The sequence below is a fragment of the Kocuria himachalensis genome (genome assembly GCF_054784195.1).
Genome location: NZ_BAAGPL010000019.1, coordinates 267,272 through 322,819, shown reverse-complemented (window position 1 = coordinate 322,819; position 55,548 = coordinate 267,272). Strand labels below are relative to the sequence as shown.

At 73.9% G+C, this 55,548-nt stretch carries 53 protein-coding genes and 1 pseudogene (1 of these 54 running past the window's edge); 32 read left to right on the top strand and 22 right to left on the bottom strand.

The annotated features are described in order from the left end of the window. The 3 genes and pseudogenes from ACYVM4_RS13875 to ACYVM4_RS13865 form a co-directional block, all read right to left on the bottom strand. Nucleotides 1-411: the start of a HoxN/HupN/NixA family nickel/cobalt transporter gene (locus tag ACYVM4_RS13875; protein ID WP_460668911.1), read on the bottom strand. 660 nt of this gene lie to the left of the window's left edge; only the first 411 of its 1,071 coding nucleotides appear in the window; it begins with the start codon at nt 409-411; the stop codon falls past the left edge of the window. Nucleotides 412-491: 80 nt separating this feature from the next. Further along, nucleotides 492-1,844 carry an MBL fold metallo-hydrolase gene (locus ACYVM4_RS13870; protein ID WP_460668910.1) on the bottom strand — a complete coding sequence of 451 codons (1,353 nt, stop codon included), beginning with the start codon at nt 1,842-1,844 and terminating at the stop codon, nt 492-494. Nucleotides 1,845-2,025: 181 nt separating this feature from the next. Next, nucleotides 2,026-2,529, bottom strand: a pseudogene (locus ACYVM4_RS13865) (TSUP family transporter); the annotation flags it as partial. Between the two features lie 217 nt (nt 2,530-2,746). On the opposite strand from ACYVM4_RS13865, the gene ACYVM4_RS13860 reads away from it, so the two are divergent. Both ACYVM4_RS13860 and ACYVM4_RS13855 read left to right on the top strand, forming a co-directional pair. After that, entirely contained in the window at nt 2,747-3,166 is a 420-nt protein-coding gene (locus ACYVM4_RS13860; protein ID WP_460668909.1) for a DUF302 domain-containing protein, read from the top strand. Between the two features lie 98 nt (nt 3,167-3,264). Next, nucleotides 3,265-3,807 (top strand): type 1 glutamine amidotransferase domain-containing protein, encoded by a 543-nt coding sequence (locus tag ACYVM4_RS13855; RefSeq protein ID WP_460668908.1) that lies wholly within the window; start codon nt 3,265-3,267, stop codon nt 3,805-3,807. Nucleotides 3,808-3,886: 79 nt separating this feature from the next. On the opposite strand, the gene nhaA is transcribed toward ACYVM4_RS13855, so the two are convergent. The 4 genes from nhaA to ACYVM4_RS13835 form a co-directional block, all read right to left on the bottom strand. Further along, on the bottom strand, nt 3,887-5,206 hold the full coding sequence (gene nhaA, locus ACYVM4_RS13850) for a Na+/H+ antiporter NhaA (protein ID WP_460669078.1): 1,320 nt from the start codon (nt 5,204-5,206) through the stop codon (nt 3,887-3,889). Between the two features lie 186 nt (nt 5,207-5,392). Continuing rightward, nucleotides 5,393-6,997 carry an ABC transporter permease gene (locus tag ACYVM4_RS13845; protein WP_460668907.1) on the bottom strand — a complete coding sequence of 535 codons (1,605 nt, stop codon included), beginning with the start codon at nt 6,995-6,997 and terminating at the stop codon, nt 5,393-5,395. Then, nucleotides 6,994-7,974: an ABC transporter ATP-binding protein gene (locus tag ACYVM4_RS13840; protein ID WP_368821085.1), complete on the bottom strand. Its 981-nt coding sequence runs from the start codon at nt 7,972-7,974 to the stop codon at nt 6,994-6,996. Before ACYVM4_RS13840 ends, ACYVM4_RS13845 begins: the two co-directional genes overlap by 4 nt. 152 nt (nt 7,975-8,126) lie before the next feature. Beyond that, a complete protein-coding gene (locus tag ACYVM4_RS13835; RefSeq protein ID WP_460668906.1) occupies nt 8,127-9,227 on the bottom strand; it encodes an acyltransferase family protein in 1,101 nt (366 codons plus the stop codon). A gap of 290 nt (nt 9,228-9,517) precedes the next feature. On the opposite strand from ACYVM4_RS13835, the gene ACYVM4_RS13830 reads away from it, so the two are divergent. The 3 genes from ACYVM4_RS13830 to ACYVM4_RS13820 all read left to right on the top strand — a co-directional run bounded on the left by ACYVM4_RS13830 (nt 9,518) and on the right by ACYVM4_RS13820 (nt 12,425). Beyond that, nucleotides 9,518-10,486, top strand: coding sequence for a DUF5919 domain-containing protein (locus tag ACYVM4_RS13830; protein WP_460668905.1), 969 nt, complete (start codon nt 9,518-9,520; stop codon nt 10,484-10,486). An 80-nt stretch (nt 10,487-10,566) separates the two neighbouring features. Further along, nucleotides 10,567-11,052, top strand: coding sequence for a hypothetical protein (locus tag ACYVM4_RS13825; RefSeq protein ID WP_368821088.1), 486 nt, complete (start codon nt 10,567-10,569; stop codon nt 11,050-11,052). An 89-nt stretch (nt 11,053-11,141) separates the two neighbouring features. Continuing rightward, on the top strand, nt 11,142-12,425 hold the full coding sequence (locus tag ACYVM4_RS13820; protein WP_460668904.1) for a cytochrome P450: 1,284 nt from the start codon (nt 11,142-11,144) through the stop codon (nt 12,423-12,425). On the opposite strand, the gene ACYVM4_RS13815 is transcribed toward ACYVM4_RS13820, so the two are convergent. Then, nucleotides 12,383-13,225, bottom strand: a complete 843-nt coding sequence (locus ACYVM4_RS13815; RefSeq protein WP_368821090.1) for an SDR family oxidoreductase — start codon at nt 13,223-13,225, stop codon at nt 12,383-12,385. The two genes, ACYVM4_RS13820 and ACYVM4_RS13815, sit on opposite strands and share 43 nt — an antisense overlap. A gap of 139 nt (nt 13,226-13,364) precedes the next feature. Between ACYVM4_RS13815 and ACYVM4_RS13810 the strand changes: the two genes are divergently transcribed. The 3 genes from ACYVM4_RS13810 (at nt 13,365) to ACYVM4_RS13800 (ending at nt 14,802) form a co-directional block, all read left to right on the top strand. Next, entirely contained in the window at nt 13,365-13,865 is a 501-nt protein-coding gene (locus tag ACYVM4_RS13810; RefSeq protein WP_460668903.1) for a pyridoxamine 5'-phosphate oxidase family protein, read from the top strand. A gap of 77 nt (nt 13,866-13,942) precedes the next feature. Continuing rightward, nucleotides 13,943-14,467, top strand: a complete 525-nt coding sequence (locus ACYVM4_RS13805; protein ID WP_460668902.1) for a DUF488 domain-containing protein — start codon at nt 13,943-13,945, stop codon at nt 14,465-14,467. Nucleotides 14,468-14,469: 2 nt separating this feature from the next. Further along, entirely contained in the window at nt 14,470-14,802 is a 333-nt protein-coding gene (locus ACYVM4_RS13800; protein ID WP_368821093.1) for a cupin domain-containing protein, read from the top strand. A gap of 39 nt (nt 14,803-14,841) precedes the next feature. Here the strand turns inward: ACYVM4_RS13800 and ACYVM4_RS13795 are convergent, their stop codons facing one another. Beyond that, nucleotides 14,842-15,009, bottom strand: a complete 168-nt coding sequence (locus ACYVM4_RS13795; protein WP_368830697.1) for a hypothetical protein — start codon at nt 15,007-15,009, stop codon at nt 14,842-14,844. Nucleotides 15,010-15,194: 185 nt separating this feature from the next. On the opposite strand from ACYVM4_RS13795, the gene ACYVM4_RS13790 reads away from it, so the two are divergent. Continuing rightward, on the top strand, nt 15,195-15,854 hold the full coding sequence (locus ACYVM4_RS13790) for an SDR family oxidoreductase (RefSeq protein WP_368821095.1): 660 nt from the start codon (nt 15,195-15,197) through the stop codon (nt 15,852-15,854). Nucleotides 15,855-15,935: 81 nt separating this feature from the next. Here the strand turns inward: ACYVM4_RS13790 and ACYVM4_RS13785 are convergent, their stop codons facing one another. Together ACYVM4_RS13785 and ACYVM4_RS13780 are read right to left on the bottom strand one after the other, a co-directional pair. Beyond that, nucleotides 15,936-16,385: a nuclear transport factor 2 family protein gene (locus tag ACYVM4_RS13785; protein ID WP_460668901.1), complete on the bottom strand. Its 450-nt coding sequence runs from the start codon at nt 16,383-16,385 to the stop codon at nt 15,936-15,938. Then, nucleotides 16,382-16,945, bottom strand: a complete 564-nt coding sequence (locus ACYVM4_RS13780; RefSeq protein WP_460668900.1) for a nuclear transport factor 2 family protein — start codon at nt 16,943-16,945, stop codon at nt 16,382-16,384. Before ACYVM4_RS13780 ends, ACYVM4_RS13785 begins: the two co-directional genes overlap by 4 nt. A gap of 134 nt (nt 16,946-17,079) precedes the next feature. Here ACYVM4_RS13780 and ACYVM4_RS13775 point away from each other — a divergent pair, with 134 nt between their 5' ends. Genes ACYVM4_RS13775 through ACYVM4_RS13760 form a run of 4 tightly spaced genes read left to right on the top strand, consistent with a single transcriptional unit; the run spans nt 17,080 to nt 19,309 of the window. Next, the gene (locus ACYVM4_RS13775) at nt 17,080-17,562 is read left to right on the top strand and encodes a pyridoxamine 5'-phosphate oxidase family protein (RefSeq protein WP_460668899.1); all 483 of its coding nucleotides are present in this window, start codon (nt 17,080-17,082) and stop codon (nt 17,560-17,562) included. Then, nucleotides 17,559-17,897 (top strand): acylphosphatase, encoded by a 339-nt coding sequence (locus ACYVM4_RS13770; RefSeq protein WP_368821099.1) that lies wholly within the window; start codon nt 17,559-17,561, stop codon nt 17,895-17,897. Before ACYVM4_RS13775 ends, ACYVM4_RS13770 begins: the two co-directional genes overlap by 4 nt. Before the next feature lie 55 nt (nt 17,898-17,952). Beyond that, a complete protein-coding gene (locus ACYVM4_RS13765) occupies nt 17,953-18,930 on the top strand; it encodes a cation diffusion facilitator family transporter (RefSeq protein WP_368821100.1) in 978 nt (325 codons plus the stop codon). Beyond that, entirely contained in the window at nt 18,920-19,309 is a 390-nt protein-coding gene (locus ACYVM4_RS13760; protein ID WP_368821101.1) for a YqfO family protein, read from the top strand. Before ACYVM4_RS13765 ends, ACYVM4_RS13760 begins: the two co-directional genes overlap by 11 nt. Here the strand turns inward: ACYVM4_RS13760 and ACYVM4_RS13755 are convergent. Next, nucleotides 19,284-19,733, bottom strand: coding sequence for a DUF779 domain-containing protein (locus ACYVM4_RS13755; protein WP_368821102.1), 450 nt, complete (start codon nt 19,731-19,733; stop codon nt 19,284-19,286). The genes ACYVM4_RS13760 and ACYVM4_RS13755 overlap by 26 nt on opposite strands. Before the next feature lie 33 nt (nt 19,734-19,766). Next, a complete protein-coding gene (locus ACYVM4_RS13750; RefSeq protein WP_368821103.1) occupies nt 19,767-20,537 on the bottom strand; it encodes a spermidine synthase in 771 nt (256 codons plus the stop codon). 91 nt (nt 20,538-20,628) lie between these two features. Between ACYVM4_RS13750 and ACYVM4_RS13745 the strand changes: the two genes are divergently transcribed. Further along, on the top strand, nt 20,629-22,137 hold the full coding sequence (locus ACYVM4_RS13745; protein ID WP_368821104.1) for a DHA2 family efflux MFS transporter permease subunit: 1,509 nt from the start codon (nt 20,629-20,631) through the stop codon (nt 22,135-22,137). 19 nt (nt 22,138-22,156) lie between these two features. Here ACYVM4_RS13745 and ACYVM4_RS13740 read toward each other — a convergent pair whose 3' ends face one another. Continuing rightward, nucleotides 22,157-22,771, bottom strand: coding sequence for a cyclodeaminase/cyclohydrolase family protein (locus tag ACYVM4_RS13740; protein ID WP_460668898.1), 615 nt, complete (start codon nt 22,769-22,771; stop codon nt 22,157-22,159). A 230-nt stretch (nt 22,772-23,001) separates the two neighbouring features. On the opposite strand from ACYVM4_RS13740, the gene ACYVM4_RS13735 reads away from it, so the two are divergent. The 8 genes from ACYVM4_RS13735 (at nt 23,002) to ACYVM4_RS13700 (ending at nt 35,618) form a co-directional block, all read left to right on the top strand. After that, the gene (locus ACYVM4_RS13735) at nt 23,002-23,253 is read left to right on the top strand and encodes a hypothetical protein (protein ID WP_368821106.1); all 252 of its coding nucleotides are present in this window, start codon (nt 23,002-23,004) and stop codon (nt 23,251-23,253) included. Between the two features lie 154 nt (nt 23,254-23,407). Then, nucleotides 23,408-25,237: a pyruvate kinase gene (locus ACYVM4_RS13730; RefSeq protein ID WP_460668897.1), complete on the top strand. Its 1,830-nt coding sequence runs from the start codon at nt 23,408-23,410 to the stop codon at nt 25,235-25,237. Between the two features lie 43 nt (nt 25,238-25,280). Next, entirely contained in the window at nt 25,281-26,255 is a 975-nt protein-coding gene (locus ACYVM4_RS13725; RefSeq protein WP_344124375.1) for an acyl-CoA thioesterase, read from the top strand. Nucleotides 26,256-26,361: 106 nt separating this feature from the next. Beyond that, nucleotides 26,362-27,180, top strand: coding sequence for a di- and tripeptidase (locus tag ACYVM4_RS13720; RefSeq protein ID WP_460668896.1), 819 nt, complete (start codon nt 26,362-26,364; stop codon nt 27,178-27,180). Between the two features lie 137 nt (nt 27,181-27,317). Continuing rightward, a complete protein-coding gene (locus ACYVM4_RS13715) occupies nt 27,318-28,370 on the top strand; it encodes a glycerophosphodiester phosphodiesterase (protein ID WP_460668895.1) in 1,053 nt (350 codons plus the stop codon). Nucleotides 28,371-28,486: 116 nt separating this feature from the next. Continuing rightward, nucleotides 28,487-29,389 (top strand): FAD:protein FMN transferase, encoded by a 903-nt coding sequence (locus ACYVM4_RS13710; RefSeq protein ID WP_460668894.1) that lies wholly within the window; start codon nt 28,487-28,489, stop codon nt 29,387-29,389. A 22-nt stretch (nt 29,390-29,411) separates the two neighbouring features. After that, nucleotides 29,412-31,082 carry an FAD-dependent oxidoreductase gene (locus tag ACYVM4_RS13705; RefSeq protein WP_460668893.1) on the top strand — a complete coding sequence of 557 codons (1,671 nt, stop codon included), beginning with the start codon at nt 29,412-29,414 and terminating at the stop codon, nt 31,080-31,082. 468 nt (nt 31,083-31,550) lie between these two features. Further along, entirely contained in the window at nt 31,551-35,618 is a 4,068-nt protein-coding gene (locus tag ACYVM4_RS13700; RefSeq protein WP_460668892.1) for a Pls/PosA family non-ribosomal peptide synthetase, read from the top strand. A gap of 97 nt (nt 35,619-35,715) precedes the next feature. On the opposite strand, the gene ACYVM4_RS13695 is transcribed toward ACYVM4_RS13700, so the two are convergent. Next, nucleotides 35,716-36,423, bottom strand: coding sequence for an AfsR/SARP family transcriptional regulator (locus ACYVM4_RS13695; protein WP_368821113.1), 708 nt, complete (start codon nt 36,421-36,423; stop codon nt 35,716-35,718). Nucleotides 36,424-36,747: 324 nt separating this feature from the next. On the opposite strand from ACYVM4_RS13695, the gene ACYVM4_RS13690 reads away from it, so the two are divergent. Further along, complete coding sequence (locus ACYVM4_RS13690) at nt 36,748-37,011, top strand: hypothetical protein (RefSeq protein ID WP_058873962.1); 264 nt, start codon at nt 36,748-36,750, stop codon at nt 37,009-37,011. 23 nt (nt 37,012-37,034) lie between these two features. Here the strand turns inward: ACYVM4_RS13690 and purB are convergent, their stop codons facing one another. Beyond that, a complete protein-coding gene (gene purB, locus ACYVM4_RS13685; RefSeq protein ID WP_368821114.1) occupies nt 37,035-38,462 on the bottom strand; it encodes an adenylosuccinate lyase in 1,428 nt (475 codons plus the stop codon). A 167-nt stretch (nt 38,463-38,629) separates the two neighbouring features. Between purB and ACYVM4_RS13680 the strand changes: the two genes are divergently transcribed. From ACYVM4_RS13680 to ACYVM4_RS13660, 5 genes are all read left to right on the top strand, one after another. Then, nucleotides 38,630-39,793: a histidinol-phosphate transaminase gene (locus ACYVM4_RS13680; protein WP_460668891.1), complete on the top strand. Its 1,164-nt coding sequence runs from the start codon at nt 38,630-38,632 to the stop codon at nt 39,791-39,793. Nucleotides 39,794-39,849: 56 nt separating this feature from the next. Next, nucleotides 39,850-41,163, top strand: a complete 1,314-nt coding sequence (locus ACYVM4_RS13675; protein WP_460668890.1) for a thiamine pyrophosphate-dependent enzyme — start codon at nt 39,850-39,852, stop codon at nt 41,161-41,163. Beyond that, nucleotides 41,160-42,143, top strand: coding sequence for an alpha-ketoacid dehydrogenase subunit beta (locus ACYVM4_RS13670; RefSeq protein ID WP_368821117.1), 984 nt, complete (start codon nt 41,160-41,162; stop codon nt 42,141-42,143). Before ACYVM4_RS13675 ends, ACYVM4_RS13670 begins: the two co-directional genes overlap by 4 nt. Nucleotides 42,144-42,226: 83 nt before the next feature. Beyond that, complete coding sequence (locus ACYVM4_RS13665; RefSeq protein ID WP_460668889.1) at nt 42,227-43,675, top strand: dihydrolipoamide acetyltransferase family protein; 1,449 nt, start codon at nt 42,227-42,229, stop codon at nt 43,673-43,675. A gap of 467 nt (nt 43,676-44,142) precedes the next feature. Then, on the top strand, nt 44,143-45,372 hold the full coding sequence (locus tag ACYVM4_RS13660; protein WP_460668888.1) for an aminotransferase class I/II-fold pyridoxal phosphate-dependent enzyme: 1,230 nt from the start codon (nt 44,143-44,145) through the stop codon (nt 45,370-45,372). Here the strand turns inward: ACYVM4_RS13660 and ACYVM4_RS13655 are convergent. The 5 genes from ACYVM4_RS13655 to ACYVM4_RS13635 form a co-directional block, all read right to left on the bottom strand. Continuing rightward, nucleotides 45,338-46,141: a DNA-3-methyladenine glycosylase I gene (locus ACYVM4_RS13655; protein ID WP_460668887.1), complete on the bottom strand. Its 804-nt coding sequence runs from the start codon at nt 46,139-46,141 to the stop codon at nt 45,338-45,340. The two genes, ACYVM4_RS13660 and ACYVM4_RS13655, sit on opposite strands and share 35 nt — an antisense overlap. A gap of 130 nt (nt 46,142-46,271) precedes the next feature. Next, nucleotides 46,272-47,285, bottom strand: coding sequence for a hypothetical protein (locus ACYVM4_RS13650; RefSeq protein WP_368821121.1), 1,014 nt, complete (start codon nt 47,283-47,285; stop codon nt 46,272-46,274). Further along, nucleotides 47,282-48,577, bottom strand: coding sequence for a sensor histidine kinase (locus ACYVM4_RS13645; protein ID WP_460668886.1), 1,296 nt, complete (start codon nt 48,575-48,577; stop codon nt 47,282-47,284). Before ACYVM4_RS13645 ends, ACYVM4_RS13650 begins: the two co-directional genes overlap by 4 nt. A 33-nt stretch (nt 48,578-48,610) precedes the next feature. Next, complete coding sequence (locus ACYVM4_RS13640) at nt 48,611-49,327, bottom strand: LuxR C-terminal-related transcriptional regulator (RefSeq protein WP_017832665.1); 717 nt, start codon at nt 49,325-49,327, stop codon at nt 48,611-48,613. 136 nt (nt 49,328-49,463) lie between these two features. Continuing rightward, nucleotides 49,464-50,420: a hypothetical protein gene (locus ACYVM4_RS13635; RefSeq protein WP_368821123.1), complete on the bottom strand. Its 957-nt coding sequence runs from the start codon at nt 50,418-50,420 to the stop codon at nt 49,464-49,466. A 112-nt stretch (nt 50,421-50,532) separates the two neighbouring features. Here ACYVM4_RS13635 and ACYVM4_RS13630 point away from each other — a divergent pair, with 112 nt between their 5' ends. Next, the gene (locus tag ACYVM4_RS13630) at nt 50,533-52,239 is read left to right on the top strand and encodes a long-chain-fatty-acid--CoA ligase (RefSeq protein ID WP_460668885.1); all 1,707 of its coding nucleotides are present in this window, start codon (nt 50,533-50,535) and stop codon (nt 52,237-52,239) included. Nucleotides 52,240-52,249: 10 nt separating this feature from the next. On the opposite strand, the gene ACYVM4_RS13625 is transcribed toward ACYVM4_RS13630, so the two are convergent. Then, complete coding sequence (locus ACYVM4_RS13625) at nt 52,250-52,864, bottom strand: flavin reductase family protein (protein WP_460668884.1); 615 nt, start codon at nt 52,862-52,864, stop codon at nt 52,250-52,252. A gap of 185 nt (nt 52,865-53,049) precedes the next feature. Between ACYVM4_RS13625 and ACYVM4_RS13620 the strand changes: the two genes are divergently transcribed. The 3 genes from ACYVM4_RS13620 (at nt 53,050) to catC (ending at nt 55,486) form a co-directional block, all read left to right on the top strand. After that, nucleotides 53,050-53,985, top strand: coding sequence for a LysR substrate-binding domain-containing protein (locus ACYVM4_RS13620; protein ID WP_460668883.1), 936 nt, complete (start codon nt 53,050-53,052; stop codon nt 53,983-53,985). Next, nucleotides 53,982-55,085 carry a mandelate racemase/muconate lactonizing enzyme family protein gene (locus ACYVM4_RS13615; RefSeq protein WP_460668882.1) on the top strand — a complete coding sequence of 368 codons (1,104 nt, stop codon included), beginning with the start codon at nt 53,982-53,984 and terminating at the stop codon, nt 55,083-55,085. The genes ACYVM4_RS13620 and ACYVM4_RS13615 overlap by 4 nt, the downstream gene beginning before the upstream one ends. Before the next feature lie 122 nt (nt 55,086-55,207). Beyond that, entirely contained in the window at nt 55,208-55,486 is a 279-nt protein-coding gene (gene catC, locus ACYVM4_RS13610; protein ID WP_368821274.1) for a muconolactone Delta-isomerase, read from the top strand. Nucleotides 55,487-55,548 lie beyond the last annotated feature (62 nt).

The window sequence follows — 55,548 nt, the reverse complement described above, 5'->3', positions numbered from 1 at the left end:
CCAGATCCCCGCGGCCTGCCGCAGCCCGGAGCCCTCGTCGGCGAGGCCGCCCGCGAAGGCCTCCAGGCCGAGGGCCAGCAGCAGCACGGAGACGAGGACCACCGACGAGTGGCCCAGGGCGAACCAGAAGCCGGTGGCCGCGGACTCCCGGCCGCGCGCCATCAGCGAGCGCGTCGCGTTGTCGATCGCCGCGATGTGGTCGGCGTCGAAGGCGTGCCGGACGCCCAGGGCGTAGGCGCTGAGGGCCAGCCCCACGAACAGTCCCGTGCTCCCCTGAGGGGTGTCGGTGGCCAGGACGAGGATGAGCAGCGCGCCCCAGCCCACGAGGTGCAGGAGGAGGACCGCGGCTCCGATCACGGCGGTGCCGCGCCGCCCGGCGGCGGACGGGGGGACGGTGCGGGAGCTGCTCACGGCGGGCCTTTCGCTGGGGTGGAGCGGGCTTCGGGGAGGGACCGCGGGGCCGGATGCGCGCACCCGGCCCCGCGCCGGCGTCAGCTCTCGAGCGGGACGCCGTCCTGCTCGGCCTCGTCGAACAGGGCGTCGACGTGGACCGCGTCCCTGCCCGCGCGCTCGAGCAGGCTGGCGGCCACGCCCGATCGGTAGCCGGAGCCGCAGTGCACCCACAACCGGCCCGCGGGGAGCTCGTCCATCCGGGTCAGCAGCTCGTGCAGCGGGATGTTGACCGCGTCGGGGAGGTGCGACTCCTCGTACTCGTCCACCCGGCGGACGTCCAGGACGGTCTCGTCCCCGGGCCGCTGGGCGAGCATGCCCTTCCAGTCGACGCGCGGGTAGGAGGAGACGGCCGCGCCCGGGGCCAGCTGCCGCGGGTCCTCGCCCAGCGCCGCGTCGGGGGAGTCGATGCCGATGCGGGAGAGGTCCCGGATCGCGTTCTCGACGTCCTCGTGGGAGCCGACGAGGGTTAGCTGACGGTCGTAGGGGAAGATCCAGCCCAGGAAGGTGGTGAAGCTCGAGCCGTCGCCGTACTCGAAACTGATGGTCCCCGTCAGGTGGGTGCTCGAGTAGGCCACGCGGTTGCGCAGGTCCACCACCCACTCGCCGGCCTCGAGGCGGGACCGGAGCTCCTCGGGGCCGAGGGGGTCGGGCACGGACAGGTCCGGCTCGGTGGGGCCGGCGGCGTTGGCCGGGCCCATGTGCACGTAGTAGCTCGGGTACGCCGTGAGGTTGGCGATCAGCTCCCGGACGAAGTGCTCCTCGTCCGGATCGGTGCAGACGTGGTTGGTCTCGATCTGCTCGCCCTGGGTGGACCCGCTCGCGCCGGTGGCGGGGCCGGAGGAGCAGAAGGAGCCGAACCCGTGCGTCGGGTACAGGGCGGCCTTCTCCTCGGCCTCCTGCGCGAGGCGGCGGGCGGAGGCGTACTGGTCGTGGGTCAGGCCCACCATGTGCTCGCGGCCCAGCAGGTCGGTGCGGCCCACGGAGCCGTAGAGGACGCTGCCGCCGGAGAACACGGCCTGCCCGTCGCCGTGCTCCACCACGAAGGACAGATGGTGGTGGGTGTGGCCAGGGGTGGCCACGGCCTTCACGGAGAGCTCGCCGACCCGGACGGTGTCGCCGTCGGCGATCGGGGTGCGCTTGAAGGAGACGTCGTCGGCGGCGTTGACGAGGTAGGCCGCGCCGTGCTTCCGGGCGTAGACGCAGCCGCCGGTGACGTAGTCGTTGTGGATGTGGGTCTCGGCCACATGGGTGACCCGCACGCCGGCCCGCTCCACGGCGGCCTCGACGCGGTCGATGTCGCGCTGGGCGTCGATGACGAGGGCGACCTCGCCGTCGTGCACGAGGTAGCTGCGGTCCCCGAGCTGGGGGGTGTCGATGACGGTGACGTCCATGACGCGTTCCTCCTGATGGGGCCTCGCAGCGCACTGCGGGGCGTTCGTGACGGTATCGGGAGTCTGTTACGGGAGTGTTCCGGGGCCGGGGTCGACGACGGAAGCGTGCGTCGACGGTCCCCGCCGCGGCCCGGGCCTGCTGCCGGGTCCGTGGTTCCCGGCTACGGCGGGGACGGTGCGGTCAGGTGGTGAGGGGCGTGCGCAGGGGGCATCTCGGGACCGCGAACCAGCAGACGACCGCGGCGACGCCGGCGGCCGCCGCGGTGATCCCGACGGCGGGGCCGGCCGCGCCGGGCAACTCCTGGACCAGGACGAGGACGCCCATGACCAGGACGAAGACGCCGAAGCCCCGGCGCAGTGCGGCCTCGGGGATGCGGCCGGCCAGGCGGGCGCCGACGAACGAGCCGGCGACCGCGGCGACGGTCACGGCGCCGACCAGGGCCCAGTCCAGGGAGACCGTGGTGAGGTAGCCGGCGAGCCCGGCGAAGGACTTCATGGCGATGACCACCAGGGAGGTGCCCACGGCCACGGGCATGGACAGCCCGCCCAGCAGGGCCAGGGCCGGGACGACGAGGAAGCCGCCGCCGAGGAGGCCGAGCGAGAGCCCGATCAGCACCGACAGCAGGAGGGTCAGGACGAGGGTGACGGTCATGGTGCGTGTCCTCCGCTTCCCGCCGGCCGGGGCGGGGTGGTCGGGTCGTGAAGGGGAACGGGGCTCTGCACCGGCGTCCGTCCCGAGCGTGACAGATACCCCCTGGGGTATTCAAGTACCCCCCGGGGTAATTTATTCGAAGGCGGGTATCGCCCAGCGAGAACCCGGCCGCCCTGCCCTTCCTTTTCCGCGCCCCGCGTGCCAACAGTGGACTCCTGACCCGGAGCCCGGACCGAGAAGGAGTGCCGGCATGAGCTGCACCCACGCCGTCGTCGTCCCGCTGCCCTACCCGGAGGCGGTCGAGAGGACGCGGGCTGCCCTGTCCGAGCAGGGCTTCGGCATCCTCACCGAGATCGACGTGCGCGCCGCGTTCGAGAAGAAGCTGGGCGCCGAGGCCGCCGAGAACGTGGGCGACTACGTGATCCTCGGCGCCTGCAACCCCGGACTCGCCAGCAGGGCCCTGGCCGCGGAGCCCCAGCTCGGCGTGCTCCTGCCCTGCAACGTGGTGGTGCCCCGCGGCACGGACGCCAGCTCCTCCACGGTCGAGGCCATCGACCCGCAGACCATGGTCCAGCTCAGCGGCAGCCCCGCCGTGCAGGAGGTCGCCGACGACGCCGGCGCCCGGCTGCGGGCGGCGCTCGACGTCCTCGGCGGCCTCCGGGCGCCGTAAACGCCCCGGCGCACGCCCCCGCACCGGGTCGCCGACCCGAAGTTCCATCGACCCGAGGTTCCATCGACCCGCAGTTCCATCGACCCAGGAGGCAGTCCATGACCACCGACATCACCGGCAAGAAGATCGCGTTCATCGCCACGAACGGCGTCGAGGAGCCCGAGCTCACCGAGCCCTGGAAGGCCGTCCAGGAGGCCGGCGGCACCCCCGTGCTCCTGTCCCCCGAGCAGGGCAGCATCACGGCGATGCAGGGGGACTGGGACCGCGCCGGCAGCTACGACGTCGACGGCACCCTCGCCGCGGCGACGGCCGAGGACTTCGACGCCCTGGTCCTGCCCGGGGGTACCCTCAACGCGGACAGTGTGCGCGTCGACCAGGACGCGCTGCGCCTGGTCAAGGAGTTCGACGCCGCGGGCAAGCCGATCGCGGCCATCTGCCACGCCCCGTGGATCCTCATCGAGGCCGGGCTCGCGCAGGGCCGGCGGCTCACGTCCTACACCTCCCTCGCCACGGACCTCAGGAACGCCGGGGCGGACTGGGTGGACGAGGAGGTCGTCGTCGACGGCCGGCTCGTGACCTCCCGCAACCCCGGCGACCTCGAGGCCTTCAACCGGGAGGCGCTGAAGCTGTTCGCCGGCTGACGGCGTCCCGGTGCGCGAGGACCCCCGTCCGGAAATCCCGGGCGGGGGTCCTCCGTGCCGCGCGGGCGCGGGGCGCGGGTCAGCGGCGGCCTCCCTCCGGGACCTCGTCCTCCTCGTACACGTCCGGGACGCCGTCGAGGTCGGCGTCGACGGACTCGAGCTTCTCGATCATGCGGTAGCGCTTGTTGCGGGCCCGCAGCAGCACCGAGGCGAGCGCGGCCGCCAGCACGGACGCGGTGAGGATCGCCACCTTGGCCTGGTCTCCCGGCAGGCTGCCCGGGGCGAAGCTCAGTTCCGCGATGAGCAGCGAGACGGTGAAGCCGATGCCCGCCAGGAGGGCGACGCCCACCAGGTCGACCCACTGGAAGGTCGGGTCGAGCCGGGCACGCGTGAGCCTGGTGACCAGCCACGTGGCGCCGACGATGCCGATCGGCTTGCCCAGCACCAGGCCGGCGACGATGCCCAGCGTCACCGGGGCCGAGAGCGCGGAGGTGAGACCGTCCCAGCCGCCCACGGCGACACCGGCGGAGAAGAACGCGAAGACCGGCACCGCGAAGCCCGCGGAGAGGGGGCGGAAGCGGTGCTCGAAGATCTCGGCGAGGCCGGGCCCGGCCTCCGGGCCGTCGCCGGCCCGGTTGCGGATCACCGGCACGGCGAAACCGAGGAGCACGCCGGCCACGGTCGCGTGGATGCCGGCCTCGTGGACCAGTGCCCAGACCACGACGCCGATCGGCAGCAGGATCAGCCAGGCGGCCGGGGCCCTGAGGCCGAAGAACCGCTGGTACTTCTGGGCGAGGAAGAGGTAGAGGGCGAAGGGGATCAGCGCCAGCAGCAGGGGCTGGACCGAGACGTCCTCCGAGTAGAAGACGGCGATGATCGTGATCGCCAGCAGGTCGTCGACCACGGCGAGCGTCAGCAGGAAGAGCCGGAGCGCGGCGGGCAGGTGCGAGCCGATGATGGCGAGCACCGCCACGGCGAAGGCGATGTCGGTGGCGGTGGGGATGGCCCAGCCGTCCGCGGTGACGGGGTTCGAGAGGTTGATCGCGGCGTAGATCGCGGCCGGGACCACGACTCCGCCGACCGCCGCCGTGATCGGGACCACGGACCTGCGGAACTCGCGCAGGTCGCCGGCCACGAACTCGCGCTTGAGCTCGAGGCCCACCAGGAAGAAGAAGATCGCCAGCAGGCCGTCGGCGGCCCACGCGCCGAGGCTGAGCCTCAGGTGCCAGGGCTCGTAGCCGACCTCGAGGTCGCGCAGCGCGAAGTAGCTGTCCGCGAAGGGCGAGTTGGCCCAGACGATCGCGACGAGCGCGGCCACCACGAGCAGCAGGCCGCCGATGGTCTCCTTGCGCAGGATCTCGCCGACGCGCAGCACCTCGCGGTAGCTGCCGCGGCGCAGCGTGTCGCTGCCGTGGTCGCGGGGGCGGTTCTCGGGCTGGTCCTCCGGGCGGACCGTGGGGTCGTGAGCAGACACGGGGTTCCTCTTCTCGGGCGGCAGAATCTTCGTGCCGACCAGACTTCCCGGCTCACCTGGTGGACCAGTCTACGGATGATCGTGGTGAGCGCCACCCGAGGGGCCGGCGGCTCAGGCCGGCAGGTCCCGGCGGCGGAATCCGGCGGCGGCCGCGGCCAGGAGCGCGAGCGCGGCCGCCGTGAGGCCCAGCAGGGGAGCGGCCTCCCAGTCCTCGGAGGGCACGAGCGGCGTCAGCTGCACCGGGGAGAGGTTCATCGCCGGCTCGGGCAGGTCGAGCAGCAGGCCGAACCACGAGACGAAGACCACGTAGGCGACCACGGCCCAGCTCAGCGCGGCGAACCGCGGGACGAGTCCCACCAGCGCGGCGGCGACCCCGGCCACGACCAGCACGGCCGGGACGTAGGCCAGGGCCGCCATGGCCAGCTCACCGGTCCAGCGCAGGTCCCCGGTGGTGGCGGTGACCCCCGCGCCCAGTGCCGCCCCGGCCAGCAGCAGGGCCAGGAGGGACTCCACGACGACGACGGTGAGCCAGCCGAGCACCCAGCGCACCCGGTCCAGACCCGTGGAGAGGACGAGAGCCGTGCGGCCGGCCTCCTCCTCCGCGCGCAGCCGCAGCACGGCCGAGACGGCGAACGTGACCACCCCGAGCGCGAGGTAGGACAGCGTCGCGGCGGCGAAGGACTCGGTGAGGGCGTCGAGGTCCACCACGAGCCACTCGGTGATCGACGGGATGTCCGCGATGCTGTCCTCCAGGGAGTCGGCCAGCGAGCCGAAGGCCAGGCCGAAGAGGACGAGTCCCGCGGTCCACCCGAGGAACGTGCCGCGCAGCAGCCGTCGCGCCAGCCCGGTCGCGGAGAGCAGGGACGCCCCGGCCGTCGCGGGGCCCGGGCGTGCCTGCCGCAGCCCGGCGCCCAGGTCCCGCCGCTGGGCCAGGAGCACGGCCGTGACCAGCAGCACGGCCGTGAGCGCCCCCGAGAGCGCCAGCGGCCACCAGCGCAGGTCCACGTAGAGCCGGGTCTGCTGGGCCCACGCGATGGGCGAGATCCAGGACAGCCACGAGCCGGTGAGCTCGATGACGTCCCCGATCCCGCGCACCAGGAAGGCCGCGCCGAGCACGGCCATCGCCGTGCCGGAGGCGGCCCGCGCGTGCTCGGTGAGCTGGGCGGTCACGGCCGCCACGGCCCCGAACAGCAGGCCCGTGAGGGCCGTGGCCAGTCCCCACGCCACGGCGTCGACCCCGCCCAGGCCCGCCGCGAGGAGCCCCGCCGTGATCCCGGCGCCGACCGCCGCGTCCGCCACGGCGACCGCCCCGAGAGCGGCCGCCGCCGGGGCGAAGCGGCCCACCGGCAGTGCGCGGACCACCTCGAGCCGCCCCGACTCCTCCTCCGCCCGCACGTGCCGGCTCGCGAGCAGGATGCTCATGATCGCGGTCGCCACGAGCACCGACAGGCTGAGCTCGTTGACCGTCATGGCACCCAGCGTGTAGTCGTCCGCGCCGAAGGCCGGGCCGGTCATCATCACGGCGGACGGGTTGTCCAGCAGCGCGGCCCGGGCCTGGCGGGCCTCGCCGTCCGGGAACGTCTCCTCCAGGGCGAGCACCGTCGCGTACACGGTGCCGGTCAGCGCGAGCACCCACACGAGGATCCGCACCCGGTCCAGGCGCAGGTTGAGCCGGAACAGGCGGCCGGTCGCGGCCCACGGCTCGGTGGTCCTCATCGGGGCGCCCGCACGTCCCGGCCGGCGGCGCGCCCGGTCCCGTCCGGGGCCGCGGCGCCGGACCCGTCCTGGGCGGCGGGTGCGGCCGGGCGGTCCCCGTAGTGGCGCAGGAAGAGCTCCTCGAGCGAGGGCGGGGTGACGGTCAGGTTCTGCACGCCCAGGTCGGCGAGCGCCCGGAGCACCTCGGGGACCCGGGCGTCGTCGACGTCGAAGCTCAGCCTCCCGTCCTCGTGCACGAGGTGGTGCACGCCCGGCAGCCCGCCCAGGCGACCGGGGCCGGCGGGAGTCGTGGCCGTGACGGCGGAGCGGGTCAGGTGGCGCAGCTGGGCGAGGGTGCCGTTCTCCACGTCCCGGCCGCTGCGGATGATGGTCACGGTGTCGCACAGCTTCTCGACCTCCGCCAGGATGTGGCTCGAGAGCAGGACCGTGCTGCCCTGCCCGCTCAGCCGGCGCACCTCGTCCGTGAACACGGCCTCCATGAGCGGGTCCAGTCCGGAGGTCGGCTCGTCCAGGACGTACAGCTCCGCCTCGGCGCTCAGGGCGGCCACCAGCGCCACCTTCTGCCGGTTGCCCTTCGAGTAGCTGCGGGCCTTCTTCGTGGGGTCGAGCTCGAAGCGCTCGATGAGCTCGTCGCGGCGGCGGCGCCGTCGTCGTCCGCCGCGGATGCCGGTGAGCAGGTCCACGATCTCGCCGCCGGTCAGGTTCGGCCACAGGTTCGTGTCCCCCGGGACGTAGGCGGTGCGGCGGTGGATCTCCACGGCGTCGCGCCAGGCATCCAGGCCCAGGACCGTGGCCGTCCCCGCGTCCGCCCGGAGCAGGCCCAGCAGCACCCGGATCGCCGTGGACTTCCCCGAGCCGTTGGGGCCCAGGAAGCCCGCGACCTGCCCCGGCGCCACGGTGAGGTCGAAGCCGTCGAGGGCCGCGGTGGGACCGAAGGTCTTGACGAGCCCGCGGGCCTCGATCACCGGGGTGTCCATGGGTGCTCCTGACGGGTCGGGGCCGGCGGCGTCACGCCCGCCTGCCGTTCACGGTAGGCATCGCCCGATCGCCGGACAAGCTGTCCCGGAGACCGGGCGCGCCGTCCGGACCGCGGGACGGTGACGCCGTCGGGAGGCCGGGGCCGGGCGGGTCAGCCCGGACGGTGCCCGTCCGCCGCCACGGCGGCGGACGGGCGCTCCGCAGCGGCCTCGGCGATCCGCCGGTCGGGCCGGTCACGGGGATCGAGCCACGCCTTGGCCCGCAGGGCGGGCTTCTCGACGAGGGTCCAGGACAGCAGCGCCAGGGGCAGTGTCAGCAGGAGGACGAGCACGGAGTTGACGGCGACACCCCACGACGCCGTGCCGAGCAGCACGAGGAGCTGCTGCACCGGGTACGCGTAGATGTAGACGCCGTAGGAGAGGTCCGTGCGCGTGGTCCAGTTGCGGGACGGGGCGGCGCCGAGGCCGAGGAGCAGCACGGCGAGCGGCAGCTGCCCGTACAGGTCCGCCCAGCCGAGGTCCGTCAGGACGGCGTAGACGACGGCCGCCCCCGCGGTGTGCACCCAGGTGGGGCGCCACGTCCCCGACCAGGCCCAGACCGCCGCGCCCGCCAGGAAGTAGCCCGCCAGCCGGGCGCCGTTGAGGTAGAGGTGGGTCGTGACGTCCAGCGGGCCCTCGACCAGGGGGCGGAGGACGAGCACGAGGAGGAACATCGCCGGGAGCACCCACCGGGCGTGCCGTGCCGCGACGGCGAGGCTGAGGACGAGACCGAGCAGCACGTAGGCGAGGGCCTCGTGGAACAGCGTCCAGAGCGAGCCGTTCCAGGAGTCCGGAGCCGGAACGTCCAGCTGTGTTCCGTCGATGCCCCACTGGGAGATCCTCAGGTCGCTGTTGTGGAGCACGAAGCCGGCGGCCGAGCCCAGGTCGAGCGACGAGCCCTCGATCGCGGCCGCGAGCGGCGCGAAGACGAAGGCCACCACGAGCAGGCTCACCAGGAAGGCCGGGTAGATGCGCAGGAACCGTCGCCAGAGGTACGGCACCAGCGTGGTCCGCACCCTGCTCTCGGCGATGAGGTAGCCGCTGAGGACGAAGAAGCCGTTGACGGCCACGTCGGAGAGGAGCTCGAGGCTGGGACCGTCCGCGCCGGTCAGGGGCCAGGCGTGGCCGACGATGACCACGGACGCCAGGACCAGGCGAATGGCATTGAGGCGGTTGTGGCGGTCGCCCAGGCGTTCCCGGAGAGTCGTGGCCAAGAGAGGTGCCTTCCGCAGGAGTGGGCAGCGCGGCCGGGGCGGTCAGCTGCTGGACGCGGGGCCGGTCCCCGGGGTGGGGAGCAGCCGTGACGCCGTGCCGTCACCCGTCCTGACCCAAGTTTAGGTATGCAAACACATGCTCTCGCCACTGTTCCGCCGAAGTGGGGACGGATGTCCGGGCGGGCGCTGCGCGCCGGTCGTCACAAAATGCCGTGCTGCCCGCGGTGCTAACGCCCAGGTCAGGAGCCGTGCCAGGCTGGCAGCAGAGCCGCTCGAGGAAGGGGAGTCCCGTGCTGGAGATCCGCAGTGCCGCCCAGGACCTGGGCGCGGGCGACGGGTGGCGCGGCGCCGCCCGCACCGCGCCGCAGCGGCGCCCCGCCACGGCGCCGGTCGTGCTGGTCGGCCTCGGCGCGGCGCTCGTCGTCGTGGCCCTGGTGGCCGGACGGGCGTGGTCGGAGGTCCTCCTCGACGCCGGGGCCGTCCTGCTCACCGTGGGCGGCGTGGGTCTGCTCCTGGACGCCGGACTGGCGCGGTGGCGCGGGTCCTCGCCCGTCGAGGCGCAGCGTCCCCCGGTCCCCGCGGCGCCGGCGCCCCGCGACGACCAGCTGGGCCTCGTGGGGGTCCGCGAGGAGCTCGACGCGGTCGACGTGCTCCGCGGCGTGCGGCCCGGGCAGGAGCTGTGGTGGATGGACACCTTCCCGCTGACCCTGGCCGGTGACCTGGACGCCATCCACAAGGCCCTCGACGCCGGGGTCCGCGTCCGGCTGCTGGTCCTCGACCCCAAGTCGCCCGCGCTCGCCTCCCGGCTCCGCGAGATCCGCCACCACTACGGCCTCTCGCCCATGGACCTGCGGCGCAGCTTCGACACGCTGGTCCACCAGCTCCGGGCCCTGGGGGAGCTGGACCCCGTGGTGGCCGAGCGCCTGGAGGTGCGGGTCTACGACGGCCTGCCCGGAGCCCCGATCTACCTGGTGCTCGGACCTCCCTCCGCGGCGGAGGACCCCGCGGCGGACCCGGGCGCGCCGCAGGTGATCCGGGCGTTCAGCAGCTACTTCCTGCTCGACGCCAGCCAGGACATGCCCTACCTGGAGTGGCGGGACGGGCCCTTCGCCGCCCGGCTGCACTCCTATGCGCGGCACAAGTGGGAGGAGGGGCACACGGTGTTCCCGACCGAGCCCGCCGACCGCTCGGCCTCGGCCTTCAACGTCGGGCCCGGGGCGGCACCGCGCGCGGCGCGGGACAGCACCCAGGGCACCTGACGCCCGGCCTCCGCGTCCCGGGTGCTTCCGGGGCGTCGGAGCCTGTGGCGGCGGGATGACAAGTCTGCTGAGATGGCGGCATGGACGTTTCGGATTTCAAGACCCTGTTCGGCGACGACATCCGGGCCTGGCTCGACTGGGACGCGCTCGACGACGAGAACTCCCGGATCGAGGACCTCGTGGTCTCCTCCCGGGAGGAGCTCGGCGGGCTCTACACGGTCTGGCACGTGGACCCCGAGGGAAATCCGGGGGAGTGGTCGCACCCGCAGCACCGGCCGCAGACCCTCGCCCAGGCTGCGGAGAAGCAGTGGCCGGAGGACCGGCAGGGAAAGATCGAGCACCTGCGGCGGGAGTTCTCGGAGGAGTCTGGGCCGGTCCAGCTCACCGTCCCGGCCTACCGGACCGAGGGGTCCCTCGTGGTCCTCGACTCCAACCACCGGCTCGTGGGCGCCTATCTCTCCGGGGCGGACCTGCGCGTGCTGCTGGTCGTGCTGGACGGGCCCTCGTCCTCCGTGATCCTCCCCGCCACGGCACAGATCGCGAACGACCAGGCGGGCCGGATCTGAGACGCCCACCGCGGACGGCTGGGCGTGCGGCTGGAGGAGGTCGCGGCCCGGGCCTGCCCGCCGTCGCACCCCGCGACTAGCATGAGCCCATGAGCGACGACGCCCGTCCCGAGCCCCGCTGCCCCGTCCCGCACGGCGACCGGCGCAGGACCGCTCCGCCCGGCGAGCGCAGCGCGCCGCCGGTGGAGCTGCTCGGCGGCGTCTGGCACGTCCGGTCCCTGCCGATGGTCCGCCAGGTGCTGCGGGAGGCCGACGGCACGGTGCAGGCCGGCTTCAGCGCGGAGACCGCCCGGCAGGGCCTGACCGGCGACCACCCGCCCGTGCTCTACGCGGACGGCCCCGAGCACCGGCGCCAGCGCACCGCCACCGCGAGGTTCTTCACCCCGGCCACGGTGAGCCGCCGCTACCGGGCCCTGATGGAGGAGCGCGCCGACGAGCTGGTGGAGCGGATCCGGCAGGACGGCGGGGCCGAGCTGTCCGCGATCACCCTGCGCTACTCCGTGGAGGTCGCCGCCCAGGTGGTGGGGCTGACGAACTCGGACGTCGACGGGATGTCCCGGCGCTTGGAGCGCTTCTTCAGCGGCCCCGTCACCGGCTCCACCGGTTCCCCGCGGCGCCGCCTCCCCGCCCGGCTCGGCGCCGTCGTCGGGTCGCTGCGGCCGATGTGGGCGATGACCGCCTTCCAGCTCCGGGACGTGCGCCCGGCCGTCCGGGCGCGGCGCCGGCAGCCCCAGGAGGACGTCGTGTCCCACCTGCTCGCGGAGGGATACACGGACCGGGAGATTCTCGTCGAGTGCCTCACCTACGCCGCCGCCGGCATGGCCACCACCCGCGAGTTCATCGCGGTGGCCGCCTGGCACCTGCTGGAGGACGACCGGCTGCGGGAGGAGTACCTCGCGGCCGACGAGCCGGCCCGGCACGGGATCCTGCACGAGATCCTGCGCCTGGAGCCGGTGGTGGGCCACCTCTACCGCAGGACCACCCGGGAGCTGGTCCTGGCGGACGGCGACGAGCGCCACGAGGTGCCCGCCGGCGCCCTGCTCGACCTCTACGTCCGCCAGGCGAACACCGACGAGCAGGCGCTCGGGGAGGACGCCCGGCAGCTGTGCCCGGAGCGGTCCCGGCCGCGGGGGATCCGGCCCGAGGTGATGTCCTTCGGGGACGGCGCCCACCGGTGCCCGGGCGGGTCCCTCGCGATCCAGGAGACCGACATCTTCCTGCAGCGCCTGCTGCGGCTGCCCCTGGCGTTCGCGCACCCGCCGCGGGTCTCCTGGGTGGAGCTGATCGCGGCCTACGAGGTGCGCGACGTCGTCCTGCGGGTGGGCGCCGGTCAGGGGTGGCGCACGCCCTCCCCGGCGAGCACCGCCCGGTAGCCCTCCCGGTACGTGGGGTGGCGGAGCTCGACGCCGGCCTCCCGCAGCCGCCGGTTGGACAGCCGCTTCGAGCCCCGGTGCGGCGCGTCCGCCTCCGGGACGTCCTCGGGCCGGGGGACGCCGAGCTCCTGCGCCAGGAACTCGAGGACCTCGAGCTCGGGCACGGGCTCGTCGTCCGTGCCGAGATACAGCGTGAGCGGCTGGGCGTCCATGGTCAGCAGGTGCACGGCGGCCGCCGCGGCGTCGTCGCGGTGGATGCGGTTGGTCCAGGCGGCGCCGGCCGCGACGTCCCCGGAGCGCACCCTGTCGATCAGCCGGGTCCGGCCCGGACCGTAGATGCCGGAGAGCCGCAGGACCGTGCCGTGCGGGAACTGCTCGTGGAACAGCTCCTCGGCCTCCAGCAGGATCCGGGCGGTGGGGGTCGAGGGGTCCGGCGGGGTGTCCTCGGTGACCTCGCCGCCGTCGGCGTCCCCGCAGACGGCGGTCGAGGAGATCAGCAGGGCACGCCGGGGGAGGGTCCCGGCGGCGCGCAGCCCGTCGGCCACGTGGCGCAGCCCGTCCAGGTAGGCGGCGCGGTAGGCCTCGGGCGTCCGCCCGTCCGCGGCGGTGGCGACGACCAGCAGCTCGACGTCGCCCGGCAGCTCGGGCACCTCCGTGCTCAGGTCCACCGCGATCCCGATCAGGGGCGGCGGCACCAGCTCCGCACGGCGGCGCAGGCCCACCACCTCGTGCCCCTGCTCGGCCAGCCGCAGCCCGATCTCCGTGCCCAGGTCTCCGCATCCCGCGATCACCACGCTCATGCCCCGATCCTCCCACGTCCTGCTCCGCGCACCACGGCGGCGCGGACCGGTCCTGTTCCCCCGGCGTGCGCGGCACCGTAGGTTGGAGGTGGTGACCGGGCACCTCCGGGCAGCCGAGGAGCACGGGAAGGCGACGACGGTGGCTTGGTACCGGAAGGACGTGGAGGAGCTCGCGCCCGAGGAATGCTGGGACCGGTTGCGGGCGGACGGCGTCGCCCGGCTGGCCGTCGTGGTGGACGGGGCCCCGGAGATCTTCCCGATCAACTACGTGGCCGACCGCGAGACGATCGTCTTCCGCTCGGGCCTGGGCACGAAGGTGAGCGGCGCGCTCGAGGGCCTGGCGGTGGCCCTCGAGATCGACGGGCACGACCGGGCGACCGCCACGGCGTGGAGCGTGATCGTCAAGGGCGGCGCCGGGAGCGTCCGGCCCGGCCACGCCCTGATGGAGGCCCTGCAGCTGCCGCTGTTCCCGTGGCAGGAGGGGATGAAGGGCCAGTTCGTCCGCATCGTCCCGACGACGGTCACGGGCCGCCGCTTCACCATGGCCGACCACGAGGCGTGGAACTCCCCGGTCGCCGTCGGCCGCCGGACGGCGGGCGGATCCGCCCGCTGGACCGACGCAGGCTCCGGCGGGTCGTGACGCCCGGGGCCCGGCTCCCGCGGAGCGGGCCGTGTCGGGCCGGGGAGGCTTCCGTGCCCGGTCAGTAGGGTGGGGGCATGACCTCGCACACCGTCTACACCGTGGGCCACTCCACGCGCTCCGCCGAGGAGTTCGTGGAGCTGCTGCGCGAGTCCGGAGTGCAGCGGCTCGTCGACATCCGCACGGTGCCGCGCTCGCGGACGAACCCGCAGTTCAACCTCGACGCGCTGCCGGGCACGCTCGCGGCGGCCGGCATCGAGCACAGCTACTGCGAGGAACTGGGCGGGCTGCGCCCCACCTCGAAGGACTCGGTGAACACGGCCTGGCGCAACGAGTCCTTCCGCGGCTACGCCGACCACATGCAGACCGACGAGTTCCGGGCCGCGCTGGCCGAGCTCGAGCAGCTGGCCGAGGTCCGCGTCGTCGCGATCATGTGCGCGGAGGCGGTCTGGTGGCGGTGCCACCGCTCGCTCGTGGCCGAGGCCCTGCTGGTGCGCGGGCACGACGTGCAGCACATCATGGGCCCCGGCAAGCTGACCCCCGCGACGCTGCGGGACTTCGCCGTGGTCGACGGAGACCGGATCACCTACCCAGGAGGATGACCATGCAGCACCTCAACGAGATCGCCCTGCAGCACCTGAACGAGGCACGCCACGCCCCGCACGGGCGCAGCGCCGAGCAGCTCCTGCACCAGAAGGTGCTGCGCCAGACCCTCCTGGCCCTCAAGGAGGGCGCGGTGCTCGCCGAGCACAACGCCCCGTACGCCGGGAGCCTGCAGGTGCTGCACGGGCGGATCCGGATCAGCTCCGGTGAGGACCTGGTGCTCGAGGCCGGGCACCTGCACGTGATCCCCGTGGAGCGGCACTCCGTGGAGGCCCTGGAGGACTCGGTGTTCATCCTCACCGCGGTGACCGGCATCGAGGACGCCGCCGAGTAGCCGCGGCCCCGGAGCGGTCCCGGACGAGAGCGGAGCGGCTCAGCGCCGGCCCAGGTGCTTCTCCCGGCGGTAGGCGATGAACACGCCGGACACCGCGATCATCAGCATCATCGCGGCGATGAGCGCGAGTGTCCACGCGCCGTCGATCAGGGCGACGACCAGCAGGACGAGGGCGATCGCGGACAGCAGGAACTGGAAGATCAGCACGGGGGCCTCCGGTCGGGAGCAGGGGTCCCGTCGAGGCTACCGGAGGCCGGGCGGGAGGACGCCGGGGCCGGGCGCATTCCCGGTTTCGCCCTCCGCGTGAGCCGTGTCCCTGCGCCCGGGAGGGGGCTAGCGTCGGGGGAGAGCACCACGTCCCCCACGTCCCCTCTGCACCAAGGAGCACGAACATGTCCCGCACAGCCATCATCGGCGGCCACGGCAAGGTCGCCCTCTCTCTCGCCCGGCTGCTCACGACCGGCGGCAACGACGTCACGAGCATCTTCCGCAACCCGGACCACACGGAGGACGTCGAGAACACCGGCGCGTCCCCCGTGGTGGCCGACGTGGAGCAGTTGTCGGTCGCCCAGCTCGCCGACCTGCTCGAGGGCCAGGACGCCGTGGTGTGGAGCGCCGGCGCCGGCGGCGGCAGCCCGGAGCGCACCTACGCCGTGGATCGGGACGCGGCGGTCCGCACGATGGACGCGGCCGTGATGGCCGGCGCCAAGCGCTTCGTCATGGTCTCCTACCACGGGGCCGGCCAGGACCACGGCGTCCCCGAGGACGACCCCTTCCACGCGTACGCCCAGGCCAAGGCTGACGCCGATGACCACCTGCGCGCCTCCTCGCTGGACTGGACGATCGTGGGCCCCGGCGCCCTCACCGAGGACGAGGCGACCGGCAGGATCGACGTCTCCACGGGCGAGCGGGACGGCGAGCACCGGACCTCCCGGGCCAACGTGGCGCTCGTGGTCGCGGCCGTGCTGGACGACCCCTCGACCATCGGGAAGACCATCGAGTTCTCCGACGGCCACACGCCGATCTCCGACGCGCTGGAAGTGCAGCCGTGACCGTCTGAGCGCACCTCACGAGGGGCGGCCGCCGTGCACCGGGTTCCCGGGCGCGGCGGCCGCCCCTCGTCGCAGGCGCTCTCAGGCCAGGAAGTCGGCCGGTCCCAGGACGCGTGCAGACGCGCCGGCCCCGGGCGTGTCCAGGGCCGCGATGCGGCGCTCGGCGATCCGCCAGCCGTCCGGGGTGCGCACGAGCAGGTCCAGCTGGTCGCCGCCCAGCGCGGACCCGTCCGCGCACACCACCAGCCACTTGCTCCAGGCCCGCACGCGGTCCGGGGCGAGCCGGCGCAGCACGGTGTCGGTGACCAGGTGCGGGTCCCGGGTCTCGGCCAGGGTCCGCTCGGCGATCTCGGCCGGTCCGCGCGCCGTCCCGCCCGGGGACACGACCACGGCGTCCCCGGTGAACACCCGGTCCAGGTCCGGCCAGGCCCGGGCGTCCACCACCCGGGCGCACCGGCTCAGGACGGTGCTGATCTCGAGGGCATCGGCGGCGGGCACGCGGTCCCACCCCGAGCCCGGTGCGGGGCTCATCGGCGGGCCCGGCCGGCGGCCGCGAGCACGGCCTCGTCGAACATCGCGTAGGCGTACGGGTCCGGCGCGTATCCGCCCTCGGCGAGGGCCACGGAGGCGGAGTCGTTGCGGGGCGCCACGGTGCGCCGCTCGATCCGCCACCCGTCGGCGGTGCGCCGGAACGTGTCGATGTAGTCGCCGCAGACCACCCTGCGGTCCCAGGTCAGCAGGAGCATCCTGGACCAGGCCACGGCGGTGTCCGCGTCCACGGCCTCCACGATCGAGTTCAGGGTGTGCGTGGCGGGGAAGCGGGCGAGCTCGGCCGTCTCGGCGAAGCGCCGCACGCCCGCCGGGCCGTCGAACTCGCCCTGCGGCGCGCTGAGGCGGACCTCCGGCACGAACACCTCCCCGAACATGTCCCACTGGCGGTTGTCCAGCAGGTGCGAGGAGAAGCTCAGGATCTCGTTGATCTCGATCCGGTCCTGGGGGCCGAGCGTCCCGGGGCCGCTCCCGGGGGACTGTCCCGCGGTCTGCGCGGTGGTGTTCTCAGCGGTCTGCTCCGAGACCTGTCGGTCGTCCATCTGCCTGCTCCGGTCCTCTCGTGGGTCGGCCGGACCGGGCCGTTCCGGCCCGCCGGCGGACGCGCGGTTCCGCCCATGATGAATTGTCGGGCCCGGTCGTGCCACGAGGCCCGGTCGTTCTCTAATCTGACCACATGAACACCCACCAGGATGACATCCAGCACATCGTCGACTTCGTGAACCGCACCCGCGTCGGCATGCTCAGCACCCGCGAGGCCACCGGCAAGCTCGTCAGCCGCCCGATGACCGTGGTCGACGTCGCCCCGGGGGAGGACCTCAACTTCTTCACCAGCCGGGACACCTCCTCGGTCCGGGACGTGGCGGCCAACGACGCCGTCAACGTCGCGTTCGTGGGGGACCACGAGTGGGTCTCGATCTCCGGCGCCGCCGAGGTGGTCGAGGACCGGCAGGTGCTCGAGGGGCTCTGGTCCGACGCGCTGAAGGCGTACTACCCGGAGGGGCCGTCCACCCCGGGCCTCGTGGTGCTGCGCGTCCGCACGGAGACCGCCGAGCACTGGCGCAGCCCCGGGACGGTGGCCACCGCGCTGCGCTGGGCGAAGGCCCGGGCCACCGGCGAGCAGGTCGACTCCGGCCGGTCCACGGTGGTGGACCTGTGAGCCTGCCCCCGATCCACCAGGGCGCCTCGGCCGGACGGGACCCCGACCGCCTGGACCTCGAGGAGGTCCTGCGCCTGACCGCCGTGGTGCACGGCTCCGTGCAGGGCGTCGGGTTCCGCTGGTGGACCGCCCGCCACGCCGAGCAGCTGGGCCTGCGCGGCTCGGCGGTCAACAACACCGACGGCACCGTGGGAGTGATCGCCGAAGGGCCCCGGCGCGCCGTGCGGGACCTGCTCCGGGCCCTCAACGGCGCCGGCGCGCCCGGCGTCGTGATGAAGGTGGACTCCCACTACGGTCCCGCCACGGGGGAGTTCCACGGGTTCGTCACCGGCTGAGCCACGAGGCCGTGCCCGCGACCCCGGGCCCGCGCCTCCGTTCTACGATGGAGGCATGGCTCACGACCACGCCGGGGACCGCGGGCGCGCGGAGGACGGGCACGACCACGACCACGGGCCCGGGCACTCGCACGCCGGTCCCGGGACCGACCGGTGGCGGATCGCCACCGCCTTCGGGATCACCGTGGCGCTGTTCGTCGTCCAGCTGGTCGGCGCCCTGTGGACGGGCTCCCTGGCGCTGCTCATCGACACCGCCCACGTGCTCACCGACGCGGGCGGGCTGTTGCTCGCGCTGATCGCCGCGCAGCTGACCCTGCGCCCGCCGAGTGCACGGCGCACGTGGGGCTGGCGGCGCGCGGAGATCGTGGCCGCGGCCCTGCAGGCTGGGGTGCTGCTGGCCGTGGGGCTGTTCGTGCTCGTGGAGGGCGTGCGCCGGTTCCTCGAGCCGCACCCGGTGGCCTCGGCCGAGATGCTGGTCTTCGGCGTCCTGGGCCTGGCCGGCAACCTCGTGGCGATGGCCGTGCTCTTCGGGGGCCGGCGCTCCAACCTGAACCTGCGCGCGGCGATGCTCGAGGTGCTCAACGACGCGCTGGGCTCGGTCGCCGTGATCGTCGCGGCTGTGGTCATCACCCTCACCGGCTGGATGCAGGCCGACGCCGTCGTGGCGCTGCTCATCGGCGCGCTCATCGTGCCCCGCACCATCCGGCTGCTCGTGGAGTCCCTCTCCGTGCTCATGGAGAGCGTGCCCCCCGGGCTCGACATGGACGACGTCCGCGGGCACATCCTCGAGCTGCCGCACGTGGTGGAGGTCCACGACCTGCACGCGACCCGGATCTCCTCGGACCTGCCCGTGCTCACTGCCCACGTGGTGCTCGAGGAGGAGTACTTCTACTCCGGCGGCTCGGCCGAGGCGCTGGGCCGGATCCAGCGGTGCGTGGCCGAGCACTTCCCGGTGTCCGTCCAGCACTCCACGATCCAGCTGGAGCCCGCGGACCACGACGAACCGGAGGTCTGCGCGCCCCATGAGCACTGAGCCCCGGAGCACCGAGCACCACTGCCTGGTGGTGTTCGTCCCCGCCACCTACGCCGAGCAGGTCCTGCAGGCCCTGGGCGACGCCGGGGCCGGACGGTCCGGGCACTACTCCCACACCGCGTTCGTGAGCCGCGGCACCGGCCGGTTCACGCCCCTGCCCGGGGCGCACCCCACGATCGGGCAGGTCGGGACGCCGCAGGAGGTCGACGAGGTCCGCATCGAGACGCTGTATCCGGCGGCCGAGCGCGAGCGCGTGCTGCGGGCGATGGCCGGGGCCCACCCCTACGAGGTCCCGGCCTTCACCACGTTCCCGGTCCACGACCGGGGCCCGTCCTTCGACGAGCAGGGCCGGCTCAGGAGCCCGCCGGATCCTGCATGAGCGTCGAGCGGATCAGGAACCGCTTGCCCTCCGGCGCCTCCACCGAGAACCCGGAGCCACGGCCCTCCACCACGTCCACCGTGAGCAGGGTGTGCTTCCAGTACTCGAACTGCTCGCGGGACATCCAGAACTCGAGCTCGGCCGTGGCCGGGTCCCCGGGCAGCGTGAACACGCCCAGCAGCACGTCGGCCGGACCGGTGAGGAAGTCCCCGGCCGGGTAGCACATGGGCGCGGAGCCGTCGCAGCACCCGCCGGACTGGTGGAACATGAGCCGCCCGTGGAGCTCCCGCAGCGTCCCGAGCAGCTCCACGGCGGCCGGCGTCAGGGCCACGCGGGAGAACGCCTCGCCCTCGACGGCGGGGGCGGACTCCAGGACGGCGGTGCTCCCGGTGGTGCTCTCGGCTGCGTTCTCGGTGGTGCTCACGGCGTGCTCCTCGGCTCGGGGGTGTGATCCACGCTACAGCCGCGCGAGCAGTTCCTCCAGGCCGAGGCCGTCCAGGACGCCCGCCGGGTGCGGTCCGGCCGCGGCGAAGGCGTCCGCCCACTCCCGGGGCAGGGCGCGGCGCCCGCCCACGAGGACCAGGTTGCCCGGATAGCGGCCCGTGAGCAGCCGCTCCTCGGCCAGGCACCACACGTCGGCGAGCGCCTCCCGCAGGGCCCGCGCCTGCTCGGCGAAGAACGCCAGCCCGGGGTCGTCGCCCACGTTGACGACCAGCACCCCGCCGGGGGCCAGCAGCCCGGCGGCCTCGGCGTAGAAGGAGACCTCCGTGAGGTGGGCGGGGGCGTCCCGGCCCGAGAAGACGTCGAGGACCACGAGGTCGGCGGTCCCGGGGGCGACGACGTCCGGCAGCGCCGCCCGGGCGTCGTCGACGACGACCCGCACGTCCGCGCCCGCGGGCAGGGGCAGCGCCTCGAGCACGAACGCGGGCAGCTCCCGCTCGAGCTCCACGGCGGCCTGGGCGGAGCCGGGCCGGGTCGCGGCCACGTACCGGGCGAGCGTCAGGGCCCCGGCGCCCAGGTGCACCGCGGTGACCGGCGCGCCCGGCGCCGCCACCACGTCGACGACGTTGGCGATCCGCCGCAGGTACTCGTAGAAGATCTCCTCGGGGTGGGCGAGGTCCACGTGGGACTGCTCCGCCCCGCCGATGGAGAGCACGAACCCGCCCTCGGTGAAGCCGTCCGGGGTGATCTCGGCGTGCACACCGGCGTCCTTGAGGTATCTGCGCATGAGCCCATTGTCACTTCCCGGACGGGAATGAACCGGGGTCCGGGACGGCTGCACCGGTGTATCACTGCTGCGTCCCGAAGGATCCCCGCCCATGACCCCCGACGTCCCCGTGCCCGAGACCGTGCCGGTCCCCGCCCCCGCCCCCTCCGCCGGTGTCCCGGACACCGGCGGCCCCGCCGTCGCCGGGGACACCGACCACTCCGCCCGCAACCGTCTGGTCATCGGGCTGCTGCTGGTCTCCACGTTCGTGGTGATCCTCAACGAGACGATCATGGGCGTGGCGCTGCCCCGTCTCATGTCCGACCTCTCCGTCACGGCGGTCGCCGGCCAGTGGCTCACCACCGCCTACATGCTCACCATGGCCGTGGTCATCCCGGTGACGGGGTTCCTGCTGCAGCGCCTGCACACCCGGCCCGTGTTCCTGACCGCCATGACCCTGTTCAGCCTCGGCACCCTCGTCTGCGCGGCCGCGCCCGGGTTCGGGACGCTGCTCGCGGGGCGGGTGGTGCAGGCCTGCGGCACCGCCATCATGATGCCGCTGCTGATGACCACGGTCCTGACCCTGGTGCCGCCGGCCGGGCGCGGGCGGGTCATGGGCAACATCTCCGTCGTCATCTCGGTCGCCCCCGCCGTGGGGCCCACCATCTCGGGCGTCATCCTCAGCGTGCTCGAGTGGCGGTGGATGTTCATCCTGGTGCTGCCGATCGCGGTGGGCTCCCTGCTGCTGGGCGCGTGGCGGATGCAGAACGTCACCGAGCCCCGCCCGGCGCCGCTGGACGTGGTCTCGGTGGTGCTCTCGGCCCTGGGCTTCGGCGGCCTGGTCTACGGCCTGAGCACGTTCGGCGAGGGCGGGGACGCCGCCGTCCCGGCGTGGGTGCCGCTCGCGCTGGGCGTGGCGGCGCTGGCCGTGTTCGTGCGGCGCCAGACGCGGCTGCAGCGCGCGGACCGGGCCCTGCTGGACCTGCGGACCTTCCGTTCCCGGGTGTTCACGATGTCCACGGCGGTGCTCGCCGTCAGCATGATGGCCCTCTTCGGCACGCTGATCGTGCTGCCCATCTACCTGCAGACCGTGCACGGCCTCGACCCCCTGGGCACGGGCCTGCTGCTGCTGCCCGGCGGGCTCGTCATGGGCCTGCTCGCGCCCGTCGTCGGGCGGGTCTATGACCGTTCGGGGCCGACCGTGCTGCTCGTGCCGGGGTCGGTCCTGCTGAGCGCGTCCCTGTGGTACCTCGCCTCCACCTCGGGGGCCACGCCCGTCCTGATGGTGCTGCTGGCCCACGTGGTGCTCAGCACGGGCCTGGCCCTGATGTTCACCCCGTTGTTCACCGCCGGGCTGGGCTCTCTGCCGACCCGGCTGTACTCGCACGGCTCCGCCATGGTGGGCACCCTGCAGCAGGTGGCGGGGGCCGCGGGCACGGCCCTGTTCGTCACGGTGCTGACCCTCGCCGCGGCCGCCGCCACGGCCTCCGGGGCCTCGGGGCCCGAGGCCACCGAGGCGGGCGTGCGGAGCGCCTTCCTGTGCGGCGGGATCATCTCGCTGCTGGCGGTCGTCGGGTCCTTCGGGGTGCGTCGCCCCGCCGCCGAGGGCGCGGGCGGCTGAGCGGACGCGGGCCGGTCCGTCAGTCCTGGACGCGCTCGCGGATCCGCCGCGTGAGCTCTGCGGCGTCCTCGACGGCCTGCTCGCCCTGGGCCAGCCCCGCGCGCAGCTCGTCCCGGGTCGCGGCGTCCTTGAGGGAGCGGACGTTGATCTCGAGCGTGACCATGGCCGTGGCCACGGCGGCCCGGGCCGCCTCGGAGGCCGCCGCCAGGTCGCTGAGGACGTTGGGGTTGCACCAGCCGGTCAGCTCGCGTGCGAGCTCCACGACCTCGGCGCCCACCCCGATCAGCTCCCGCGGGGGCTGCGCGGCGCCGGCCGTGGCCTCCTGGACCGCCCGCGAGCGCTCCGCCTTCTCCTCGTCGGTGTCCTTCGGCAGGGTGTAGGCGGCCGAGAGCGCGCCGAAGGCCTCGGCGTCGGCGTCCGCCAGACCCAGCGCGCGCGGGATCAGCTCCTCGGCGCGGTCGGCCGTGCGCTCGGCCCGGGCCGCGTGCTCGGCCCCCGTGGAGTAGCGGGCGGACATCGCGATCAGGGCCGCGCCCAGCGCCGCCTGCAGCGCTCCCGCGGCGCCGCCGCCGGGGGCGGGCTCGCCCGAGGCCATGCGCTCCACGTAGGCCCTGACGTTCTCCGAGCTGATCACTGCGGTTCCTTCCGGTGGCGGGACCTGCCGCCCGCCTCGGGGGCGGGCGCAGGTGTCGACGTCCGCACGAGCCTAGTCCTCCGCGGGTCCCCGTGGTGAGTCTCACAGCCCCCGCGGGACGAATGCACGGCCCGTCCATCGCACGGAAACGTGCCGGCCACATCGGCCGACGATCCTGGAGGTGTCCGAGGGCCCCCTCCCCGGACCCCACCCCGAGAGGAAGTGCCGCCATGACGACCCTCGAAGCGACCACCGTCGACGCGACCACCGATGACGCCTGGGTCCACGACCCCGCCCGGATCCGGCCCGGCGACCGGATCGAGGTGTGGGAGCAGGACCACCTCCGCCACGTCGGCACCGTGGGCCAGTGCGCGCCCCACCTCCGGCTCCTCTGGATCCTGGAGGCCGGCACCGGCTCCCGTCGGCTGATCCCCGTCCACGGCTACCGCCTGCGCCGGTCCCCGTCCGCCCGCGCCGCCTGAGGCCCCGGACTCCTCGCGTTCAGCAGCTGTTCGCCCGGGCCGACTACGGTCGGCGCTGACAGCCGGGCCGACGAGGAGGATCATGGGGAGTCAGCAGATCGACGGCGCTCGCGGCCGGGGTGCACCCGGCCGCGACCGCGGGAGGGAGCACGGCATGATGGCGACCGCCCGGCAGGAGTGCGCCGGGCAGCTGTACGACCGGGTCTCGGCCCTCGTCGACGTGGTGCTCCGGGCCCGCCGGGCGGCCGTGCCGCAGCTCGAGCGCGTGAACCCCCGCCACCGCCGGTCCGCGCTGAACCTCGTGGACTACGTGGCCGTGCGCAGCCAGGACGTCCGGGACCTGCAGCGGGACCTCAGCGGCCTGGGCATGTCCTCCCTCGGACGGATGGAGGCCGGCGTCATGAGCCACCTGGGCGCCGTGCTGGAGACCCTCCGCGTGCTCGCCGGCCGGGCGGAGGTGGGCGCCGAGGCGCCCGGCCCCGGGTCCGACGAGCGCGTCGAGCCCGGAGCGGAGATCCTGCGCCGCAACACCGCGGCGCTGCTCGGCCCGGGCCGGGAGGGGCGCGGCACCCGGATCATGGTCACCTTCCCGTCCGAGGCCGCCGGGGACCCCCGGCTCGTCCAGGACATGGTCCGCGCCGGGATGGACGTGGCCCGGATCAACTGCGCGCACGACGGCCCGGAGCAGTGGGCGGCCATGATCGGCCACGTCCGGGCGGCCGAGCAGGCGCTCGACCGGGAGGTCCGCGTGGCCATGGACCTCGCGGGGCCCAAGCTGCGCACCGGGCCGATCGAGCCCGGTCCGCAGGTCGAGAAGATCAAGCCCACCCGGGACAGCAGCGGCCGGGTGACCGCCCCGGCCCGCCTCTGGCTGGGCGAGGCGGACCCGGCGGTCGACGACGACGCCCCGGCCGTTCCCGTGGCCGGCGCCGCCTGGACCGCGGCCCGCATCCCGGGGGAGAGGCTGCGGCTCAAGGACGCGCGCGGCTCCGGGCGGACGCTGCGGGTGATCGAGGCCACCGGCCCCGGTGTGCTCGTCGAGTGCTCCAAGACGGTGTACTTCGCCACGGGGCTGGCCGTGCGCGCCGAGGACGGCACGGAGGGCGTGCTCGGCGAGCTGCCCGCCGTCGAGCAGTCCCTGCGCGTGCGCACGGGGGACACCGTGGTGCTGACCCGGGACCTCACCCCCGCCCCGGTCCGGGCCGAGGGGCCCTTCCGGATCGGCTGCTCGCTGCCGGAGGTGTTCACGGACGCCCGGGAGGGGCAGCCCGCGTGGATCGACGACGGGAAGATCCGCTGCCGGATCACCTCCGTGGGGCCCGACGAGATCGCGTTGGAGGTGCTGCAGGCCGGTCCCGACGGCACCCGGCTCAAGGCCGGGAAGGGCATCAACCTGCCCGAGACGGACCTGCGCATCTCCGCGCTCACCGAGGAGGACCGTTCGCACCTGCCGTTCGTGGCCGAGCACGCGGACATCGTCAACATGTCCTTCGTGCGCTCGCGGGAGGACGTGACCGACCTGCTGCGGGAGCTCGACCGGATCGGCAGCACCGCCCTGGACGTCACCCTCAAGATCGAGACCGTGGGCGGCTTCGAGTCGCTGCCTCCCATGCTCCTGGAGGCCATGCGGTGGCAGGACGTGGGTGTCATGATCGCCCGCGGGGACCTGGCGGTCGAGGCCGGGTTCGAGCGGATGGCCGAGGTGCAGGAGGAGATCCTGTGGCTCTGCGAGGCGGGGCACGTTCCCGTCGTCTGGGCCACCCAGGTCCTCGAGTCCCTCGCCAAGAAGGGCCTGCCCTCCCGGGCCGAGGTCACGGACGCGGCGATGGGCCAGCGCGCCGAGTGCGTCATGCTCAACAAGGGCCCGTTCGTGGTGGACGCGATCGAGGCCCTCGACGACATCCTCGTGCGGATGGAGGGGCACGCCCGCAAGAAGTCGGACATGCTCCGCCGGCTCAACGCGTGGGCGCCGCTCGTCGAGTGAGCCGTGGAGCCGGCGGTGCCGTGGCCCGTGCCACACTGGGGGCATGGCCGCACGCGACACCGCTGTTCTCCGCTTCCTCGCCGCTCCGACCGACGCCGGGCGCACCGGCACCGTGGACGGCGGACGCGTCCTCGAGTGGATCGACAAGGCCGCGTACGCGTGCGCCGTGGGCTGGTCCCGGGCCTACTGTGTCACGGCGTACGTGGGCAACATCCACTTCGACCGCCCGGTGTGCGTGGGGGACATGGTGGAGGTCTCCGCCAAGATCGTGCACACCGGCCGCTCCTCGATGCACATCCGGGTGGAGGTCGCCTCCGCCGACCCCCGCGAGCACGGGGTGACGCTCAAGGACACGTGCCTGATCATCATGGTGGCCGTGGACGGGGACGGCCGGCCCACCCCCGTCCCGCAGTGGGCGCCCGAGACGGAGCACGAACGGCAGCAGTCGGCCATCACGCAGCGGCGGATCGAGCTGCGCAACAGCATCGAGGCGCTGATGGCCGAGCAGCGCTACACGGACGAGGGCACCGCCGAGGAGACCGTGCTGCGCTTCCTCGCCGCCCCCACGGACATCAACTGGGGCGGGAAGGTGCACGGCGGCACGGCCATGCGCTGGATCGACGAGGCCGCGTACGTGTGCGGGGCCCGGTGGGCCGGCCGCCCGGTCATCGCCGTCTACGCCGGGGGCGTCCGGTTCTACCGGCCCATGCACATCGGCCACCTCGTGGAGGTCCGGGCGCGGCTCATCCACACCGCGGCCCGCGGCCTGCACATCTCCGTCAACTGCTGGTCGGGGGACCCCGCGACCGGCGAGCTCGCGCTGACGACCAACTGCCTCATGGTCATGGTCGCCCTCGACGACCAGGGGCACGCCCTGCCGGCCCGGCAGTGGCAGCCGGTCAGCCAGGAGGACCGGGACCTGGACGCGTTCGCCCGGGAGCTGGTCCGGCTGCGCGCCGAGTTCCCGGACTCCTTCCAGCGGGTCGACCCCTCCGTCTCCCGGCTGCCCGGGAGCTGACCGGTCCCCGTCCTCCGCCGACGGCGAATCCCGGGACCCGATCAGCCTGCTGTGCATATAGTGGGCCGAGACCCACCGTCCCGGCACCCCACAAGGAGAGCACGCCATGGACCTGAATCCCCTGAACAACGCGTTCGACGACGAGGGCAGGCCGAAGCCCGCCATGAACAAGCTCCTCGACACCGTGCTGCGCGTCCAGCGGCCCGTGGTCCTGGGCTTCGTCCGGAAGGAGCGCGCCGACCACCCCGACGAGACGCCCGAGCAGCTCGCCAGGCGGCTCGAGAAGATATACGTCCGGTCCGTCACCATGGGCGGCGGGGCCGTCGGCGCCACCGCGGTGGTCCCCGGCATCGGCACCGTCGCGTCCCTCGGCCTGTCCTCCTTCGCGGTGGTCGGCTATCTCGAGGCCACCGCCCTGTACGCCCAGGCGATCGCCGAGCTGCACGGGGTGCACACCGAGGACCCCGAGAAGACCCGCACCATGGTCATGGCCCTCATGCTCGGCGAGGACGGCCGCCAGGTGATGAACCAGATCCTGGCCAGCGGCACCAAGGGCAAGGGCATGATGTCGTCCTGGGGCCTGATGATGGGCAAGGACGACTCCAAGACCTTCGACGTCAGCCGGATCATCCGCAACATGTTCGTGAAGCGCTTCCTGCTCAAGCAGACCGGAGCCGTGTTCGGCCGCGCCCTGCCGTTCGGCGTGGGCGCGATCGTCGGCGGCGGAGCGAACCTGGCCATGTCCAAGCAGGTCATCTCCGCGACCCACGAGGCGTTCGGGCCGCTGCCCACGACCTTCCCCGCGGAGCTCGCCCCCGAGGAGCGGGCCCCCCGGTTCGACGACCGGAAGTCCCGGAGGGGCAAGCGGGACCGGAAGGCCGAGACGGCCGCCGCGGCCCACGGCGAGATCACCGGCGAGCAGTAGGCCCCGCGCCGCGTTCCGGCACTCCCCGCCGCACTCCCGGCACGACCACGCCCCGCGCCCCGCGGGGCGTGGTCGTCGTTCACGACAGGTCCGCCGGGGCGTGGCCCCGCGTTCACCGCGTCTCCCTAGCGTGGTCCGTGAGCGGGGCCCACCGCGCCCTGACCGACAGCCGAGGGAGCGCCGTGCGGCCGATCGTCTACGCGCACCGGGGGGCCAGCGCGGCCTTCCCGGAGCACACCCGGGCCGCCTACGTGCAGGCGCTGCTGGACGGCGCCGACGGCGTGGAGTGCGACGTCCACCTCAGCCGCGACGGCCACCTCGTCCTGCATCACGACGCCCAGCTGGGCCGCACGAGCGACGGCCGGGGCCCCGTCTCCGCCCGCACGCTGGCCGAGCTGCGCCGCCTCGACTGGACCTCCTGGAAGGGCGTGCCCATCCCGCCGGGCCACGGGGCGCCGGACCGTCAGCTGCTCACCCTGCCCGAGCTGCTGGACCTGCTGCGGGGAGCGGGCCGGCCCGTGGGCCTGGCCGTGGAGACGAAGCACCCCAGCCCGTTCGGCCACCGGCTGGAGGAGGAGGTCCTGGGCCTCCTGATGCGGGAGGGCTGGGACCCCGAGACCGGGCGGCTGGACGACGTCACGGTCTCGCTCATGAGCTTCCACCCCGACGCCGTCCGGCACTTCCTGGAGACGGTGCCCGCCCGGCACGTGTGCCAGCTGGTGGAGACGACCACCCGCCGCACGGTCCGGGACAGCCTGCGCGTGGGACGCACGGCCGCGGCGGTGCTCCACGCCGGCATGCGGTTCGTGGTGCCGCCCGCGCTGCCCGTGATCTCGGCGGGTCTCGTGGACCTGGTGGGTCCGGGACTGGGCTTCGTCCGGGCCCGCCCCGACCTGGTGCGGCAGTGGCGTGCCGAGGGGCGCGTGCTGCGGGTCTGGACGGTCGACACAGCACGGGACGTGGACCTGTGCAGCGCACTCGGCGTCCAGCAGCTCACCACGAACCGACCGGCCGACGTGCTGCGCTGGGCGGGTGCTCCGGCCGGGGTCCCGCTCGGCGTTCCGGTGGGCGTTCCGGCCGGCGTCCCGCTCGGCGTTCCAGCAGGTGTTCCGGCCGCCGTGACGACCGGCGCGCCGGGACCGGTGAGCGCCGCGGGCCGGTCCCGGTGCGCCACGGTAGCGGTCGGGTAACAGGCGGTCACGTCACCGCGCGCCGGGACGCGGCGCGCGTATGCTCGGCAGCACCGGTCCGTGTCCCCCCGCACACCGTCGTTGCTCGCCTCTCCCTCCACCGCCAGGAGACGGTCATGCCCACCCCGATCCCGCCCCGCGCCCCGGACGCCGGCGCCGTGCGCGCCCCCGCGCCGGACCTCCAGGCCGAGGCCGTCCGGCTCGCCGAGCGCGTGCGCCGGGAGGTCGCCGGGGCCGTCGCCCCCGAGCGCATCGACTCGGAGCTGTCCCTGCTGAACCGGTTCGCCGAGCACGAGGACGTCGACGTCGTCGTCGGGCCCGTGCTGGCCGGGATCATCGCGGCCGCCCTGCTCGCGGCCCGCCTCACGAGCGGGCTCGTCGACCCCACCACCGGCGCGGCGGCCTGGCGGGCCCTGGACGGGCTCGCCCCGCTCCCGGCACCCGGCATCGGGCGCCTCGAGCTGGACGAGTCCACCCGGCGGCTGCGCATGGGCCGCGGCACGGTCCTCGACCTCGCGCCGGTCGCCGACGCGTGGGCGGCGGACCGCATCGTCCAGGTCTTCGCGCAGGCGCACCCCGGTCACGCGCTGGTCGCCGAGGTCGGCGGAGCGTGCGCCGTGGGCGGGCCGCCCGCCGCGGCCGCCGCCCTCGTGGGCGCCGCGCCGTCGGCACGGCCCGCCTGCTCCGGCACCGGCGTCGAGCCGGGGGTCCGGGCCGCCCTCGTCGAGCGCGGCCGGCGGGGTCTCGCCGTGGTGGAGGGCCCTGGGAGCGTCCTGGTCAACCCCGTGACCGGTGCCGCCGCGGCCAGCCCGTGGGACCGGGTCGTGGTCGCCGCGCCGAGCGCGGTGGAAGCCCAGGCCTACGCCCGTGCCGCGCACCTGCTGGGGTGGGACGCCCCCGGCTGGGTCGCGGCGTGCGGCGCCGACGGCGAGTTCACCGGTTCCCGGCCCGGCAGCACCCTCCGGCGCCGGCTCAGGACACCGGGCTGGCCCGGGCGCTCAGGCCGCGCGGCGGCCTGAGCGGCGCCGGTAGCATGACCGCATGAGAATCGTCATCGTGGGCGGCGTCGCCGGCGGGATGTCCGCGGCCACGCGTCTGCGCCGACTGCTGGAGGACGCCGAGATCACGGTGTACGAGCGCAGCGGCCACGTCTCCTTCGCCAACTGCGGCCTGCCCTACCACGTGGGCGGCGTCATCGAGGAGCGCTCCGCGCTGCTCCTGCAGACCCCGCAGTCCCTGGGCGCCCGGTTCGGCCTCGACGTCCGGGTGGGCCACGAGGTCGTCGACGTCGACCGGGACCGGCACCTGCTGCGCGTCCGGGACCTCGCCTCCGGCCGGGAGGAAGAGCGGGGCTACGACGTCCTCGTCCTCTCCCCGGGCGCCGTCCCCGTCCGCCCGCCCGTGCCCGGCATCGAGCGCGCCCTCGTGCTGCGCGACATCGAGGACACCGACGCGGTCGTGGTGGCGGTCGAGGGCGCCCGCTCCGCCGTGGTCGTCGGCGGCGGCTACGTCGGCCTCGAGGTCGCGGAGAACCTCGTCCACCGCGGCCTGCGGGTCACCCTCGTCGAGGCCGCGCCCCAGGTCATGGCCCCGCTCGACCCCGAGATGGTCGAGCCCGTCCACGCCCTGATGCGCGAGCACGGCCTCGACCTGCGGCTGGGGACCACGGTCACCGAGGTGGGGGAGCGCACCGTGACGCTCGACGACGGCACGGAGCTGCCCGCCGACGTGGTCCTCGCCGCGGTCGGCGTCCGCCCCGACAGCACGCTGGCCCGGGCGGCGGGGCTGGAGGTCGGGAAGCGCGGCGGCATCGTCGTCGACGAGCACCTGCGCACCTCCGACCCGGACGTCTACGCCGTGGGGGACGCCGTGGAGAAGCGCGACGCCCTCGACGGGTCCGCCACGCTCGTCGCCCTGGCCAACACGGCCAACCTCCAGGGCCGGCTGGTCGCCGACGTCATCGCCGGCATGGACGTCTCCGACCGGCCGGTGCTGGGCACCTCCGTGGTCGGGGTGTTCGGCCTCACGGCCGCGGCCACGGGCTGGAACGAGAAGCGGCTGCGCGCCGCGGGCCGGCCCTACCGCGCCATCCACACGCACCCCGCGAACCACGCCGGCTACTACCCCGGGGCGGAGGGGATGACCCTGAAGCTGCTCGTGGACCCGCAGGACGACGCGATCCTCGGCGCCCAGGGCGTGGGCGGGGCGGGCGTGGACAAGCGCATCGACGTCCTCGCCACGGCCATCACCGGCGGGATCGCCGCCGCCGACCTCGCCGGGCTCGAGCTGGCCTACTCCCCGCTCTACGGCTCCGCGAAGGACCCCGTGAACATGCTCGGCTACATCGACCGCAACCACCGGGACGGGCTCGTCGAGACCGTCCAGTGGCACGAGCTGGACGACCGCCTCGCCTCCGGCGCGACCCTGCTGGACGTCCGCACCCCGGGCGAGCACACGGCGATGCCGATCCCCGGCGGGATCAACATCGAGCTCGACCAGCTCCGGGACCGCCTCGACGAGCTGCCCGAGGGCGAGATCGTGGTGCACTGCCAGGCCGGCCTGCGCGGCTACCTCGCGGCCCGCGTCCTCGCGCAGCACGGGCGGGACGTCGTCAACCTCGACGGCGGCTACCTCACCTGGGCGGCCCGGCCGGACGGCTCGGCGACGACCCCGTCCGGCGACGACGAGGACCGGGGCTCCCCGGCCGGCTGAGCGGCACCCGGGACGCACCGCAGCACGAGGCCCCCGCGCGGGGACAGGACCGTCCGGTTCCTGCACCGCACGGGGGCCTCGTGCGCGCCGGACCGTCCCGGCGGGCGTTCACGAAAGGTAATACGAGGGAGATCCCCTGTCCCCGGAGCTGTGGCCGGGGGCGGTCGACCGGTCGACCGTCCCCGGCGGCCGTCGCGCACGGGCCGGGACCCCGCGATCGGGGCCGCGGGCCGGGGAGCCCCGTGATTGCAGTCGAAAACGTCTCGCGGAGCGAGATGCGGGCTGTGATCTTCACCACTGGAAACCGATCGAACGGTCGGCATCGCCCCTGGCAGCTCCGGAGACTAACGCATCGATAACGCAGGAATAACGGCACCGTGACGGATCCGTGAGGAGGCCATAACACCCCGCTCCGTAGAACGGACGTGCCGGTAACACCCGGTGTCCGTGCATCGAAAGGAGTTGGACATGACCTCAGTGCCACATCGCTCTCACCGTCGCGACCAGGCCGCGGCGGCAGAGCGAGTGCTGTGGGACGAGGCTGCGGCGAAGGGAGGCCCCGCGGGAGCGCTCCCGTGGACGGAGCCCTCGACCCGAGGCGTCCGGAGCACGGAGACCAAGCCCACCCGGCTGCACCACTTCTTCGAGCGCAGCTGCGATCTGACCCCCGACGCCCAGGCGCTGCACGCCGACGGCCAGGCCTACACCTACGCGGAGCTCGACGAGCTCGCCAACCGCCTCGCCCACCTGATCGCCGGCTACGGCCTGAGCTCGGGGGACCGCGTCGGGATCCTGCTCCAGCGCTCGACGATGCTCTACGCGTCCCTCCTGGCGATCCTCAAGACGGGCGCCACCTTCGTCCCGATCGACCCGAACCTGCCCGCGGACCGCGTGCAGTTCATCGCCGAGGACTCGGACCTGTCCCTCATGCTGACCTCCGCCGAGTTCGTGGCCCTGGTCGAGGACGCGCCCGCCGACGTCGTCGACGTCGGCCGGATCGGCGAGCGGCTCGAGGAGGCCCCCGCGCACCGCCCGGCGCTCCGCCACGAGGGTGACCCCACGTGCTACATCATCTACACCTCGGGCTCGACCGGCCGCCCCAAGGGCGTCGAGGTCGCGCACTCGAGCATCTGCAACTTCATCGAGATCGTGCCCGAGGTCTACGACGTCCGCTCCGAGGACCGCGTCTACCAGGGCATGACCATCGCGTTCGACTTCTCCATCGAGGAGATCTGGCCGACCTGGGCCGTGGGCGCCGCCCTGGTGGCCGGCCCGACCGACGACGCCCGCCTGGGACGGGGCCTCGCCGAGTTCCTGGAGCGCATGGAGATCTCCGTGCTCTACTGCGTGCCGACCGTCCTGGCCACCCTGGAGCACGACCTGCCCCGCATCCGCAGCATCCTGGTGGGCGGCGAGGCCTGCCCCGCCGACCTCGTGGAGCGGTGGTCCACCCCCGAGCGCCGGATGCTCAACACCTACGGCCCCACCGAGGGCACCGTGACGGCCACGTGGGGCGAGCTGGCCCCCGGGCGGCCCGTGACCATCGGCAAGCCCCTGCCCACCTACGAGGTGCGGATCCTCGACGAGGAGATGAACGAGGTCCCCGACGGCGAGCCGGGCGAGATCTGCATCGCCGGCCCGGGCGTGGCCCGGGGCTACGTCAACCTCCCGTACGTCACCGAGGAGCGCTTCCGCCCGCACCCGGACGGACCCCGGGCCGGGCGGATGTACCGCACCGGCGACCTGGGCCGGTTCATGCCCGACGGAGAGATCGAGTACCTCGGCCGCGCCGACAGCGAGGTGAAGATCCGCGGCCACCGCGCGGACCTGCAGGAGATCGAGAACGTGCTGCGCCGGGAGGACGCGGTGGCGGACGCCGCCGTGAAGCTCACCTCCGGCGGCGACGACGTCGCGGCGTTCCTCACGCTGCGCGCCCCGGTGCGCGACGAGCGCGCCCTCTTCGAGCTGCTCCACGACTCCGTGGTCGCGGCGCTGCCGCCGTACATGGTGCCGTCCTTCTACGAGATCCTGCCCGCGATGCCGATGATGGTCAGCGGCAAGGTGGACCGGAAGAACCTGCCGGACCCCAGCACGCCCCGCTTCGTGACGACGATGGGCCTGGTCCCGCCGCAGACGGACACCGAGTGGGGGATCACGGAGGTGTGGTCGAAGGTCTTCCGCATCCCCGAGGACCAGCTCTCCGTCGAGGCGGACTTCTTCATGGAGCTCGGCGGGCACTCGCTGCTCGCCGCGACCGCCACGTCCGAGCTGCGCCGCGCGCACCCCGACCAGGACATCTCCATCGCGGACATCTACACCTACCCGACCGTCCGGGACCTGGCGCGCCAACTGGACGCCGCCCCGGCGGTCGTCCCCGCCGCGGCCGCCCCGGACGACCGCCCCGCGCCGCTGCACCACACCAGCGGACGCGTGGCGCTGTGCGGCCTCGCGCAGGTGACGACGATGGTCCTGGCGGCCATGCTCGTCGGCTCCCCGCTCGCCGCGGTCCTGTACTCCTACGGCGGACGGTTCAGCTACGCCCTGATGTGGGACATGCTCCTCGTGGGCGTCCTGGTCTCCGTGCTCGCCCGCTTCTTCCTGCCGTTCCTCGGCTCCCGGGTGCTGGGGCGCCTCGTCAGACCCGGGCACCACGCCCTCTGGGGCAGGCAGTACTTCCTGCTGTGGTGCATCGACGGGCTGACCCGGCTCTCCCCGCTCAACCTCCTGACCGGCACCCCGATGGCCGCCGTCTACCTGCGCCTGCTGGGCGCCAGGATCGGCCCGGACGCCCACGTGGGCACCGCAGCCATCGGTCTGCCCTCGCTCGTCACCATCGGCTCCCGCGCCAGCATCGGCTACAACTCCTCCGTGCAGACCGCCCAGGTCGAGGAGGGGTGGGTGACCATCGCGCCGGTGCACATCGGCGACGACGCGTTCGTGGGCGCCAACGCCCTCCTGCAGCCCGGTGCCCGGGTCGAGGACGGTGCCCGCCTGGCCGAGCAGTCCCTGGCCTCCCGCAACCAGACGATCCCCGCCGGCGAGCACTGGCTGGGCTCCCCGGCCCGGCCGGGTGACGGCGACGACGAGCTGCTCGAGCGGATGGAGCGGCGCCCGCTGCCCAGCGGCCGCTGGCCCGCCCCGCTCGCGGCCGGGCTGCTCCTGGGCTGGATGGTCCTCGAGCTGATGCCCTTCGTCCTGGTGCTCCCGTCCTTCCTGATGATCTGGATCGCGGCCCTCGAGTTCGGCCTCCCCGTGGGGCTCGCCCTCACCCCGGCGGTCGGCATCGTCTACGTGCTCACCGTGTGCGCCGTGGTCGCGGTCGGCCGGAAGATCGTCCTGCGCCGGACGCCCACCGGCATCCACCCCGTGCGCAGCGGGCTGGGCGTGCGCAAGTGGATGGCCGACCAGCTGCTCTCCACCAGCCTGGAGAGCACGAACGCCCTGTACGCCACGCTGTACACCGTGCCCTGGCTGCGCGCCCTGGGCGCCAAGGTCGGTCCCCGCTCCGAGGTCTCCACGGTCGGCCACATCGACCCGGACCTCCTCACCCTCGGCGAGGGGAGCTTCGTCGCGGACATGGCCAGCGTGGGCAGCGCCGTCTACCACCACGGCCACCTGTACATGGAGCGCACCGTGGTGGGCGACCGCTCGTTCGTGGGCAACGCCGCGTTCGTGCCCTCGGGCACCCGGATGGGCGAGGACTCCCTGGTGGGCGTCGCCTCGGTGCCTCCGGCCGACGTGCCGGACGGCACGTCCTGGCTGGGCTCGCCCGCCATGTTCCTGCCGCGCCGGCAGGACAGCGGCAACTACGACGAGAGCCTGACCTACCGGCCCAAGCGCGGCAAGGTGGCCGCCCGCCTCGTCATCGAGGCGCTGCGCATCACGGTCCCGCCGGCCCTGATCGGACTGATCGGCTACCTCGGCCTGCTCGCGTCGGTGGCCCTGGTGCCCGACCTGACGCTGCTCGGCTTCGTCGCGGTGCTGCCGCTCATCGCGCTGGCCACCGGCCTGACCGTGGTCCTCGCCGTCGTCGTCCTGAAGTGGGCGATCGTGGGCCGGTACCGCCAGCGCGTCGAGCCGCTGTGGGACAACTTCGTCCGGCGCAGCGAGTTCGTCACCGGCGTGTACGAGTCCGCGGCGGTCCCCGCCCTCATCGGCGGTCTCGTGGGCACGCCCCTGATCGGCCCGGTCCTGCGCCTGTTCGGCGCCCAGATCGGCCGGCGCGCCTACATCGGCACCACCTACCTGACCGAGTTCGACCTCGTCCACATCGGCGACGACGCCGCCGTCTCGACGGACGTGTCGCTGCAGACGCACCTCTTCGAGGACCGCGTGATGAAGATGTCGCACGTGGAGATCCTGCCCGGGGCCAGCGTCGGGGCGCGCTCGATCGTGCTCTACGACACGACGGTCGGCGCGGGAGCCTCGGTGGACGCGCTGTCGCTGGTCATGAAGGGCGAGCAGCTGCTGCCGCACACCGCCTGGCGCGGGATCCCGGTGCGGTCGGCCGCGGCCGCGCTCACCTCGGGACGATGACCCGGCCATGAACGCCGAGCCGGTGTCCCCGCGACCCGTTCCCGGGTCACGGGGACACCGTCCCTCCTACGGCGAGAACGCTCCGGGCGGGCGCGCCTCAGGCGCTGCGCATGTGGCCCATCAGCTGGGTGATCTGGGGGGAGGGCGGCGCTCCGAGCTCGTCGGCCATCGTGCTGCAGAAGCTGCGGAAGGTCTGCAGGGCCGGCGCGTTGTTGCCCAGGCCCAGGTCCGCCTCGATCGAGACGCGCACCGCGCTCTCGCGCAGGGGGTCGAGGGCCCGGACGTTGTCGGCGAGCACGTGGGCCCGGTAGAAGTGCCCGTGCTCCAGGGAGAGCCGGGCGAGGTGCTCCACGGCGTTGACGTACAGGGTCCGGAGCCGGTCCTGCTCGGCCATGACCCAGCCGTCGTACCAGCCGGGCAGCAGCTGCGCGCCGTCGGGGGACAGGAACCAGGGGTCCTCCCTCACGGGTTCCGTGGCGCTCGCCGCCCGGTGCAGGGACTCGCGCAGCTCGTGCAGGTCCACGGTGACCCACTCCGCCAGCGCGATGTTGTTGCCGCGGGCCCCGACGGCCCCGGGCACCTGGCGGGAGATGTTGAAGACGGTGGTGCGGAGGCTGCCCATCGCGCGCTCCGCGGTCCGGTCGGGCCACAGCAGCTCGCCGAGGAAGCGGCGAGGCTTGGGACCGAGGACGGCGAGGGCGGCCAGCAGGCGCTGCTGCCGGTGGCCCAGGGCCAGTACGGTGCCGTCGAGCTCGACCTCCACGTTGCCGAGAAGCCGCAGCCTGATCGAGTGTTCCCCATCCATTGTCATGATCCCCCACTGTCATGATCATTTTCCCCGGTGCGCCCGGAGCCTGCCTTCCCCCGAAGGCCGTGGTCCGAGCACCGTCCTCTCCGGTCCCGCGGACCAGGATCCAGGTCCGCCGCGAGAGAGGGTTCAGGCACCGATGATCCCGGGCGACGGCCCGTGAGTCAAAAGCGAACGCCCGGAGGGTGTCAAAAGCAAACAAAGAACGCAGCGGCCGGCACGCGACCCTGGTGCAGGGTGGCGCGCAGGCCCGCACCGTGGTATACGACTGATCCCCGGGCCGGTGGCACCGGCCGGGGCACGAGTTCAGGAGTTTTGCCGATGACCGACCAGCGACCCGTCACGGGCGTCCGCACGGACCCCCTCGGGAACATCGTCGCGCTGTGCAATCCCGCCGAGGTGTGGTCCCCGCGGTCGACCACCCGGATCATCCGGGACATCGAGAGCGGGGTCCACCTCTACTACGTCCCGGGATCCTCGGGGCAGCTGCGCGTCCGCGTGGTGTCCGCCGGGTGCGAGAAGCGGCTGTGGGCCGCCCCGGAGGACACCGTCTGCAACAACCTGCACGACCTCCCGTCCGTCTGACCCGCGCGGTCCGGTCCGCGGGCTCAGAGGAAGCGCACGAGCTCCGCCGCGATGCCCGTGTAGGTGGCCGGGGTCAGCCCGGACAGGCGCCGCTCCGCGGCCGGGGACAGGCCCAGGCCCGCCACGAACTCCTGGAGCCGCGCCGCGTCCACCCGGCGGCCCCGGGTCAGGTCCTTGAGGCGCTCGTAGGGGTTGTCCATGCCCTCGACACCGGCGATCGCCTCGGCGCGCATGACCATCTGGACCGCCTCCGCGAGGACCTCCCAGTTCGCGTCGAGATCGGCGGCCAGGACCGCCTCCGCCACGTCCAGGCGGGCCAGCCCCTTGCTCACGTTGGAGACGGCGAGCAGGGAGTGCCCGAAGGCCACGCCGATGTTGCGCTGCGACGAGGAGTCCGTGAGGTCGCGCTGCCACCGCGACGTCACGAGGGTGGCGCCGAGGGCGTCCAGCAGGGCGTTGGAGAGCTCGAGGTTCGCCTCGGCGTTCTCGAAGCGGATGGGGTTGACCTTGTGAGGCATGGTGGAGGAGCCCGTGGCGCCCTCCACCGGGATCTGCTGGAAGTAGCCGATCGAGATGTAGGACCACACGTCGGTGCAGAAGTTGTGCAGGATCCGGTTGAACCGGGCGAGGTCGGCGTAGAGCTCGGCCTGCCAGTCGTGGGACTCGATCTGGGTGGTCAGCGGGTTCCAGGTCAGGCCCAGGCCCTCCACGAACTCGCGCGAGACCACCGTCCAGTCCGCGTCCGGGACGGAGGCGTAGTGGGCGGCGTAGGTGCCCGTGGCGCCGTTGATCTTCCCCAGGTACTCGGTGCGCTCGATCCGGGACAGCTGGCGGCCCAGGCGGTGGGCGACCACCGCCATCTCCTTGCCCAGGGTGGTGGGCGTGGCGGGCTGGCCGTGGGTGCGGGAGAGCATGGGGGTCTCGGCCGCGGACCCGGCCAGCGCTGCGACGTCGGCCACGAGTGCCCGGGCCGCGGGCAGCCACACGTCGGTCGTGGCATCCTTGACGCCCAGGGCCCAGGCCAGGTTGTTGATGTCCTCGGAGGTGCAGCCGAAGTGCACGAGGGGGACGAGGTGCTCCAGCCCCAGGGCGGGCAGCCGGCGGCCGATGTAGTACTCCACGGCCTTGACGTCGTGGACCGTCACGGCCTCGATCTCCGCGAGCTCCGCGACCGAGTCCGTGTCGAAGTCCGTGACGATCCGGCGCAGCCCGGCGGTCTGCTCCTCGGTCAGGGGCGCGAGGCCCGGCAGCACCGACCGCTCGGCGAGGTGCACGAACCACTCGACCTCCACGTGCACGCGGTTGCGGTTGAGGGCGGCCTCGGAGAGGTGGTCGACCAGCGGCGCGACCACGGGCTGGTAGCGGCCGTCGAGGGGCCCCAGCGCGACGGGCGGGACGGCGGCGGCGAGCGCCGCGCGCCCTGAGGACAGGATGCGATCGGTGTTGGGCATGGGCACATTCTTCCACGGCGCCCGCGCGCCCCCGGGCGGACGAATTGTCGTCCGCCGCCAACTTTCGCGGAACCCGGTTGTAGCTTTCGCCCCGAAAAGCAACGGGTCGTCCGGAGGGGCGTCATCCACCGGGGGAACCCCGGGGGTGCGGGGATAGCATGACCTCCATGAGTACCAGCGACGCTACCCGCACCCTGGCCGGCACCGACCCGGCTTCGGGCCCGGCCACCGCCACCACCCCGGCGGTCCGACCGCGCCCGGCTCTGTCCCGACTTCCCCGCTACGCGGCCGGCAAGCCTCCGGTCGTGGTGGACGGGCTCGTCTCCTACAAGCTGTCCTCCAACGAGAACCCGTTCGGGCCCGTGCCCGCCGTCAAGGACGTCCTGGCCGACTGGGACGCGGTGCACCGCTATCCCGAGACGACCTCCGCAGAGCTGCGGGAGGTCCTCGGCGAGTTCCTCGGCGTTCCCGCCGAGGACATCGTCACCGGCGCCGGCAGCCTCGGCGCGCTCAACCAGCTGCTCGGCGCCTTCGTGGGCGCCGCCGAGGACGGCACCCCGGACGAGGTGGTGCACGCCTGGCGCTCCTTCGAGGCCTACCCGATCAGCATCGGGCTCTCCGGCGGGCTGGGCGTCCCGGTCCCGAACCGCCGGGACGGCTCCCACGACCTCGAGGCCATGGCCGCCGCGGTCACCGGGCGGACGAAGGTCGTGCTGCTGTGCACGCCGAACAACCCGACGGGCCCCAGCCTCACCACCGCGCAGGTCGAGCAGTTCCTCGCCGCCGTGCCGCGCGACGTCGTCGTGGTGATCGACGAGGCCTACCAGGAGTTCCAGCGCCGCGACGACCTCGTCAACGGCATCGACCTGTACCGCCGGCACCCCAACGTCGTCGTGCTGCGGACGTTCTCCAAGGCGCACGGGCTGGCCGGCCTGCGGATCGGCTACTCCGTGGCCGGCCAGGAGATCACCCAGTACCTGCGCCAGGCGTCCCCCGCGTTCTCCGTGACCGACCTCGCCCAGCGGGCGGCGATCGCGTCGGTGCGCCACTACGACCAGGTGGCCGAGCGCGTCCAGCGGGTCGTCGACGAGCGGGAGCGGGTCCTCGCCGGGCTCGACGAGCTCGGCTGGCCGTACCCGCAGACGCAGGCCAACTTCGTCTGGCTGAACCTCGGGGAGCACAGCGGCGGCTTCGCCGAGCTGTGCGACGCCCACGCCCTGTCCGTGCGCCGTTTCGGCGCCGAGGGCGTGCGCGTGACCATCGGGGAGCCGGAGGCCAACACCCGGTTCCTGGAGCTGTGCGCGCAGTTCCCCCACCCGCCCGTGCTCTGATCCGCGGCCGCGCCGGCCCGGCTCCCTCCCGAGCAACCCGAAAGGACGTCCTGCCCATGGATGCCGCTCCATCGTCCCCGGCCGCCCCCGTGCCGGCCCGCACCGTGCCGACGCCGGAGGTGCGCACGCGCCTGGTGCGGCTCCTCGACCGGGACGGCCGCCTGAGCGAGGACCCGGTCCTGTCCCCGTACGTGCGCGACGTCGGCGCCGGGGAGCTGCGCGAGCTGTACCGCTCGATGGCGCTGGCCCGGCGCTTCGACGAGGAGGCGACCAATCTCCAGCGGCAGGGGCAGCTGGTGCTGTGGGCGCCGATGCGCGGGCAGGAGGCCGCCCAGGTGGGCTCCGCCCGCGCGCTGCGCCCGGCCGACCACGTGTTCCCGACGTACCGCGAGCACGCCGTGGCCATCGAGCGGGGCGTCGAGCCCGCGGAGCTGCTCACCGTGTTCCGCGGGCACAGCGCCGGTGGCTGGCGGCCGAGCCAGCACCACATGAACGTCTACTCGATCGTGCTCGGCTGCCAGGTCCCGCACGCCGTGGGCTACGCCATGGGCATCGACCTGGACCGGCGAGCGGCCGAGGCGGAGGGCCGGGAGGCCGAGCCGGCGGCCGCGGTCGTCTACTTCGGGGACGGCACCTCCACCCAGGGCGAGGTCCACGAGGGCATGGTCTTCGCCGCGTCCTACGACGCCCCGGTGGTCTTCTTCGTGCAGAACAACCAGTGGGCCATCTCGGTGCCCTTCAGCACCCAGTCCCGCGTGCCCCTCGCCGAGCGCGCCGCGGGGTACGGCTTCGAAGGGATCCGCGTGGACGGCAACGACGTCCTCGCGGTCCTGGCGGCCTCACGGTACGCGCTCGAGAAGGCCCGCGCCGGCCAGGGTCCCGTGCTCGTGGAGGCCGAGACCTACCGGCTCGGCGCCCACACCACCGCGGACGACCCCACGAAGTACCGCCGGCGGGAGGACGAGCACCACTGGAGCGAGCTCGACCCGCTGCTCCGTCTCGAGGCGCACCTGCGCGAGACCCACGGCACCGGCGACGACTTCTTCGCCGACGTCGCGGCCGACGCCCAGGCGTTCGCCGACCAGGCCCGCACCCTCGTGCTGGCCATGGACCCGCCGGCGTTCGAGGACTTCTTCGACCGGCCCTACGCCGAGCCCCACTCCCTCGTGGAGGAGGAGCGCGCCTGGTACGCGGCCTACCAGGCCGGCTTCGACGACACCGACACCGACACCCACGCCGACGACGACGCGGGGCCGGGCACCGCGGGACCGGACCGGGGCACGCAGGCCGCGGGTCTGACCGTGGCCGCCGACCCCGTGGCCGGGGTCCCCGACCCGCGGACCGCCGGCACCCAGGAGGACCTCGCATGAGCACCGCCCCCGACCTGACGATCGCGAAGGCGGTCAACGCGGGCCTGCGCCGGGCCATGGAGGAGAACCCCCGGGTGCTGCTCATGGGCGAGGACATCGGCTCCCTGGGCGGTGTCTACCGCGTCACCGAGGGGCTCAAGGCGGACTTCGGCGCCCACCGGGTGATGGACACCCCGCTGGGGGAGGCCGGGATCGTGGGCACCGCCATCGGGCTCGCCCTGCGCGGCTACCGGCCCGTGTGCGAGATCCAGTTCGACGGCTTCTCCTTCCCGGCGTTCAACCAGATCACCACGCAGCTGGCGAAGATGCGCAACCGCACCAACGGGGACGTCACCGTCCCGGTGACGATCCGCATCCCGTACGGCGGGGTCATCGGCTCGGTGGAGCACCACTCGGAGTCCCCCGAGGCCCTGTTCGCGCACACGGCGGGTCTGCGCATCGTCACGCCGTCCAACGCCCAGGACGCCTACTGGATGACCCAGCAGGCCATCGCGTGCGAGGACCCCGTCATCGTCTTCGAGCCCAAGCGGCGGTACTGGCTCAAGGGCGCGGTGGACGTCGAGCGCCCGACCGCCGACCCGTTCTCCGCGCAGGTCGTCCGCCCGGGCGAGGACGCCACCGTGGTGGCCTGGGGTCCCCTCGTGCCCGTCGCGCTCGCGGCGGCGGAGGCCGCCGAGGAGGACGGGCACAGCGTCGAGGTGATCGACCTGCGCTCGCTGTCGCCCATCGACTTCGACACCCTCGAGGACTCCGTGCGACGGACCGGCCGCCTCGTGGTCGCCCACGAGGCCCCGACCTTCGGCGGTCTCGGCGGGGAGATCGCCGCCCGCCTCACCGAGCGGGCGTTCTACTCCCTCGAGGCACCGGTGCTGCGGGTGGGCGCCTTCCACCTGCCGTACCCGGTGGCCGCCGTCGAGGACCGGTACGTGCCGGACCTCGACCGGATCCTCGAGGCCCTGGACCGGTCCTTCGCCTACTGATTCCGCCGACCCGGTCGCCGGACCCCCTCGGGTCGGCGGCACCGCCGCCGGCCCGGGTGCCGCGCGAGAGAGGAAGTACTGACATGCCCCAGATCTTCAACCTGCCCGACGTCGGCGAGGGCCTGACCGAGGCGGAGATCCTCGCGTGGAAGGTCGCACCGGGGGAGACCGTCACGGTCAACCAGGTGCTCGTCGAGATCGAGACGGCGAAGTCCGTGGTCGAGCTGCCGTCCCCGTACGCCGGCACCGTCCTGGACCTGCTGGCCGCCGAGGGCAGCACCGTCGAGGTCGGCACCCCCATCATCGCCGTGGGCTCCCCGGGCGAGTCGCCGGACCCCGCGCCGGCCTCCGGTGTCCCCGGGGTGCTGGGGGAGGGCGGGGCGCCGGGCGCCGGTGCGGACCGACCGCTCGTCGGCTCCGGGCCCAAGGCCGACCCGGTGCGCCGGCGCCGCCGGGCGGCCCAGCCCCCGGCGCCCGAGGCCGAGCCGGAGTCCGCGCGTCCGGCGGGCTGGACGGAGAAGCTGTCCCGAGGCCCACTGGGGGGCGGGATCGGCACGGCGGCCCAGGGCATCGCCGGGCGCGCCGCCCGGCTGGCCGAGGACAGCGGCGTCTGGCGCCGGCCCGGTCGGGGCGAGGGACCGGTGCCCGCGGCGGTCGCGGGCGTCCCGCGCCGCCCCGCGCTGGCGAAGCCTCCCGTGCGGAAGGCCGCACGGGACCTGGGCGTCGACCTCGCCGACGTTCCCGCCACCGGCGCCGTCGGGCAGATCACCAAGCAGGACCTGCTGGCCCACGTGGCGCGGCTCGGCGAGGCCGGGGAGCGGCGCCGCCCCGCGGCCCCGGAGGAGCGGATCGAGCGGATCCCCGTCAAGGGCGTGCGGAAGGCCACGGCGCAGAACATGGTGCGCAGCGCGTTCAGCGCCCCGCACGCCTCGGTCTTCGTGGACGTCGACGCCACGCGCACCATGGAGTTCGTCCAGCGGCTCAAGTCCGCCCCGGACTACGAGGGCGTCAAGGTCACGCCCCTGCTGGTGCTCGCGAAGGCCGTCCTGTGGGCCGCGGCCCGCAACCCGATGGTCAACGCGACGTGGACGGACGAGGAGATCCTCGTCAAGCACTTCGTCAACCTGGGCATCGCGGCGGCCACGCCGCGCGGGCTCATGGTCCCGAACGTCAAGGACGCCCAGGACCTCTCGCTGCGCGAGCTGGCCGTGGCCCTCGACGAGCTCTCGCGGACCGCCCGGGCGGGACGGACCCAGCCGGCGGACATGCAGGGCGGCACCCTGACCGTGACCAACATCGGGGCTCTCGGCCTCGACACCGGCACGCCGATCATCAACCCCGGCGAGGTGGCGATCATCGCGTTCGGGAGCATCAAGCAGAAGCCGTGGGTCGTGGACGGAGCCGTGGTGCCCCGCTGGGTGACCACGCTGGGCGGCTCCTTCGACCACCGCGTGGTCGACGGGGACCTCGCGGCCCGCTTCACCGCGGACGTCGCCCGGATCCTCGAGGAGCCGGCGCTGCTGCTGGAGTGAGCCCCCAACCGTGCGGTCCGCGGCACGGGCGGCACGGCAACGGCCCCGCACCGATCGGTGCGGGGCCGTGTGCTGCGTCGTCGACGCGCGTGCCGCCACGTCCTGTGGCTCTCCCCGCCGGGCCGTGGCCCGACGCCGCACCGACGTGGAACAGGGCGGTTGCTTCCCGTGCCCGGCGTCCCATCTGCTGCGGACCCGTGATTGAAATCCCCCCAGACACAATCACACATCTCATTCACGATGGATCACTCGTGCGACGCCGGCCGCGGTGGCAACCTGCCCGTCGGCCCCCGGCACTGCTGCCGGAGACCTGTCCCCCACGCCCGGAGCGCCGCCTCAGCGCGACCTCCTGACGTCCAGGACTGGGACCAGTATTACGGAGGTCTGGACAAAAGTCTGTCCCCCGAAGTGCGCATGACGGGGCATGACCGCGGTCCGGCGGGCCACGCCGCCCGTAGGCTGGGCGCATGCCTGCGCACCTGCCGCCCCGTCCCTCGGCACGCTCCGCGGTGCCGCCGTTCCGGGTGATGGAGATCCTCGCCGACGTCGAGCGCCTGCGGGCCGCCGACCGGGACGTCGTCTCGCTCTGCGCGGGAGAGCCCTCCGGCGGCGCCCCGGGCCCCGTGGCGCGGGCGGCCGCCCGGGTGCACGCCCGCAACGAGGGGCTGGGCTACACCCCCGCCCTCGGGATCGAGCCGCTGCGCCGGGCGGTGGCCGGCCACTACGCCCGGTGGTACGGACTCGACATCCGTCCCGAGGACGTCGCGATCACCACGGGTGCCTCGGGGGCGCTCGTGCTCTCCTTCCTGGCGGCGTTCGACGCGGGGGACCGGGTGGCGGTGTGCCGCCCGGGCTACCCGGCCTACCGCAACACCCTGGCCGCCCTGGGCGCCGACGTGGTGGAGCTCGACTGCGGGGCGGCGACCCGCTTCCAGCCCACGCCCGGGATGCTCGACGCCGCGGTCGCCGCGCACGGGCCGCTGCAGGGCCTGGTGGTGGCGGGCCCGGCGAACCCGACCGGCACCGTGCTGGAGCCCGCGGAGCTCGCGGCGCTGGCCCGGTGGTGCGCCGAGCACGGGACCCGCCTGATCAGCGACGAGATCTACCACGGGATCGTGCACACCGCCCCGGAGGACGGTGCTCCCCGCGACGGGGGGCCGTACCGGGGCACCAGCGCGTGGGAGCACGACCGCGACGCCGTGGTGATCTCCTCCTTCTCCAAGTACTGGGGCATGACGGGGTGGCGGCTGGGCTGGGCCCTGCTGCCCCGGGACCTCGCGGCCGCGGTCGACGCGCTGGCGGGCAACCTCAGCCTCTGCCCGCCCGCCGCCGCGCAGCTCGCCGCCGTAGAGGCCTTCACCCCGGACGCCTACGCCGAGGCGGACCGGGCGGTGGAGCAGTTCGCCCGGTCCCGGAGCCTGCTCCTGGACGCGCTCCCCGCGCTCCGATGGGGGGAGGTCGCGCCGGCGGACGGGGCGTTCTACCTCTACGCCGACCTCGGGGAGCAGCTCGAGCGGCACGGCAGCTCCCTGGAGTGGTGCCGGCGGCTGCTGGAGGCGGAGGCCGTCGCCGTGGTGCCGGGCCTGGACTTCGACGCCGCGCGGGGCCACCGCACGGTCCGGCTCTCCTTCGCCGCGGGGCCCGACCGGGTCGAGGAGGCCCTCACCCGGATCCTCCGGTTCCAGTCGCGGCCCTGAAGCACCCGGCCAGGTGCCCCGGGAGCACCCCGGTGCGGAGCAGGAACCGGTGCGCTGTGGTGCGTCCCACGAACACGAGTCCCTGCTCCTTGAGCCGTGCGGCCAGACGGTCCCCCTCGGGGGAGCGGCGGGACTCCTCCAGCACGGTCAGCGGCGGCTCGGCGACGCCCGGCCGGAGGTCCCCCACCTGATCCGCCCAGTCCTCGGACCCGAGCCCGCGGCAGGCGCGGGCGTTGTGCACCACGGCCTCGATCTTGACCCTGTTCCGGATGACCGCGGGATCCAGGAGCAGCTCGTCGACGTCGTCCTCCGTCATCCGCGCGATCTCCTCGGGGACGAAGCCCCGCAGTGCCCGGCTCAGGCCCTCCCGGCGCTGGGCGATGCTCCAGCGGGCGAGGCCCGCCTGGAAGATCTCCAGACTGAGGGCCTCGAACCAGTCGGCGGAGTCGGCGGGCAGTGCGCCCCAGCGCCGGTCGTGCTCCTCGAGGGCGGCCGGGCCCGTGGGGGCCCAGGGGCAGCGGCGCAGGCCGTCCCCGCAGAGCACGGCACGGAAGGCGTCGGCGGGTGAGCAGGGGTCGGCGGGTGAGCACGCGCCGGCGGGCGGGCGGTCGTCGGCGTCGGTCGAGTGCCGGGCGCCGCCCCGGACGGCGGTGTCGGGTGGGCGGTCGCCGGTGCCCGGGGAGCGGCGGTCGACGGGCGAGCGGCCGCTGTCGGGGGAGCAGGGGTCGTCGGCAGGGTGCGGGTCGTGCCCGGCGGAAGCGGTGTCCATGGGGCCACGGTAGGAACGCCGGCACGGCGGTCCGGGGAGCGCGCGGCCGCCTGTGGACGGTGCCGTCCGCGCCCGGGGCGCCGGCTCGCGGGTGCAGTGCGGGCGCCCGCACCGTGCGCGGTGGAGCCGGTCAGAACCGGGAGACCTCGCCGGTGGTGTCGGCGATCTCGATGGCCACGGGCTCCTCGTCCCCGGCGTTGCCGTCGTGCACGATGAACACCGCGGCGGGCTCTCCCTCCGGGAAGGCGCGGATCGTGACCGACCCCGAGGTCGCGGCGTTGAGCACCTCCATGGCCTGGCGGGTGGCCGCGCGCAGCACCGCCGTGGGCAGGGGCTTGCCCCGTTCGTCCAGGATGTCCACCAGCACGCCCCGGGCCCGCGCCGCCCGTGTGACCTCGAGCAGGTAGGGGGTGGCGATCGAGCGGCCCCGGATCGAGTCCCGCAGCTGCGCCTCGGTCAGCCGGAACTGCCCGATCTCGTACTCGGAGACCGGGGAGGGGTCGTGCGCGATCCGCTCGAGCAGCCCGCCCGCGAGGCGGCGCACCTCGTGCACGCGCTGCACGGAGGCGTTGACCGTGTCCTGCTCGGCCTCGTCGTGGGAGCGCGCCGAGATCACCATGTCCCGGGCCTCGGCGAACGCGGCGGAGGCGCGGTCGTACTCCCGGGCGATGAGCTGGCTCGCGAGCAGCAGGGCCGCGGCCGCAGCGTTCGTCAGCGCCGCGTCCCACAGGCCCAGGGCGGAGCGGGCGCCCCACGTCATGGACACGGCGACCGCGATGACGAGCGTGGCCCAGCCCCACCCGGCGCGGCGCCGGATGCCGAGGACCACAAGGAAGCCGTCGAAGCCCAGCGTGAACCACTGGCCGCCGAACAGCTCCGCCTGGGGGTTCAGCGCGTCGTAGGAGCGCTGGATCGACACCAGCATGAGGAGCACGCCCAGGACCGCGGGCAGGTCCGGCAGGCGGCGCTGCCCGTACGGGTACACGACCAGCGCCACCGCGATCACGTAGGTCACGAGCGCGGCCTGCATGAGGTCCGGCTTGTCCATGCTCTTCGTCTGCAGGATCCCGAGCACCACGGGGATCAGGAAGAACACCGCGGCGGCCACTAGGCTCAGGGGATGGAAGAGCGTGCGGGAGATCACGGTTGCGCGTCCCGGGGCCAGAGGATCGTGACGCGGGTGCCCCGGCCCGGTGCGCTGTCGACGTCCACCGCGCCGCCCACGTGGCGCACGTTGCCCAGGATGGACACGCGCACCCCGAGCCGCCGGGAGTCGATGCTGCGGACCTGGAAGCCGCGGCCGCGGTCCACCACCTGGAAGCGCAGGAAGAAGCCCTCGGGGTTGAGGGGGGTGGGCGGGCACACGCCGCCGTCCATGGTCACGAAGGTGACCTCCGTGCCGGCGTGGCGGGCGCTGTTGGAGACCGCCTCGGTGACCGCCTGCACGAGCGCCTGCGCCGTCTCCACGGGGATGAGGGGCCGCGGCTGGCCGGGGGGCCTGATGTAGGGGGTGATGCTGTTGAAGCGCACGCGGTTGCGCCACGGGGACAGGGACTCGAGCAGGTCGTCCAGCAGGGTGTGCACCATGGTGGTGCCCTTGCCCTCGGCGCGGCGCTCCTCGAAGGCGAGGACCTCCAGGGCGCGCTGGGCCAGCTTCCGGGTGCGCCGCTGGACGGGCCCCGGGGCCCGTCCGGCGTCGAGCAGGGCGGCCATGACGTTGTCGTGGATCAGGCGGTCCAGCCGCTCCTGCTCCTCGGCCTGGGAGCGGGAGCGGTTCAGTTGCAGCTCCTGCGCGATCGCGGCCGCGTAGACCTGGTCGGCGTTCTGCCCGCCCTTGTAGACCAGGCTGATCAGCACCACGAGGACCACGCCGAAGGCGATCCGGCTCGTGGCGTCGAACAGCACGCCCATCACGTCGGCCGACTCCGTGGTGCGCACCATGACCAGGACGTAGAAGACCGTGACGGACGCCAGGTAGGCCACGGCCAGCTCGATGCTCCACGCGACCACGGTGGCGGCGGCCGCGAGCAGGATGAACGGCTCCACCCACGGGTCCTGCGGCGGAGGGGCGCCCGTCCAGGCGAGCGGGAGGGTGAGGACGGCGAGCGCCACGAGCACCGGGGCCGCGAGCACCGGCCACATCCGCACCTGCCGCCTGACGCCCTGGAGGAGCATGGCGCCACCGTTGGCCAGGAGCGTCAGCAGGAACACCAGGTGCCACCGGTCGAAGGCGCGCAGCTGGTCCCCGACGATGGTGAGGGCTTCCAGGGACAGCGCGACGACGACCAGCCCGTGGCAGATGTTCGCGAGCAGGTGGATGCGGTAGGAGTTCATCCCCAGCTCCTGCGGCGAGGTCGGCACCAGGAGGTTGCTGCGGCGCCTCCGGGCGGGGACCTTCCGGTAGGCGAGCGGGGGCCGGGGCGCGGCGTGGCTCACGGAGCGGTGGTCCTCACCGCGGCGAGGGGCGGATCACAGATGCTTCTCCGCCGTGGTGATGTCCGCCGTGGGCTCCACGAGACCGTCCTCGATCGCCCGGATGCGCAGGTCGATCTTGGTGGGCGCCGGGCGCCCGACGCGCGCGTACTTCTCGCGGATGCGGTCGATGTTGGTCTTGACCGCGCTCTGCTTGATCCCCATCCGGCGGGCCACCTGGACCTGGGCGAAGCCGGAGGCGTAGAGCCGCAGGGTCTCCTGCTCCCGCGGGGAGAGACTGGCCCGGGAGAACTCCACGTCCCCGTCGATCGCGGCGGCGAGTTCCTTCGTGATCACGGGCTTGCCCTCGGCGATGTTGCGGGCCTCCTCGATCGCGTGCTCGAGCGGGTCCGACTTGCGCACCAGGCCCAGCGCGCCGGCCCGCAGCGCCTCGCGGATCAGCGCGGCGTTCTCGCCGATGCTGAAGATGAGCACCTTCATGCCGGCGGCGCGCAGCAGCTCCACGTTGGTGGCGGGACGGGACATGTCGTCGAGGGACAGGTCCAGGAGCACGACCTCGCACTCGATCCGCTTGGCGCCCTGGGCGGTGAGGGCGGGGTTCTCGGGGTCCCGGCCCAGCTGGTCGAGGAGGCCGGGGACGCTGGAGGCCGATCCGACGAGCTTCACGTCCGCCTGCGAGGTCATGGAGACGAGGCGGACGCCCTCCCGGACGACCTCGTGGTCATCGACGACGGCGACAAGGGTGGACGGCATGGGTGTTTCCTCCGGGTGCTGCTCGGTGGGCCGGTCCGCAGATTTCTGCGTGGGGGTGACGGATCTCACCGAGGTGCTCTGATTGTCCCCCCTTTTGTGGTCGGATGCGAACTCGACACGGTGCCGGGACGCAAAGTTACCGGGCCTGGTCCCCCCAGCCGTCCCCCCAACGATCGACCCTGCGGTGGTAGCGGACGCCCCACAGCCCGCCGAGCACCGCCGCGAGCAGGTCGACGACGAGCACGGCCAGGACCGCGAGCAGGCCCGGGACCAGCAGGTCGCCGATCAGCGCCTGGGCGGAGACGCCCACAGGCGCCAGGCCGACGGTGTCGGCCCACACGAGTCCCGCGACGGTGGCCACGGAGCGGCCGAACAGGGACCACAGCCACACGGACACGCCCTGCCGGGCCCCGGAGAAGCGCGCCATCCGGCCCGCGGCGTATCCGCCGCCCAGGAACGCGAGAAACTCGGCCAGGCCCAGGGCCGCCGCGCCCGTCCAGGCCGTCGCGGACCCGGCGGCGAGGTCGTCGACCACGCCGCCCACCCCGTCCACGAGCCGCAGCCCCAGTGCGGCCGCGGTGAGACCTGCCAGCGCGAGCAGCAGCCAGGTCAGGGCCATGGCGCTGAGCCAGCCGAAGAAGCCGGGGACCAGCTGGAGGCCCCCGAACTCCTCCCGCTGCCGGGCGAGACGGCTCGCGGCGTCGGCCGGGGCACCGGGCCCGGGATCGTGGGCTCCGCCGGCGGACGGGGCGGTGCTGTACCCGGCCGCGGGCGCGGCGCCGGGCACCCCGACCGCGGGAGTCGGGTCCGTGTGCGGCCCCGGGTCCTCCGGCACCGGGCGCTGGGCGGTCACCGCAGGCAGCGGCCGGGTGTGCTGGTCGTCCTCGTCGTCGTACCAGGTCCAGTCCTCGGTCCCGCCGCTCCCGGTGCCCCCGTCCGGGGCGTCGTGGGGCGAGCCGCCGCCGGCCGGGGCGGCGAACCGGCTGACCGGGGGCAGCGGCCGGGTGGCGTCCGAGGAGTCGTGCGGACCGGTGTCCGACCAGGGCATCGGGTCGTCGGGGGAGGGCGAGCCGGGTGTCGAGGAGGGCGTCATGGCACCGGAGTCTACGGCCGGTCCCCGGGGCGGGCCTGGTGGGCCCTCCCGGCCGGCACGGGGTGTCGCCGGGCGGGGCGGCCGGAGGACGCCGCCGAGTAGGGTCGGGGTCATGCCTGTCGAAACCGTGCGCGAGTTCCTGCGCGCCCGTCCCTGGACCGCCAGCTACGACCCGGGCGTCCCCGCGGACCTGGAGCTGCCGGAGACGTCCCTGGTGCACATGCTCGAGCGCTCCGTCGCCCGCCACGGCGCGAGCACCGCGCTCGAGTTCTTCGGGGCCACGACCTCCTACGCCGCCCTGGGCCGGCAGGTCGACCGCGCGGCCGAGGGCCTGCGCCGGCTGGGGGTGCGCCGCGGCGACCGGGTCGCGATCGTCCTGCCCAACTGCCCGCAGCACGTCGTGGCGTTCTACGCGGTGCTGCGCCTGGGCGCCGTCGTCGTCGAGCACAATCCGCTCTACACGGCTCCGGAGCTGCGTCACCAGTTCGAGGACCACGGGGCGCGCGTGGCGATCGTCTGGGACAGGGCGGCCGACCGGGTGCGCTCGCTGCCCGCGGACCTGCGGATCGACGCGGTCGTGTCCGTGGACATCACCGCCGCGATGCCGCGCGCGAAGCGCCTGGCCCTGCGTCTGCCGCTGCCGAGGGCGCGCGCCTCCCGCGCGCAGCTCACCGGCCCCGCCCCGGGCACGATCCCCTGGCGGGATGTGCTGGCCGCCGACCCGATCGCCGTGGACCACCCGCGGCCCGCCGCCCACGACCTCGCGCTGCTGCAGTACACCTCCGGCACCACCGGCCTGCCCAAGGGGGCGATGCTCACGCACCGCAACCTCGAGTCCAACGCCCTCATGGGCCGGCACTGGCTCGGCTCCGGCGAGCACGAGGTGGTGCACGGCGTGCTCCCCCTCTTCCACGCCTTCGGGCTGACCCTCGGCGTGACGTTCGCGATGTCCCTCGGGGCGAGGCTCGTGCTCTTCCCGACCGTGCGCGCGGACCTCGTCCTCGGGGCGATGAAGCGTGCGCGGCCCACGGTGCTGCCCGCCGTGCCGCCGGTGTACCAGAAGCTCCTCGACGCCGCGCCGGGGCAGGGCGTCGACCTGCGCGGCATCCCGGTGGCCGTCTCCGGGGCCATGAGCCTGCCGGTCCCGCTCGTGGAGCAGTGGGAGCGGGCCACCGGGGGGATCCTGATCGAGGGCTACGGGATGACCGAGTGCTCCCCGCTGGTGGCCTGCAACCCGCTCAACGACTCCCGCCGGGCGGGCTCCATCGGGGTCCCGTTCCCGTCCACCGAGATCCGGCTCGTCGACCCGGACACCCTCGAGGACGTCCCCCGGGACCGTCCGGGGGAGCTGTGGGTGCGCGGCCCGCAGGTCTTCCAGGGGTACTGGAAGCGCCCCGACGAGACCGCCCGGACGCTGACGGAGGACGGGTGGCTGCGCACCGGCGACATCGTCACGGTCGACGACGCCGGGTTCCTGCGGGTGGTCGACCGGCTCAAGGAGGTCGTGATCACCGGAGGGTTCAACGTGGCCCCCAGCGAGGTGGAGAACGTGCTGCGCCAGCACGACGCCGTGGAGGACGCAGCGGTGGTGGGGCTCGCCGACCCCGGCGGCAGCGAGGTGGTCGTCGCCGCCGTGACCCTCGTGCCCGGCGCCGAGCTCGACGAGGCGGCCCTGCGCGAGCACTGCTGGGCGGGACTCGCCCGCTACAAGGTCCCCCGGCGGATCGTGGCCGTCGAGGAGCTCCCGCGCACGATGCTCGGCAAGATCCAGCGCCGGGAGGTCCGCGAGCAGCTGCAGCGGACGGGGGTGCGGCCCTGAGCCCGGGGCCTCAGGGCAGGTCCGCCTCCGGGGCGACGTCCCGGTAGGGAACCCGCCGGACGGACCGGATCCGCCCCAGCTCGCCCCACTCGTCGCGCCCGAGCCGCGCGATCGGCCGCAGCGCCCCCACCACGGGGCCCCGCTCGTCCATGGCCCCCTCGTCCACCACCACGTGGGTGACGGCGCCGAGGACCAGGAAGCTGTCGCCCACCGGGATGGGGTCCGCGTGCAGCCGGCACTCGATGGCGGCGGGGGACTCGGCAACGCGGGGGGCGGCCACGGTGAGCGAGGGCTCACGGGTCAGTCCCACGGCGTCGAACTCGCTGAGCTCGGGAGGGTAGTCGGTGCCGGTCGCGTTGATCTGCTCGAACAGCCCCGCGGGCGCGAAGTTGACCACGAACTCCCTGCTCTGCCGGATGTTGCGGAGGCTGTCCTTCTCCCCGACGGAGACGAACTGGACGATCGTGGGCCGCTCCGAGGCCACCGTGAAGAACGAGTGCGGGGCCAGGTTGTCGACCCCCGCGGCCGAGCGGGAGCTGACCCACGCGATGGGGCGGGGGACCACGAGGGACTTGACCGCCCGGGCGAAGGAGCCGTGCCGGTCGGCGGTGATGTCGGTGCGCATGGGCCCATTGCACCACCTCCACGGGGTCCGGTCACGGCGCACGGCCACCGGGCGTACGGGGACATCCCCTCCGATTGGAGTACTAAGATGTCCTAATCAGGCGATTTCGGTGTACTCTGTGGATCAATACAGGGGAAGGTGGTCGACGACGACCCCTCCGACCGAGCGGGAGGACCAGGGCCACGATGGAGATCCGGCAGCTCAACTACTTCATCGCCGTGGCCGAGGAGCGCCACTTCGGCCGCGCCGCCAAGCGCCTGCACATGGCGCAGCCGCCGCTGTCCCAGCAGATCCGCCAGCTCGAGGAGCAGCTCGGCGTGCGCCTGCTGGACCGGACCACCCGGCGGGTGGATCTCACCGCCGCCGGCCAGGTGCTCCTGGACCGGGGACGGCGGATCATCAACGAGATCGAGGCCCTCAAGGCCGACGTCTACCAGGTGGGCCAGGGCGCCACGGGCGTGCTGCGCGTCGGCTTCTCCGGCTCGGCCACCTACGGGGTGATGCCCCAGGTGGTGCGGCGGGCGAAGGAAGCGATGCCGGGGCTGTCCCTGGCGCTGCACGGCGAGATGCTGACGCCCGCCATGGAGGCGGGACTGCGGGACCACACCCTCGACGCCGCCCTGCTGCGCCCGCCCGTGGCCTCCGCGGACGTCGAGTACCGGGTCGTCGCGCGGGAGCCGCTCGTGGTGGCGCTGCCCTCCTTCAGCGCCCTCGCCGTGGACCTGCCCGTGGCCGTGCACGAGCTGCAGGACCAGGAGTTCATCACCTACCCGCCCGACTCCGTGCTCTACCGCACCGCGGCGGACCTCTGCCGCCAGGCCGGCTTCCAGCCCCGGATCGCCCAGGTGGCCGGGGAGACGTCCACGCTGCTGTCCTTCGTGGCCGCAGGCGGCGGGGTGGCCGTGGTGCCCGCCGGGGTGCGCGCCTTCCAGCTGGAGGGCGTCGTCTACCGCGACATCGAGCACTCGCCGCAGATCGAGCTCGCCGTCGCGTGGCGGCGCGAGGACCGCTCCGCCCTGCTGCACAACTTCATCGACGTCGTCGTCGACGCCCAGGCCGCCGCCGGATCCCCCGGCGGCGAGCCCGTCCCGTCCGCCCAGGAAAGGCCCGTCCGCCCATGAAGATCGCGACCGTCGAGGCGATCCCCTACTCGATCCCCTACGTCCACCCGCTGCACTTCGCCTCGGGCGCGGTCCACGAGGCGGACCACGTGCTGGTGCGGATCACCACCGACGACGGGATCATGGGCACCGCCGACACCCCGCCGCGGCCCTACACCTACGGTGAGACCCAGAAGTCCATCGTGGCCGTCGTCGAGGACCTCTTCGCCCCGCAGCTGGTGGGACTGGACGTCTTCGACCGTGAGAAGGTCCAGGCCGTGCTGGCCCGCACCATCCACAACCAGACCGCCAAGGGCGCGGTGGACATCGCGCTGTGGGACGTGATCGGCCAGGCCCTCGGCCGGCCGGTGACCAAGCTGCTCGGCGGCTGGACCGACTCGATGCGGGTCTCGCACATGCTCGGCTTCCAGCCCGCCCAGGAGCTGCTGGACCTGGCCCTGGAGTTCCGCGAGACCTACGGCATCACCACGTTCAAGCTCAAGACCGGCCGGCACCCGGTCGGCCTCGACGTCGAGGCCGCGGCCGTGCTGCGGGCGGGCCTGGGCGAGGACGCCGAGCTCTACATGGACGCCAACCGCGGCTGGTCCGCCAACGAGGCCATGGAGGTGCTGCGCCGCACATCCGATCTGGGCCTGCAGTTCCTCGAGGAGCCCGACGACGCCCGCGAGGTGCTCGGCCGCCGCCGGCTGGTGGAGCAGTCCATGATCCCCATCGCCGCCGACGAGTCCGCCCCGAACCTGGGGGAGGCCGCGAAGGAGATCCTCACCGGCGGGGCGAACCTGCTGGCCGTGAAGACCGCCCGCTCCGGGTTCACCGAGGCCGCGAAGATCGTCGGCATGGCCGAGGGCATGGGCGTGGACGTCTACGTGGGCAACCAGATCGACACCCAGGTCGGCACCGTGGCCTCCGTGGTCTTCGGCGCGGCCCTGGCCCACACCTCGAAGCGAGCCGGGGAGCTGTCCAACTTCCTGGACATGGCCGACGATCTGCTCGCCGAGCCCGTGGTCATCGCCGACGGCCGGATCCGCGTGCCGGACGTGCCCGGGGTGGGCACCGCCGTGGACGAGGACAAGCTCGCCCACTACCGCACCGACCGGTAGACCCGGCTCCGTGCCGCACGGCCCGCCCGAGAACCCGGATCCCGGACCCGGCCCGAGAACCCAGCCCGAGAACCCAGCCCGAGAACCCAGCCCGAGAACCCAGCCCGACGGAAGGACACACCGTGAAGTACCTGGTCCACATGGACATCGACCTCCCCACCGACATGCCCGCCGAGGAGGCCGCGGAGATCAAGGCCACCGAGAAGGCCTACTCCCAGGAGCTGCAGCGCTCCGGGAAGTGGCCCGAGATCTGGCGCGTGGTGGGCGAGTACGCCAACTACTCGGTCTTCGACGTCGAGTCCCACGACGAGCTGCACGACATCCTGCAGAACCTGCCGCTGTTCCCCTACATGGACATCACCGTGGTGCCGCTGGCCAAGCACCCCTCCGACGTCAAGTAGTGGCGTGACGCAGTGGCGTGACGCAGTGGCGTGACGCAGCGCCGTGAGGCAGGACGGACCCG

Coding starts and splice junctions, on each gene's coding strand:
- ACYVM4_RS13870 (WP_460668910.1), bottom strand. CDS start 1,844: ATGGACGTCACCGTCATCGACACCCCCCAGCTCGGGGACCGCAGCTAC.
- ACYVM4_RS13860 (WP_460668909.1), top strand. CDS start 2,747: ATGAGCTGCACCCACGCCGTCGTCGTCCCGCTGCCCTACCCGGAGGCG.
- ACYVM4_RS13855 (WP_460668908.1), top strand. CDS start 3,265: ATGACCACCGACATCACCGGCAAGAAGATCGCGTTCATCGCCACGAAC.
- ACYVM4_RS13845 (WP_460668907.1), bottom strand. CDS start 6,997: ATGAGGACCACCGAGCCGTGGGCCGCGACCGGCCGCCTGTTCCGGCTC.
- ACYVM4_RS13840 (WP_368821085.1), bottom strand. CDS start 7,974: ATGGACACCCCGGTGATCGAGGCCCGCGGGCTCGTCAAGACCTTCGGT.
- ACYVM4_RS13825 (WP_368821088.1), top strand. CDS start 10,567: ATGGACGTTTCGGATTTCAAGACCCTGTTCGGCGACGACATCCGGGCC.
- ACYVM4_RS13820 (WP_460668904.1), top strand. CDS start 11,142: ATGAGCGACGACGCCCGTCCCGAGCCCCGCTGCCCCGTCCCGCACGGC.
- ACYVM4_RS13815 (WP_368821090.1), bottom strand. CDS start 13,225: ATGAGCGTGGTGATCGCGGGATGCGGAGACCTGGGCACGGAGATCGGG.
- ACYVM4_RS13805 (WP_460668902.1), top strand. CDS start 13,943: ATGACCTCGCACACCGTCTACACCGTGGGCCACTCCACGCGCTCCGCC.
- ACYVM4_RS13800 (WP_368821093.1), top strand. CDS start 14,470: ATGCAGCACCTCAACGAGATCGCCCTGCAGCACCTGAACGAGGCACGC.
- ACYVM4_RS13790 (WP_368821095.1), top strand. CDS start 15,195: ATGTCCCGCACAGCCATCATCGGCGGCCACGGCAAGGTCGCCCTCTCT.
- ACYVM4_RS13785 (WP_460668901.1), bottom strand. CDS start 16,385: ATGAGCCCCGCACCGGGCTCGGGGTGGGACCGCGTGCCCGCCGCCGAT.
- ACYVM4_RS13780 (WP_460668900.1), bottom strand. CDS start 16,945: ATGGACGACCGACAGGTCTCGGAGCAGACCGCTGAGAACACCACCGCG.
- ACYVM4_RS13775 (WP_460668899.1), top strand. CDS start 17,080: ATGAACACCCACCAGGATGACATCCAGCACATCGTCGACTTCGTGAAC.
- ACYVM4_RS13765 (WP_368821100.1), top strand. CDS start 17,953: ATGGCTCACGACCACGCCGGGGACCGCGGGCGCGCGGAGGACGGGCAC.
- ACYVM4_RS13760 (WP_368821101.1), top strand. CDS start 18,920: ATGAGCACTGAGCCCCGGAGCACCGAGCACCACTGCCTGGTGGTGTTC.
- ACYVM4_RS13750 (WP_368821103.1), bottom strand. CDS start 20,537: ATGCGCAGATACCTCAAGGACGCCGGTGTGCACGCCGAGATCACCCCG.
- ACYVM4_RS13745 (WP_368821104.1), top strand. CDS start 20,629: ATGACCCCCGACGTCCCCGTGCCCGAGACCGTGCCGGTCCCCGCCCCC.
- ACYVM4_RS13735 (WP_368821106.1), top strand. CDS start 23,002: ATGACGACCCTCGAAGCGACCACCGTCGACGCGACCACCGATGACGCC.
- ACYVM4_RS13730 (WP_460668897.1), top strand. CDS start 23,408: ATGATGGCGACCGCCCGGCAGGAGTGCGCCGGGCAGCTGTACGACCGG.
- ACYVM4_RS13725 (WP_344124375.1), top strand. CDS start 25,281: ATGGCCGCACGCGACACCGCTGTTCTCCGCTTCCTCGCCGCTCCGACC.
- ACYVM4_RS13720 (WP_460668896.1), top strand. CDS start 26,362: ATGGACCTGAATCCCCTGAACAACGCGTTCGACGACGAGGGCAGGCCG.
- ACYVM4_RS13710 (WP_460668894.1), top strand. CDS start 28,487: ATGCCCACCCCGATCCCGCCCCGCGCCCCGGACGCCGGCGCCGTGCGC.
- ACYVM4_RS13705 (WP_460668893.1), top strand. CDS start 29,412: ATGAGAATCGTCATCGTGGGCGGCGTCGCCGGCGGGATGTCCGCGGCC.
- ACYVM4_RS13700 (WP_460668892.1), top strand. CDS start 31,551: ATGACCTCAGTGCCACATCGCTCTCACCGTCGCGACCAGGCCGCGGCG.
- ACYVM4_RS13695 (WP_368821113.1), bottom strand. CDS start 36,423: ATGGATGGGGAACACTCGATCAGGCTGCGGCTTCTCGGCAACGTGGAG.
- ACYVM4_RS13690 (WP_058873962.1), top strand. CDS start 36,748: ATGACCGACCAGCGACCCGTCACGGGCGTCCGCACGGACCCCCTCGGG.
- purB (WP_368821114.1), bottom strand. CDS start 38,462: ATGCCCAACACCGATCGCATCCTGTCCTCAGGGCGCGCGGCGCTCGCC.
- ACYVM4_RS13680 (WP_460668891.1), top strand. CDS start 38,630: ATGAGTACCAGCGACGCTACCCGCACCCTGGCCGGCACCGACCCGGCT.
- ACYVM4_RS13675 (WP_460668890.1), top strand. CDS start 39,850: ATGGATGCCGCTCCATCGTCCCCGGCCGCCCCCGTGCCGGCCCGCACC.
- ACYVM4_RS13670 (WP_368821117.1), top strand. CDS start 41,160: ATGAGCACCGCCCCCGACCTGACGATCGCGAAGGCGGTCAACGCGGGC.
- ACYVM4_RS13665 (WP_460668889.1), top strand. CDS start 42,227: ATGCCCCAGATCTTCAACCTGCCCGACGTCGGCGAGGGCCTGACCGAG.
- ACYVM4_RS13660 (WP_460668888.1), top strand. CDS start 44,143: ATGCCTGCGCACCTGCCGCCCCGTCCCTCGGCACGCTCCGCGGTGCCG.
- ACYVM4_RS13655 (WP_460668887.1), bottom strand. CDS start 46,141: ATGGACACCGCTTCCGCCGGGCACGACCCGCACCCTGCCGACGACCCC.
- ACYVM4_RS13640 (WP_017832665.1), bottom strand. CDS start 49,327: ATGCCGTCCACCCTTGTCGCCGTCGTCGATGACCACGAGGTCGTCCGG.
- ACYVM4_RS13635 (WP_368821123.1), bottom strand. CDS start 50,420: ATGACGCCCTCCTCGACACCCGGCTCGCCCTCCCCCGACGACCCGATG.
- ACYVM4_RS13630 (WP_460668885.1), top strand. CDS start 50,533: ATGCCTGTCGAAACCGTGCGCGAGTTCCTGCGCGCCCGTCCCTGGACC.
- ACYVM4_RS13625 (WP_460668884.1), bottom strand. CDS start 52,864: ATGCGCACCGACATCACCGCCGACCGGCACGGCTCCTTCGCCCGGGCG.
- ACYVM4_RS13620 (WP_460668883.1), top strand. CDS start 53,050: ATGGAGATCCGGCAGCTCAACTACTTCATCGCCGTGGCCGAGGAGCGC.
- ACYVM4_RS13615 (WP_460668882.1), top strand. CDS start 53,982: ATGAAGATCGCGACCGTCGAGGCGATCCCCTACTCGATCCCCTACGTC.